The organism is Corynebacterium sp. 212_CJEI (assembly GCF_001055915.1).
GTDB lineage: Bacteria > Actinomycetota > Actinomycetes > Mycobacteriales > Mycobacteriaceae > Corynebacterium > Corynebacterium jeikeium_D.
Map to the genome: position 1 here is coordinate 1 of NZ_JVPT01000062.1, position 57,671 is coordinate 57,671.

48 protein-coding genes (1 of these 48 running past the window's edge) are annotated in these 57,671 nt (G+C 59.6%); 19 read left to right on the forward strand and 29 right to left on the reverse strand.

What is annotated here, in order from left to right; genetic code table 11:
• Nucleotides 1-999, forward strand: a 999-nt coding sequence (hypD, locus tag ADB02_RS07190; RefSeq protein ID WP_049190267.1) for a hydrogenase formation protein HypD, incomplete at its 5' end; no start/stop codon positions are given.
• Here hypD and ADB02_RS07195 read toward each other — a convergent pair.
• The 14 genes from ADB02_RS07195 to ADB02_RS07260 all read right to left on the reverse strand — a co-directional run bounded on the left by ADB02_RS07195 (nt 1,000) and on the right by ADB02_RS07260 (nt 18,130).
• Nucleotides 1,000-1,863, reverse strand: a complete 864-nt coding sequence (locus tag ADB02_RS07195) for an HpcH/HpaI aldolase/citrate lyase family protein (RefSeq protein WP_049190269.1) — start codon at nt 1,861-1,863, stop codon at nt 1,000-1,002. It abuts the gene before it with no gap.
• Nucleotides 1,864-1,995: 132 nt separating this feature from the next.
• Nucleotides 1,996-3,204, reverse strand: a complete 1,209-nt coding sequence (locus tag ADB02_RS07200) for an acetyl-CoA C-acetyltransferase (RefSeq protein WP_049190271.1) — start codon at nt 3,202-3,204, stop codon at nt 1,996-1,998.
• Between the two features lie 58 nt (nt 3,205-3,262).
• On the reverse strand, nt 3,263-3,931 hold the full coding sequence (locus ADB02_RS11775) for a CoA transferase subunit B (RefSeq protein ID WP_005509864.1): 669 nt from the start codon (nt 3,929-3,931) through the stop codon (nt 3,263-3,265).
• Nucleotides 3,932-4,684, reverse strand: a complete 753-nt coding sequence (locus ADB02_RS11780) for a CoA transferase subunit A (RefSeq protein WP_049190273.1) — start codon at nt 4,682-4,684, stop codon at nt 3,932-3,934. It abuts the gene before it with no gap.
• 4 nt (nt 4,685-4,688) lie between these two features.
• Nucleotides 4,689-6,443 (reverse strand): AMP-binding protein, encoded by a 1,755-nt coding sequence (locus ADB02_RS07215; protein WP_038627856.1) that lies wholly within the window; start codon nt 6,441-6,443, stop codon nt 4,689-4,691.
• 103 nt (nt 6,444-6,546) lie between these two features.
• On the reverse strand, nt 6,547-7,425 hold the full coding sequence (locus tag ADB02_RS07220; protein ID WP_049182288.1) for an HpcH/HpaI aldolase/citrate lyase family protein: 879 nt from the start codon (nt 7,423-7,425) through the stop codon (nt 6,547-6,549).
• 7 nt (nt 7,426-7,432) lie between these two features.
• The gene (locus ADB02_RS07225) at nt 7,433-7,975 is read right to left on the reverse strand and encodes a MaoC family dehydratase (RefSeq protein ID WP_016422172.1); all 543 of its coding nucleotides are present in this window, start codon (nt 7,973-7,975) and stop codon (nt 7,433-7,435) included.
• Between the two features lie 2 nt (nt 7,976-7,977).
• The gene (locus tag ADB02_RS07230) at nt 7,978-9,147 is read right to left on the reverse strand and encodes an acyl-CoA dehydrogenase family protein (protein WP_048731615.1); all 1,170 of its coding nucleotides are present in this window, start codon (nt 9,145-9,147) and stop codon (nt 7,978-7,980) included.
• A 79-nt stretch (nt 9,148-9,226) separates the two neighbouring features.
• The gene (locus ADB02_RS07235; protein WP_049190276.1) at nt 9,227-11,320 is read right to left on the reverse strand and encodes an acetyl-CoA carboxylase biotin carboxylase subunit; all 2,094 of its coding nucleotides are present in this window, start codon (nt 11,318-11,320) and stop codon (nt 9,227-9,229) included.
• A 54-nt stretch (nt 11,321-11,374) separates the two neighbouring features.
• A complete protein-coding gene (locus ADB02_RS07240; RefSeq protein ID WP_049182293.1) occupies nt 11,375-12,955 on the reverse strand; it encodes a carboxyl transferase domain-containing protein in 1,581 nt (526 codons plus the stop codon).
• A 306-nt stretch (nt 12,956-13,261) separates the two neighbouring features.
• Nucleotides 13,262-13,855 (reverse strand): TetR/AcrR family transcriptional regulator, encoded by a 594-nt coding sequence (locus ADB02_RS07245; protein ID WP_049190277.1) that lies wholly within the window; start codon nt 13,853-13,855, stop codon nt 13,262-13,264.
• Nucleotides 13,856-14,054: 199 nt separating this feature from the next.
• A complete protein-coding gene (gene purH, locus ADB02_RS07250; RefSeq protein ID WP_049190281.1) occupies nt 14,055-15,602 on the reverse strand; it encodes a bifunctional phosphoribosylaminoimidazolecarboxamide formyltransferase/IMP cyclohydrolase in 1,548 nt (515 codons plus the stop codon).
• Nucleotides 15,599-16,252, reverse strand: coding sequence for a phosphoribosylglycinamide formyltransferase (gene purN, locus ADB02_RS07255; RefSeq protein ID WP_049190285.1), 654 nt, complete (start codon nt 16,250-16,252; stop codon nt 15,599-15,601). Before purN ends, purH begins: the two co-directional genes overlap by 4 nt.
• A 57-nt stretch (nt 16,253-16,309) precedes the next feature.
• Nucleotides 16,310-18,130, reverse strand: a complete 1,821-nt coding sequence (locus ADB02_RS07260) for a DUF6350 family protein (protein WP_049190287.1) — start codon at nt 18,128-18,130, stop codon at nt 16,310-16,312.
• A gap of 529 nt (nt 18,131-18,659) precedes the next feature.
• On the opposite strand from ADB02_RS07260, the gene ADB02_RS07265 reads away from it, so the two are divergent.
• Together ADB02_RS07265 and ADB02_RS07270 are read left to right on the forward strand one after the other, a co-directional pair.
• The gene (locus ADB02_RS07265; protein ID WP_049190289.1) at nt 18,660-19,367 is read left to right on the forward strand and encodes a M23 family metallopeptidase; all 708 of its coding nucleotides are present in this window, start codon (nt 18,660-18,662) and stop codon (nt 19,365-19,367) included.
• Nucleotides 19,368-19,520: 153 nt separating this feature from the next.
• The gene (locus tag ADB02_RS07270) at nt 19,521-20,012 is read left to right on the forward strand and encodes a hotdog fold domain-containing protein (RefSeq protein WP_049190290.1); all 492 of its coding nucleotides are present in this window, start codon (nt 19,521-19,523) and stop codon (nt 20,010-20,012) included.
• Nucleotides 20,013-20,078: 66 nt separating this feature from the next.
• On the opposite strand, the gene ADB02_RS07275 is transcribed toward ADB02_RS07270, so the two are convergent.
• Complete coding sequence (locus ADB02_RS07275) at nt 20,079-22,778, reverse strand: UvrD-helicase domain-containing protein (protein ID WP_049190293.1); 2,700 nt, start codon at nt 22,776-22,778, stop codon at nt 20,079-20,081.
• Nucleotides 22,779-22,843: 65 nt separating this feature from the next.
• On the opposite strand from ADB02_RS07275, the gene ADB02_RS07280 reads away from it, so the two are divergent.
• The gene (locus ADB02_RS07280) at nt 22,844-23,218 is read left to right on the forward strand and encodes a chorismate mutase (RefSeq protein ID WP_005509925.1); all 375 of its coding nucleotides are present in this window, start codon (nt 22,844-22,846) and stop codon (nt 23,216-23,218) included.
• Nucleotides 23,219-23,240: 22 nt separating this feature from the next.
• Here the strand turns inward: ADB02_RS07280 and ADB02_RS07285 are convergent, their stop codons facing one another.
• Entirely contained in the window at nt 23,241-24,722 is a 1,482-nt protein-coding gene (locus tag ADB02_RS07285; RefSeq protein WP_049190296.1) for an NAD-dependent succinate-semialdehyde dehydrogenase, read from the reverse strand.
• Nucleotides 24,723-24,946: 224 nt separating this feature from the next.
• On the opposite strand from ADB02_RS07285, the gene pgi reads away from it, so the two are divergent.
• From pgi to ADB02_RS07310, 5 genes are all read left to right on the forward strand, one after another.
• Nucleotides 24,947-26,584: a glucose-6-phosphate isomerase gene (pgi, locus tag ADB02_RS07290; RefSeq protein WP_049190297.1), complete on the forward strand. Its 1,638-nt coding sequence runs from the start codon at nt 24,947-24,949 to the stop codon at nt 26,582-26,584.
• Nucleotides 26,585-26,752: 168 nt separating this feature from the next.
• Nucleotides 26,753-27,508 carry a 3'(2'),5'-bisphosphate nucleotidase CysQ gene (locus ADB02_RS07295; RefSeq protein ID WP_049190299.1) on the forward strand — a complete coding sequence of 252 codons (756 nt, stop codon included), beginning with the start codon at nt 26,753-26,755 and terminating at the stop codon, nt 27,506-27,508.
• A gap of 16 nt (nt 27,509-27,524) precedes the next feature.
• On the forward strand, nt 27,525-28,361 hold the full coding sequence (locus ADB02_RS07300) for a thymidylate synthase (RefSeq protein ID WP_049190301.1): 837 nt from the start codon (nt 27,525-27,527) through the stop codon (nt 28,359-28,361).
• A 23-nt stretch (nt 28,362-28,384) separates the two neighbouring features.
• Nucleotides 28,385-28,915, forward strand: coding sequence for a dihydrofolate reductase (locus tag ADB02_RS07305; RefSeq protein WP_049190304.1), 531 nt, complete (start codon nt 28,385-28,387; stop codon nt 28,913-28,915).
• 98 nt (nt 28,916-29,013) lie between these two features.
• The gene (locus ADB02_RS07310) at nt 29,014-29,292 is read left to right on the forward strand and encodes a mycoredoxin (RefSeq protein ID WP_049190305.1); all 279 of its coding nucleotides are present in this window, start codon (nt 29,014-29,016) and stop codon (nt 29,290-29,292) included.
• A 98-nt stretch (nt 29,293-29,390) separates the two neighbouring features.
• On the opposite strand, the gene ADB02_RS07315 is transcribed toward ADB02_RS07310, so the two are convergent.
• Complete coding sequence (locus tag ADB02_RS07315; protein WP_016422155.1) at nt 29,391-30,800, reverse strand: NAD(P)H-quinone dehydrogenase; 1,410 nt, start codon at nt 30,798-30,800, stop codon at nt 29,391-29,393.
• A 75-nt stretch (nt 30,801-30,875) separates the two neighbouring features.
• Complete coding sequence (locus tag ADB02_RS07320; protein WP_016422154.1) at nt 30,876-32,102, reverse strand: M20 family metallopeptidase; 1,227 nt, start codon at nt 32,100-32,102, stop codon at nt 30,876-30,878.
• Between the two features lie 196 nt (nt 32,103-32,298).
• Here ADB02_RS07320 and ADB02_RS11510 point away from each other — a divergent pair, with 196 nt between their 5' ends.
• The gene (locus ADB02_RS11510; protein ID WP_141744775.1) at nt 32,299-32,982 is read left to right on the forward strand and encodes a hypothetical protein; all 684 of its coding nucleotides are present in this window, start codon (nt 32,299-32,301) and stop codon (nt 32,980-32,982) included.
• 9 nt (nt 32,983-32,991) lie between these two features.
• Here ADB02_RS11510 and upp read toward each other — a convergent pair whose 3' ends face one another.
• Nucleotides 32,992-33,627 (reverse strand): uracil phosphoribosyltransferase, encoded by a 636-nt coding sequence (gene upp, locus ADB02_RS07335; RefSeq protein WP_049171962.1) that lies wholly within the window; start codon nt 33,625-33,627, stop codon nt 32,992-32,994.
• A 261-nt stretch (nt 33,628-33,888) separates the two neighbouring features.
• Here upp and ADB02_RS07340 point away from each other — a divergent pair, with 261 nt between their 5' ends.
• From ADB02_RS07340 to ADB02_RS07350, 3 genes are all read left to right on the forward strand, one after another.
• The gene (locus ADB02_RS07340) at nt 33,889-34,293 is read left to right on the forward strand and encodes a hypothetical protein (protein WP_070429820.1); all 405 of its coding nucleotides are present in this window, start codon (nt 33,889-33,891) and stop codon (nt 34,291-34,293) included.
• Complete coding sequence (locus tag ADB02_RS07345; protein ID WP_049171958.1) at nt 34,293-35,336, forward strand: C40 family peptidase; 1,044 nt, start codon at nt 34,293-34,295, stop codon at nt 35,334-35,336. Before ADB02_RS07340 ends, ADB02_RS07345 begins: the two co-directional genes overlap by 1 nt.
• A gap of 132 nt (nt 35,337-35,468) precedes the next feature.
• Entirely contained in the window at nt 35,469-36,710 is a 1,242-nt protein-coding gene (locus ADB02_RS07350; RefSeq protein WP_049190310.1) for a hypothetical protein, read from the forward strand.
• Nucleotides 36,711-36,740: 30 nt separating this feature from the next.
• On the opposite strand, the gene ADB02_RS07355 is transcribed toward ADB02_RS07350, so the two are convergent.
• On the reverse strand, nt 36,741-37,970 hold the full coding sequence (locus ADB02_RS07355; RefSeq protein ID WP_049190312.1) for an adenosine deaminase: 1,230 nt from the start codon (nt 37,968-37,970) through the stop codon (nt 36,741-36,743).
• 153 nt (nt 37,971-38,123) lie between these two features.
• Between ADB02_RS07355 and ADB02_RS07360 the strand changes: the two genes are divergently transcribed.
• Nucleotides 38,124-39,374 carry a D-alanyl-D-alanine carboxypeptidase family protein gene (locus ADB02_RS07360; protein WP_065421726.1) on the forward strand — a complete coding sequence of 417 codons (1,251 nt, stop codon included), beginning with the start codon at nt 38,124-38,126 and terminating at the stop codon, nt 39,372-39,374.
• Here ADB02_RS07360 and ADB02_RS07365 read toward each other — a convergent pair whose 3' ends face one another.
• The 3 genes from ADB02_RS07365 to ADB02_RS07375 form a co-directional block, all read right to left on the reverse strand.
• The gene (locus ADB02_RS07365) at nt 39,375-40,400 is read right to left on the reverse strand and encodes a YhjD/YihY/BrkB family envelope integrity protein (protein ID WP_049190314.1); all 1,026 of its coding nucleotides are present in this window, start codon (nt 40,398-40,400) and stop codon (nt 39,375-39,377) included.
• A gap of 62 nt (nt 40,401-40,462) precedes the next feature.
• Complete coding sequence (gene trpS / locus ADB02_RS07370; RefSeq protein ID WP_049171954.1) at nt 40,463-41,518, reverse strand: tryptophan--tRNA ligase; 1,056 nt, start codon at nt 41,516-41,518, stop codon at nt 40,463-40,465.
• A 96-nt stretch (nt 41,519-41,614) separates the two neighbouring features.
• Nucleotides 41,615-42,046: a hypothetical protein gene (locus ADB02_RS07375; RefSeq protein WP_049190315.1), complete on the reverse strand. Its 432-nt coding sequence runs from the start codon at nt 42,044-42,046 to the stop codon at nt 41,615-41,617.
• A gap of 190 nt (nt 42,047-42,236) precedes the next feature.
• Between ADB02_RS07375 and ADB02_RS07380 the strand changes: the two genes are divergently transcribed.
• Nucleotides 42,237-44,924 carry a DUF6541 family protein gene (locus ADB02_RS07380; protein ID WP_049190318.1) on the forward strand — a complete coding sequence of 896 codons (2,688 nt, stop codon included), beginning with the start codon at nt 42,237-42,239 and terminating at the stop codon, nt 44,922-44,924.
• 28 nt (nt 44,925-44,952) lie between these two features.
• Here the strand turns inward: ADB02_RS07380 and ADB02_RS07385 are convergent, their stop codons facing one another.
• Together ADB02_RS07385 and ADB02_RS07390 are read right to left on the reverse strand one after the other, a co-directional pair.
• On the reverse strand, nt 44,953-45,909 hold the full coding sequence (locus ADB02_RS07385) for an exodeoxyribonuclease III (protein ID WP_049190319.1): 957 nt from the start codon (nt 45,907-45,909) through the stop codon (nt 44,953-44,955).
• 43 nt (nt 45,910-45,952) lie between these two features.
• Nucleotides 45,953-47,263, reverse strand: a complete 1,311-nt coding sequence (locus tag ADB02_RS07390; RefSeq protein WP_016422141.1) for an MFS transporter — start codon at nt 47,261-47,263, stop codon at nt 45,953-45,955.
• 396 nt (nt 47,264-47,659) lie between these two features.
• Between ADB02_RS07390 and ADB02_RS07395 the strand changes: the two genes are divergently transcribed.
• The 4 genes from ADB02_RS07395 to metX all read left to right on the forward strand — a co-directional run bounded on the left by ADB02_RS07395 (nt 47,660) and on the right by metX (nt 54,305).
• Nucleotides 47,660-48,649, forward strand: a complete 990-nt coding sequence (locus tag ADB02_RS07395; RefSeq protein WP_049190321.1) for a hypothetical protein — start codon at nt 47,660-47,662, stop codon at nt 48,647-48,649.
• A gap of 265 nt (nt 48,650-48,914) precedes the next feature.
• Nucleotides 48,915-51,137: an NADP-dependent isocitrate dehydrogenase gene (locus ADB02_RS07400; protein WP_049190323.1), complete on the forward strand. Its 2,223-nt coding sequence runs from the start codon at nt 48,915-48,917 to the stop codon at nt 51,135-51,137.
• A 663-nt stretch (nt 51,138-51,800) separates the two neighbouring features.
• Complete coding sequence (locus tag ADB02_RS07405; RefSeq protein ID WP_049190324.1) at nt 51,801-53,123, forward strand: O-acetylhomoserine/O-acetylserine sulfhydrylase; 1,323 nt, start codon at nt 51,801-51,803, stop codon at nt 53,121-53,123.
• Nucleotides 53,124-53,168: 45 nt separating this feature from the next.
• On the forward strand, nt 53,169-54,305 hold the full coding sequence (gene metX, locus ADB02_RS07410) for a homoserine O-acetyltransferase MetX (protein WP_049190326.1): 1,137 nt from the start codon (nt 53,169-53,171) through the stop codon (nt 54,303-54,305).
• 6 nt (nt 54,306-54,311) lie between these two features.
• On the opposite strand, the gene ADB02_RS07415 is transcribed toward metX, so the two are convergent.
• The 4 genes from ADB02_RS07415 to ADB02_RS07430 all read right to left on the reverse strand — a co-directional run.
• On the reverse strand, nt 54,312-54,680 hold the full coding sequence (locus tag ADB02_RS07415; RefSeq protein ID WP_005510063.1) for a DUF3017 domain-containing protein: 369 nt from the start codon (nt 54,678-54,680) through the stop codon (nt 54,312-54,314).
• Nucleotides 54,681-54,700: 20 nt separating this feature from the next.
• A complete protein-coding gene (locus tag ADB02_RS07420; RefSeq protein WP_005510041.1) occupies nt 54,701-55,558 on the reverse strand; it encodes a bifunctional methylenetetrahydrofolate dehydrogenase/methenyltetrahydrofolate cyclohydrolase in 858 nt (285 codons plus the stop codon).
• A 67-nt stretch (nt 55,559-55,625) separates the two neighbouring features.
• The gene (locus ADB02_RS07425) at nt 55,626-56,165 is read right to left on the reverse strand and encodes a tRNA (cytidine(34)-2'-O)-methyltransferase (protein WP_049190330.1); all 540 of its coding nucleotides are present in this window, start codon (nt 56,163-56,165) and stop codon (nt 55,626-55,628) included.
• Nucleotides 56,166-56,196: 31 nt separating this feature from the next.
• Nucleotides 56,197-57,671, reverse strand: the 3' portion of a protein-coding gene (locus ADB02_RS07430) for an alpha/beta hydrolase family protein (protein ID WP_049190334.1). 490 nt of this gene lie beyond the right edge of the window; the window shows 1,475 of its 1,965 coding nt (coding positions 491-1,965); its start codon lies beyond the right edge, outside the window; it ends in the stop codon at nt 56,197-56,199.

The following is a 57,671-nucleotide window of genomic DNA, read 5'->3' on the forward strand; positions in this document are numbered from 1 at the left end:
CTCCTACCCGAGAACATCGAGCTGATCCACGGGCCCGGCTGCCCCGTCTGCGTCATCCCCATGGGCCGCGTCGACGATGCCATTTGGCTGGCACAGCAAGAAGACGTCATTTTCACGACCTTCGGCGACATGATGCGTGTTCCGGGGTCCGAAACGTCGCTGATGCAGGCACGTGCGCGCGGCGCCAATGTGCGCTTTGTCTACTCGCCTCTCGACGCGCTGAAGATTGCCACCGATAACCCCGATAAGCAGGTCGTTTTCTTCGCCGTCGGGTTTGAGACAACCGCCCCGTCGACTGCCGTGACCGTTGAGGCCGCGCGCCGGCAGGGGGTGGAAAACTTCTCCGTATTTTCCAACCACGTACTCATCGAGCCGCCACTGCGCGCCATCGTCAACGGCGGCGAAACCAAGGTCGATGGTTTCATCGGCCCAGGTCACGTGGCTACAACCACCGGCACGGACGCCTTTGAGTTCCTGCCGCGCGAGTTCAATCTGCCAGTGGCGGTCACCGGTTTTGAGCCATTGGATGTGCTCCAGGCCGTCGTCATGCTGCTGGATCAATTCGTCAGCGGCGACGTTGCTGCCGGTAAGTCGCGGGTGGACAACCAGTACGCGCGCGTCGTTCGCTCCTCCGGCAACACCACCGCGCAGAAACTTATGGACCGCGTCTTTTCTCTCCGCGACACCTTCGAGTGGCGTGGCCTCGGCTGGATTGAAAACTCCGGCCTCGGCATCTCTGAGGAATACGCGGCATTCGACGCCGAGCGTCGTTTCCAGGTGCCGGGGCGCCGTATCCCAGATCCCGTGACCTGCGAATGCGGTTCTGTGCTCACCGGCCACATCAAGCCCTGGCAGTGCGCGGTCTTCGGCACTGCCTGCACCCCGGCGACCCCCATCGGCACCTGCATGGTCTCCCCCGAAGGCGCTTGTGCGGCGTACTACAACTTCGGCCGCATCGATCGGAAGGTCACCGAGAACCTGGCGAAATCCCGCCGCTAGTTACTCCGTAATTCCCGCACGCGCGAGCGCTGCCACCGCCTGCTTTACGACGGGCGCGTCAATCATCTCGCCATCGAGCTGAAAGGCGCCAGTGTGCGTACCTGCGTGATCGACAATCTTCCGGGCGCGGGCGAGCGTTGCTTCCGACGGCTTATATGCCTTGCGCACCGGCGGCACCATCGCCGGGTGGATGCAGGCCGTAGCCAGGAAACCACAGCCCACGGCATCGAGAGCCTCTAGGTACTGGCCGAGCTCATCGCGAAAGTCAGTATGAACGGCATCAATGGCGGCAATACCCGCCGCAGCTGCATGCACCTGAACGAGTGCACGAGCCAATCGCTGCGGATCGCGGTAGTGGCGACGAGGGTTTTCATCCACACTCTGGCGCGAGGACACCCCGCCGAGTTCGGCGGTCAGGTCTTCGGCACCCCAGAACAGACCCACAACGTCCGGGTGCATGGCAATCTGCTGGATATTAATCATGGCCTGCGGGGTTTCAATCATCGCGATGATCTTCAACCCCTCGAGCTCTGCGGGGATGGAGTCTCGAATCTTGGGCACCATGACGATGTCGTAATCACATGCACGGGCAAAGGCGACATCCTCCGCGAAGGTCGGAGTCCCGGGACCGGTGATCCGAAGAATAGTCGTCTCCGGGTCGAGCGGATTGTTGATGATGTTCGCACGTGCCTGCTCGTGATTGTCAACGGCAGCGCCGTCTTCCAGGTCAATGATGACCATGTCCGATCGTTCAGCAGCTTTCTGGAAACGTTCCGGACGGTCAGCCGGGGCGAAGAGTAGCGCCGGGCCAGAGGGAAGCCAAGGGAAGGTCTGTTCACCATCGAGGGAGCTAAAGCCTGTCATAGCTCCTAACCTAATTGAAAACTCGAATCACCTTCGCGCAGGGGCTCCCCCAGGAGACAACAAAACCCGCGTTGTGGCATCCATAGAGGGGAAACCACAACGCGGGCTTGCTGAGTTTTCAGCCTTTGGCGATTAGTCGCGGTACAGCAGCAGCGCATCGCCCTGACCGCCGCCACCGCACAGGGACACACCAGCGCGACCCGAACCGCGACGGTTCAGCTCCATCGCAGCGGTCAGAGTCAGGCGGGCACCAGAGCAGCCAATCGGATGGCCGAGGGCAATCGCGCCACCGTGGATGTTGGTCTTCTCCAGCGGGTAGTCCAGCTCACGCAGGGACTTGACGGCCACCGCACCAAATGCCTCGTTGATCTCGATGAAGTCGAGCTCCTGCGCGTCCCACTCAGCGCGACGCAGGGCCTCCTTCAAAGAGTCCGCAGGCTGAGCGTGCAGGGAGTTATCCGGACCTGCGGTCTGGCCAGCCTTGCCCACAACTGCGAGGTAGTCCAGGCCGTGCTTTTCTGCGTAAGCACGCGATGCCAGCACAACTGCTGCGGCACCGTCGGAAATCGGCGAGGAGTTACCGGCAGTGATGGTGCCGTTTTCCTTCAGGAAGACCGGACGCAGCTTAGCCAGGGTCTCCACCGTGGCCTCTGGGCGAATGCCCTGGTCGGTGTCGACAACTACCGGGTCACCCTTGCGCTGCGGAATCTCGATTGGAGCGATTTCCTGCGCGAAAATACCGTCTTCCTGCGCCTTAGCCGCACGCTGGTGAGAAGCGGCCGCAACCTCGTCCTGCTGCTCGCGGCTAATGCCGAGGTCGCTGTTCGGACCGTCGGTAAGCGTACCCATGGACACACCATCGAAGGAGTCGACCAGACCGTCGCGCTCCAAGGTGTCCTCCAGCTTCAGCGCACCGAAGGACTTGCCCTGACGAACACCGCGTGCAACGTGCGGAGCGTGCGTCATGGACTCCTGACCACCTGCAACAACGACGTCTGCATCACCGAGACGAATCAAGCGAGCGGCGTGAATGACAGCGTTTAGGCCCGAGAGGCAGACCTTGTTAACGATCTCAGCAGTCGTATTCCATGGCAGACCTGCCTTAATGGCGACCTGTCGAGCCGGGTTCTGGCCAGCACCTGCGAGAATCACCTGGCCCAGAACGACGTGCTGAACCTCTTCCGGGGCAACGCCGGAACGCTGGACAGCGTGCTTGACAGCATGAGCGCCAAGTTCGACGGAAGTAAGCGGTGCCAGCTGACCGAGCAGCTTGCCCTGCGGGGTGCGGGCACCAGCGAGGATAACGACATCATTCGGGCTGGGAGCTGGAAGGTTACTCATGGATGGATTCTCCTAAGTCAAAACTGATGAGTGTGGACTGACCATGATTGCTGCGTATTTAATTCTCGAGGTCAACCACGTATGCGGCTTCGGTGTTGGCCTCGATATCTGCCAGCGTCACCCCAGGTGCCAGCCTGCGTAGCACCAGGTGATCATCAGCGACATCGAAGCTTCCCAGGTTGCTAATAATCCTTTTCACTACTTTTGCACCTGTGAGGGGCAGTTCGCAGGCTTTTACCAATTTTGGTTTGCCATCCTTGGAAACATGATCGGTCAAAACCACCACTCGAGGGGTACCGGCGACCAAGTCCATCGCACCGCCCATGCCCTTGACCATCTTTCCCGGAATCATCCAATTGGCCAGGTCACCGCACTGGCTCACCTCCATCGCACCCAACACGGCCATTTTCACGGCACCGCCGCGAATCATGCCGAAACTGGTGGCGGAGTCGAAGATTGCCGCGCCCGGCACCAATGTCACGGTCTGCTTCCCCGCATTGATGAGGTCAGCATCCTCTTCGCCTTCATATGGGAAGGCACCCATTCCCAGAATTCCGTTTTCACTCTGCAGCAGAACGCGCACGCCTTCGGGAATATGGTTTGCCACCAGTGTCGGAATGCCGATACCCAGATTCACATAGTCGCCATCGCGCAGCTCTTCAGCGGCTTGCTGTGCCATCTCGTCACGGCTCCAGCCCTTGTCCATAATTGTCTTCGCAGGTGCCATTTAAATCTCCTCCCCTGCTGCCGCGTCACCGGCATCGTGGCTGGAATCGGTATTGCGTGGCCGAGTTGTGCGCTTTTCAATGAGCTTCTCGCGTCCGCCACCGCGAACGATGTGCTGGATATACACACCCGGAGTCATCACCAGATCCGGGTCGATCTCGCCGCGGCCAAGCAAGTACTCCACCTCTGCAACGGTCACCTTGCCGGATGCTGCGCACAGCGGGTTGAAGTTCTGCGCGGTCCGGCGATAGACAAGGTTGCCGTCAATATCGCCGTGGTAGGCGTGCACCAGGCCGATGTCGGCAACGATGCCACGCTCCTGCACGTAGGTCTGTCCGTCGAAGTCGGCGTGGGGCTTGCCCTCTGCAACGAGCGTACCGACGCCGGTTGCGGTGTAGAACGCCGGAATACCTGCGCCCCCTGCGCGAAGCCGCTCAGCCAGAGTTCCCTGAGGGGTGAACTCCACCTCGATTTCTCCTTCGAGGTACTGGCGGGCAAACTCCTTGTTCTCGCCGACGTAGGAGGCCACTACCTTTGCCACCTGTTTGTTCTCCAGCAGAATGCCGAGTCCAGTACCGTCAATGCCCATGTTGTTGGACACGATGGTGAGGTCTTTTGCCCCGGAGTCGCGCACGCCTTCGATGAGGGTATATGGCACACCGCAAAGGCCGAAACCGCCGACTGCCAGGGTCATTCCATCAGTGACAAGGCCTGCGACAAGCTCTCGGCCGGTCTGATCAGTTGTTTTTGACATTGTTCTACACCCAGCCCAGGATTCGCGGAGCCATCTCACGCATCTCGACCTTGCGGACCTTGCCCGACGCGGTCATCGGGAACTCTTCGACGACGTGGACGTAGCGCGGAATCTTGTGACGCGACAGCTTGCCGTGGGCAAAGGCCGCCACATCGTCAGCGGTGAGGTCTTCCACATCGTCGTGCAGAATTACCCATGCCATGATCTCTTCGCCGTACTTGTCATCCGGCACACCGATGACCTGCGCATCGACGACAGCCGGGTGGGTGAACAGGAACTCTTCAATTTCGCGCGGGTAGATGTTCTCACCGCCACGGATGAGCATGTCCTTAATACGTCCGGTGATGGACAGGTAGCCCTCGTCGTCAAGCACACCCAAGTCGCCGGTGTGCATCCAGCCGTCGGCGTCGATGGCCTCGGCGGTTTTTTCCGGGTGTTCCCAGTACTCCTTCATAACGGAGTATCCGCGAACGACAACCTCGCCCTGTTCGCCTCGCGGCAGCGTCTCACCCGTTTCTTCACAAATGATGCGGGCTTCCAAGTGCGGCATGATTTGGCCGACGGTGTTGACGCGCTTTTCCAGCGGAGAATCCGCGCGGGTCTGGAAGGACACCGGCGAGGTCTCCGTCATGCCGTAACAGATGGCAATCTCGTGCATATTGAGTTTGTCCATCACATCACGCATGGTCTTCGACGGGCACGAGGTACCTGCCATCACACCTGTGCGCAGCAGCGACAGGTCGTAAGGGGATCCGTATTCCTCCTGATCATGAGCTTCTTCAAGCTCATTGATGAACATCGTCGGCACGCCGTAGAGGCTGGTGGCCTTGGCCGAGTGCACAGCCTTGAGTGTTTCACGCGCCTTAAACGACGGGGCCGGGATGACAATAGCGGCACCGTGGGTGAAGGCGGCGAAGGTGCCAATCACCATGCCGAAGGTGTGGAAGAACGGCACCGGCACACAGATGCGGTCGGTCTCGGTGTAGCCCAACAGCTCACCGATGAAGTATCCATTGTTCAGCAGGTTGCGGTGCGTTAGCGTAGCGCCCTTGGGAAAGCCTGTCGTGCCCGAGGTGAACTGGATGTTGATTGGATCATCCGGTTTCAGCTGGGAGGTGTACTCGCTCAGGTCGTCGATCTCGCTGTGCATGTGCTCGTACCATTCGGACGAACCGAAGTAGATGACCTTGTCCAGGCGCACACCGCGCTGCTTGGAGGCCTCGATCAGCATGGTTCGGTAATCGGAGTCCTTGTAGCGGCGAGCGGCAAACACCATACGCACACCTGCCTTTTCCAGCACGTAGTTCAGCTCGTGCTGGCGGTAAGCCGGGTTGATGTTGACCAGCACCAAGCCGATGTGGTGGCAGGCGTACTGCACCACGGTCCACTCCCATCGGTTGGTAGACCAAATGCCGATGCGGTCTCCTGGACGGTAGCCCTCCCGGATGAAAGCGCTGGCCAGGCGCAAAACTCGGTTGTAGAAACGCTCAAAGGTAAAGGAGACATCCGCGTAGACGTCAACGACGGCGTCGCGGGAAGGGAATTTCTCCACAATCGCACGCAGGTTCTCACCGAGGGTCTCATCGCGAAGTGGAGCGGCACCTTGCTCGACACCGGCGCCGAACACGTGGCTCATCTTGTTGCCATCGGCATCGACAACATCCTTGCCGTATGGCGCCGGCACAGTGGTGAAGCCCTCCGGCAGCTTCGAAGGATCAGCAGTGCGCTGTTCTGCGTGGTTCTTCAATGTCGCGGTCATGGGGAGTTCTCCTTGGTTTAAGTGACTCCGCAGAGTGCGGAGTGTGTGAGAGGAAAATGTGTTCTTTAGGGGGATAAATCAGTGGTCGTTACCGGCCGTGGGACTAACCGGTTACGGCAGCTCGCCGAGCAATGGCTTCTGCTTGACGGAAGAGCGGCGCATCCACCATCTGGCCGCCAAAGCTGAAGGCGCCGGTGTTCTCTTCCGCTTCCGCCAAGAGCCGACGCGCCCAGTCAATCTCCTCGTCGCTGGGGCGGTAAGCCTGGCGGATTGTCGGGACCTGACCGGGGTGGATACAGACGGTGGCGGCAAATCCCAACGCAGCGGCATCTGCGGCCTCCGCAGCTAGCCCATTCGCGTCGGAGATATTGACGTAGATGGAATCCAGACTGGCCTTACCGTGCGCCGCTGCAGCCAGGTGAACGTGGCTGCGGGTATGTACCGCCACACTGCGGTAGCTACCCGCATGGATACGGCCCGGCACGAGTGCAGCCTCTGCTTCGCTAAAGCGTGATGACGTTCCCGCCAATCCCGCCACCAGGTCCTCTGCGCCCCAGAACAGTGCAACGACACCATCGGCCTGCGCCAGCTCTTCGGCGCGCATGACCCCAAGCGGAGTTTCAATAAGGGCAATGACCTGGGTCTTCTCCCCCAGTGCCGCTACCAACTCATCCACTTGCTGAGCCGATGAAGCCTTGGGCAGCATCACCTGGCGGAAAGCGGTGCCACGCAGCATGTCAATATCCGCTGCGTAGTCCTCAACCTCCGGTGGATTGACACGCACAATCGTGCGGGCCGGGTCGAGGTCACAGGAGGCGATAGCCTCGCGGGCGGCCTCACGGTTTTCTGCGCGACAGCCGTCCTCCAGGTCCAGAATCACCATGTCGGCACGGTCAGCAGCTTTAGCGAATCGTTCCGGCCTGTCTGCCGGCGCAAACAGAATTGCAGGGCCCAGCGGCTGCCAGGAGTTATGCGTAGACATGGGCCACTCACTTCCCCGCTGAAGCTGCGTTCTCGGAGCCGTCGTCAAGCGAAGTCGGTGCGCATTGGACGAGCGTGGAACGGACTGCGCGGCAGACGACAGTGCCGTCCTGATTGCGTCCGATGTGCTCAAGCTCGACAATGCCCTGGTTGGGGCGGGACTTGGACAGACGCTTGTTACGGCAGACGGTCTCTGCGTACAGGGTGTCGCCGTGGAACATCGGTGCGGGAAACGCCACTTCGGTGAAGCCGAGGTTGGCGACGATGGTGCCGAGCGTCAGCTGCCCGACAGACAGCCCGACAACCGTCGACAGCGTCCACATCGAATTGACCAGGCGCTCGCCTCCGAATCCCGGCTGCTGGCTCGACCAGTGCGCATCCAGATGCAATGGCTGGGTGTTCATGGTCAGCGTCGTGAAGAGGACATCATCGGTTTCAGTGACGGTTCGCCCCGGACGGTGCAGGTAACGCGCGCCAACCTCGTACTCTTCGAACCACAGTCCGCGCTGCACGACGTCGCGGGTGACTTCGGTTGCGTTGTTGTCAGCCATTTTTACAGCCCCAATCCGCGCGCGATTAGCATGAGCTGCACTTCGGTGGTGCCCTCGCCGATCTCCAGGATCTTGGAGTCGCGGTAGTGGCGTGCCACGCGGTACTCGTTCATGAACCCGTAGCCGCCGAAAATCTGCGTCGCGTCGCGCGCGTTGTCCATCGCAGCCTCCGAGGCAATCATCTTGGCGATGTACGCTTCACGACGGAACTCTGCGCCCGCGGCCATCTTTGCGGCTGCGTCGTACCACGCCATCCGTGCGGCATGCGCACGCGCTTCCATACGGGCAATCTTGAAGGAAACAGCCTGGTACTCGCCGATTGCACGGCCCATGGAGTGACGTTCCTTGGCGTGGCGAACCGACTCATCAACACAACCCTGCGCAGCACCGGTGGCAAGCGCTGCGATTGCGACACGCCCCTCGGCCAAGATGGACAGGAAGTTAGCGAAGCCGCGACCACGGGTGCCCAGCAGGTTCTCCTGCGGGACGCGAACATCGGTGAAGGTCAGTGGGTGGGTGTCGGAGGCATTCCAACCGACCTTGTCGTAAGCCGGTTCCGCGACAAAGCCCTCCGTGCCACTCGGCACGATGATGGTAGAAATCTCCTTCTTGCCATCTTCCTTCTGGCCGGTGACTGCGGTGACAGTAACCAGCGAAGTAATATCCGTGCCGGAGTTGGTGATGAACTGCTTGGCGCCGTTGATGACGAAATCATCGCCGTCTTCACGGGCTGTGGTGCGGGTGGCGCCGGCGTCGGAACCTGCATCCGGCTCGGTGAGACCAAAGCCAGCGAGCTTCTTACCAGCAGTCAGCTCGGGCAGGTAGGTCTCCTTCTGCTTGTCATTGCCGAAGTGGAAGATTGGCATGGCGCCCAAACCAACGCCGGCTTCCAGGGTGATAGCGACCGACTGATCGACTTTAGCCAGCTCCTCCAGGGCGATACCGAAGGACAGGTAGTCACCGCCCATGCCACCGACTTCCTCGGGGAATGGCAGACCGAACAGGCCCATTTCGCCCATCTGCGAGACAATCTCGTACGGGAAAGTGTGGTTGCGGTCGTGCTCGGCGGAAACCGGGTCGACAACTTCGTTGGCAAATTCGCGAACTACTTTCTGCAGTTCCACGTATTCGTCGTCGAGGATGGCGGTTGCAATCTTGGTGCTTTCGGACATGATGAGTGCTCCTTAAAAGATTTTGTAGGTGTGGGACTTGATTGGCGTTAGACCTGGTTGGTGCGTTTCGTGTGGGTTTTTATTCCTCGGCTTCGGCCACAGTGATGACCGCCAGCTGCTGGTCACCGGTGACCTGATCGCCCGGCGCGACGGTGAAGCTGACCTCACCCGCAATTTCGGCAGTGAGAGTGTGCTCCATCTTCATGGCCTCCATGACCAACAGAGCATCACCAACTTCGACGCGGGTTCCCTCCTCCACCGCCAACGCGATAATCGCGCCGGGCATCGGAGCTTGGATGACTCCCGAGCCTCCGGCATCGGCTTCGGCTCCGGTGGTGACTACCTCGGTGCGAGGCAGCACCCACGTGCCGTGAGCGCCGGCGACGACGTATTCTTCACGGTTCGCAGCCCCCGCATTGTCGATGGTCTCGACCAGGAAGTGCTGTGCGACACCGTCGCGGACGATGCGCAGGTGTTCCCCGTCGCGGTAGACCGAAACCTTGTAGTTTCGCGGTTCTGGAACGTCGATCTCTTCGTTCTCCGCCTCGGCGGACAGGCCCGCGACCACATCACCAACGATGACGTCGGCGCTCGACGGCGTGCCCACAATCGAGATCAGACGCGAGTCCTCCCCCGTTCCGAAGCGGATGCGCTGCGCGGCCGGGGTACTGGCGCGCCAGCCGTCCGGGGTCAGCCACGGCGAGTCGGTGGCCTCTTCAAAGCGAGAAGTCAGCCAGTCCATCGCAGCGGCGAGGTAGACATCGTCCGGTGTTTCGGAGGTGGCGAAGCCTTCCGCCACACGGTCGAGCAGACCGGTATCAAGATCGCCGACGCGAACCTCGGGGACGTTCAGCAGGTAGCGACAAAAGTCGATATTGACACCGACACCTGCGACAACGGTGTCTCCGAGCGCCCGGTCCAGCCGCTCGAGCGCCTGCTCACGGTTTTCACCGTAGGAGATGATCTTCATCAACATCGGATCATAGAGAGATGAGACCTCGGAACCGTCGACAATGCCGGAATCCACCCGGATTCCCACCCCGCTCGGCTCGACGACACGTGTGACCGTGCCACCGGTGGGCAGGAAACCCGCCGCCGGGTCTTCGGCATACACGCGAGCTTCAATCGAGTGACCGGTAAGAGTTACATCTTCCTGAGCAACCGGCAGTGGGCGTCCCGAGGCAATGTCAACCTGCAGCGCCACCAGATCCAGGCCGGTGACCTGCTCAGTCACGGGGTGCTCAACCTGCAGGCGCGTATTCATCTCCATGAAGAAGAACGACGACGGGTCCTTCGCCGGCACAATGAACTCCACCGTGCCCGCGCCGACGTAGCCAACCGAGCGTGCCGCGTCACAGGCCGCTTCACCAATTGCGCTGCGCGTTTCCTCATCCAGCAGAGGGCTCGGCGCTTCCTCGATGACCTTCTGATGGCGTCGCTGCAGCGAGCACTCACGCTCGCCCAAGTGGATTACATTGCCGTGTTTATCTGCGAGAATCTGCACCTCGATATGCCGCGGGGTGTCGACGAAGTGCTCGATGAACAGGGAGTCATCGCCGAAGGCACCCGCCGCTTCACGACGAGCTGTTGCGAGTGCCGCCGGCAGGTCAGCAGCATTTTCCACGCGGTGCATCCCCTTGCCACCACCGCCTGCCGACGGCTTAATCAGTACAGGAAAGCCAATCGATGGGGCTGCCTCAATGAGGTCCTCGTCGCTAAGCCCGGGGCGAGAAAGACCCGGCACGGTGGGAACATCGCGGGCTTCGACGGCAGCGCGGGCGGAGATTTTGTCACCCATGATGTTGATGGCGCTGGCCGGTGGGCCAATGAATTCAATACCTGCTTCCTCACAGGCGGTCGCGAAGTCTGCGTTTTCAGACAGAAAGCCGTAACCGGGGTGGATTCCGTCTGCGTCGCAGCGGCGAGCGGCATCGATAATCTTGTCGATAACCAGATAGGACTCGCGTGCCGGAGATGGGCCAATGTGGATGGCCATATCCGCCATGCGGACGTGAGGGGCGTCGGCATCGGCATCCGAGTAAACCGCGACGGAGCGAATTCCGTTGTCACGAAGGGTTCGAATAATGCGGCAGGCAATCTCCCCGCGGTTTGCGACCAATACGGTACTCAGGCTGCCGCCAGCTGCGTGGGGCTGCGTGTTGTGCGCTGTCATGTGCCCTGTGTTTCCTTTCCAGAAAATGCGGTGTCGAGAGTTTTTAGCTGGTTACTACATGCGGAAGATGCCGAAGCCCTGTTCATCCAGGGGCGCGCCACTTGCCACATCGAGGGCCATGCCAAGAATTCGGCGGGTATCTGCGGGATCGATGACACCGTCATCCCACAGGCGAGCCGATGAGTAATAGCAGTGCGACTGGCGCTCAAACTGCTCGCGGATCGGAGCTTCAAACTCCTCCTGGTCTTCCTGCGACCAGCTCTCACCTGAGCGTTCAATCTGGTTGCGACGAACCGTCGACAGCGTCATCGCCGCCTGTGGACCGCCCATGACGGAAATGCGAGCATTCGGCCACATCCAGAGGAAGCGCGGCGAATATGCGCGACCGCACATGGAGTAGTTGCCGGCGCCGAAGGCACCGCCGATGACTACGGTGAACTTGGGCACGCGGGTGGTAGCCACGGCGTTGACCATCTTGGCGCCGTGCTTTGCGATACCGCCGGCCTCGTATTCGCGACCAACCATGAAGCCCGTGGTGTTCTGCAGGAATACCAGTGGGATGCCGCGCTGATCACACAGCTCGATGAAGTGCGCGCCCTTCTGTGCAGATTCCGCGAAGAGAATGCCGTTGTTGGCGATAATGCCGACGCGGTGCCCGTGAATGCGGGCGAAAGCAGTGACCAGGGTCGTACCAAATTCGGCCTTGAACTCCTGGTATTGGCCTCCATCCACAATAATTTCAATGACCTCGTGAACGTCGTAAGGCACTTTGGCATCGACGGGGACGACATCGTAAAGATCGGTCTGGTTGCGAGTCGGCGCGACGGTGGGCTCTGTGTCCCACGGAACTTCCGGGTCCTTGGGGAGCGTTGCGACGATATCGCGGACACGACGCAGTGCGTCGGCATCGTTAACTGCGAGATGGTCAGTAACGCCGGAGGTCTTGGAGTGCAGTTCGCCGCCACCGAGTTCCTCTGGTGTGACATCTTCACCAGTTGCAGCCTTAACCAGTGGTGGGCCTGCCAGGAAGATGGTGCCCTGGTTTTTCACAATGACCGCTTCATCGCTCATCGCCGGCACGTATGCGCCCCCGGCGGTACAGGATCCCATCACGGCGGCAATCTGCGGAATCCCGCGAGCGGAGAGGTTGGCCTGGTTGTAGAAAATGCGACCGAAATGATCGCGATCAGGGAAAACTTCATCCTGGTTGAGAAGCATGGCCCCGCCGGAGTCGACCAGGTAAATGCACGGCAAGTGGTTAAGGCTGGCAATCTCCTGTGCGCGCAGGTGCTTCTTGACAGTCAACGGGTAGTACGTTCCGCCGGAAACGGTTGCGTCATTGGCTACAACCAGGCAGCGACGACCTTCGATGATGCCAATGCCGGCGATGACGCCAGCAGCCGGAACCTTGCCGCCATACATTTCGTGGGCCGCTAGAGGTGCGACCTCAAGGAAAGGGCTGCCGGGGTCAAGCAGTTGGTTGATGCGCTGACGTGGCAGCAGCTTACCGCGGGAAATATGGCGAGCACGGGCACGTTCGGAACCACCGCGTGCTGTCGTGCTGAGCAACTCTTTGAGCTCTGCGACGAGCTCTTCGTGGCGCTGTCGGTTGGTCAATGCTGGGGCGTGAGTCATGGGCGAAATACTTTCCGTTAATGACTATTAACTTTCTTGACGGAAAGGTTAATGTGACCACAGTCACTTCACAACAAGTTTTGTTTCCTAGGTCATACTTTTACCCCCGGATGCCTTTCAGACAGCTTGAAGTACACACCCCTCCCTGAGGTCACAACATGTTTCCAATAGAGATTTAAGTTTGTCCTAGAAATCTGTTTCGGGGGTAAATTCACTTGGATAAGACCGACCGCTCCACACAATAAAACCGCCTGACCTCACACTGCTGAGCACAGTGAGGCCAGACGGCACAAGAATAAATACGGATTATTGGTTGTTAATGCCCAGCGCAGCAAGGGCCATCTCAAAGGCATTTTCCCTTGTCACCTCGGGCCCCGCCCATTTGAGCACATGTCTGGAAGAGTTAATCAACCCAGCGGTGAGCTGGACTTTAAGCTGCGCCTCGTCGGAGGTGAGTTCGGGCTGTAGTTCACGCAGAGCGTCCACCCATAAGACCATGTAAAGACGCTGCAAGGAACGCACTTTTGCGCTCTGCTCTGGCGCTAGATTTCCGCCTTCGCGTTCTTGGACACGAATGCGATCGGGCTCCGTGACTGCAAAATGCACGTGATGCGCAAGGAGGCCCCGAAGAGTCTCCTCTGGACCCCAATCATTGCTCTTTGCTCGATCGAGAACTGCTCGCGCACCATCGACAAGTCGGATAGAAATATCGATGAGGATCTGCGCCAACAGCTCTTCCTTGCCGCTGAAGTAGCGGTAAAGAGCTGGGCCAGAAATGCCAACAGCGGAGCCAACATCCTCCAACCGAGTCTGATGAAACCCTCGGTCGGCCAGGATCGCAGCAGCAGCGGAGAGAATCTCTGCTTCTCGACGCCGTCGCGCTTCGGTTCTACGTGACATAAGCCCTTATGTTAAACGCATTGGAGCCATTTCGTCTGCATAATTACCACCAGCGCCCGCCCTCAGCGTGTGTTCACATAGACCACGGCTCGACAACAGACACACATCCTCGCCCACAGGTCCCCACACGTCCGGGTAGAGAAAAACCGCCGAAGTGACAGTTAGCACCTCGGCGGTTAGCCCTTAGCCCGTGAAAGAATTAGTGGAAGAAGTGGCGTGTACCAGTCATGTACATGGTGACGCCAGCTTCCTTGGCAGCAGCGATGACCTCTTCGTCACGGATGGAGCCACCTGGCTGGACAACTGCCTTCACACCGGCATCAATCAGGACCTGCAGGCCGTCAGCGAACGGAAAGAAGGCATCGGACGCAGCGTAGGCTCCCTGAGTACGGTTTTCTCCGTCGGCAAGCGTATTTGCGCGCTCAACGGCGAGCTTTGCGGAGTCCACGCGGTTGACCTGGCCCATGCCGACGCCGACGGTGGCGTTGTTCTTGGACAGCAGGATGGCGTTGGACTTCACGGCGCGGACGGAGCGCCATGCAAACTCGAGCTCAGCCAGCTCTTCAGCATTCAATGCCTCGCCGGTTGCCAGCTCCCAGTTCTCCGGCTTATCGCCCTCTGCCTGGTAGGTATCCGGATCCTGGGTAAGCAGACCACCCGAGATGAACTTGTTCTCTGCGGTCGGTGCTTCGTACTCGGCGACGAGAATACGCAGATTCTTCTTGGCCTTCAGTACCTCAACGGCACCGTCTTCGTAGGACGGAGCGACGATGACCTCGGTGAAGATGTCCTTGACCTGCTCGGCCATCTCAACGGAGACCTCGCGGTTGACGGCGATGACGCCACCGAACGCGGACATCGGGTCACATGCGTGAGCAGCGCGGTGAGCTGCGGCGATGGACTCATCCGAGACTGCGATACCGCACGGGTTAGCGTGCTTGATAATTGCCACACACGGACGCTCATGATCCCAGGCGGCACGCCATGCGGCGTCGGCATCCTGGTAGTTGTTGTACGACATCTCCTTGCCGTTCAGCTGCTTGGCGTTAGCCAGCCCCTTGGTACCAATGCGGGTCAGAGTTGCCGACTGGTGAGAGTTCTCGCCGTAGCGCAGCGGAGTCGGGGTGGCCCCCTCAGCGCCACCGAGCTGCTCAACAAACCAGTTGGACACAGCTGCGTCGTAATCGGCGGTGTGCAGGAATGCGTCACGAGCGAACTCACGGCGCTGCTCCAGGGTGAAGCCGCCTTCCTTCACGGCGGTAGCGACATCGCCGTAGCGAGCCGGGTCGACCACGATAGCAACCGACGGGTGGTTCTTCGCCGCAGCGCGAACCATCGACGGGCCTCCGATGTCGATCTGCTCCACGCACTCGTCGTAGGAAGCGCCCGAGGCAACGGTCTCACGGAACGGGTACAGGTTAACGACAACGAGCTGGAAAGCCTCCACACCGAGCTCCTTCAGCTGAGCCAGGTGGTCTTCCTTGCGGGTATCAGCCAGAATGCCGGCGTGAACACGCGGGTGCAGGGTCTTCACACGGCCCTCGAGGCACTCCGGGAAACCAGTGAGATCCTCAACCGGGGTCACAGGCACGCCAGCTGCAGCAATCTTGCCAGCCGTGGAACCGGTGGAAACGATTTCCACGCCAGCCTCGTGCAGGTCGCGAGCCAGCTCCTCGAGCCCAGTCTTGTCGTAGACGCTAATCAGAGCGCGCTTGATCGGTTTACGCTGCGTGTTGTCGTTGGTCATTTCAGATAAGCCTTTCGTCCGTCACGCTCAATTCCGTGATCGGCAATCGAGTGCAATACATCAACCAGGAGTCGGCGTTCGACAACCTTGATTCGTTCGTGCAGGGTCTCCACCGTGTCGTCGTCCTCGACGGCCACTGGCTGTTGCGCCAGAATCGGCCCGGTGTCCACTCCATTATCAACGATATGCACGGTCGTGCCGGTGACCTTCACCCCGTAGTCAAGTGCATCCGGTACCGCACGCGCCCCTGGGAAGGACGGCAGCAGCGCTGGGTGCGTATTAATGATGCGATTGCTGTAGGCCTCCACAAATGATGGCCCCAGAATGCGCATGAAACCCGCCGAGACAACGATATCCGGCGAAAAACTGTTCACGGCCTCTAAAACACGAATATCCCAACCTTCTCGGTCCGTCTTTGCCTCAGCATCGAAAGGCACCCGAAAAGTTGGGATATTGAGGTTTTGAGCCCTCTCCAGCGCCGGACAATCCTTGTCCGAACCAACCGCGACAATCTGAACCTTTTCAACGTCCAGCAGTTCCAGCATCGACTGCAAAAGGGAGCCCAGGCCAGAGGCCAGGACTACGATGCGGAGCTGCTTGCTGGAGGAATTATTGTGCGAAATTTCTGCGACGGGCTGTGCTTCAGTCACGGCGTTTAGCTTACCCAGCCCGACAGAGACCCCAAATTCCGCTCCCCCTAAGTTGGCTTAGCTCTTTTGGCTTGACGACGGCTCCCCGTCGCCGCCCTCCTCCGAGTCTTCGGTGTCCTCATCGGATTCGTCCTCATCGGTCGCATCCACTTCGCTCGGTTCTTCTCCGCCTGCGGCGCTTTCCGAATCCTCTTCAGAGTCCTCCGATTCTTCAGCGTCTTCTGAAGCATCTTCAGACTCAGCACCGGACTCTGATTCCTCCTCTGTGTCGGACTCGGCTTCGTCTTCGGAGGTCGCTACGACTTCCCCGTCGACAATCTCCTCCGACTCCTCCGAACCGCTCCCGTCATTGTCGGACTTATCGGCGTCGCCGGCATCCTCAGCCTCAGCATGACCGTTTCCATCTCCCGCAGGCTTCGGCGGGAACTTTTCTGCGGCCACTTCCGAGACTCCCTTGTCCCTACCAAGTGACGGCACACCGGTCATCGCAACAACCACGATGGCCCCCGGAACAAGCAGCCACATCGAGCCGAGCAGTCCAGTCAGCCACCAGGAGGCACCGGCCCACCCAAAGATGCCAACCTCACCGCCGAGCAGCCAAGCCAGCCCCATGAGGAAGATGATCGACCACACGGCAGCGAGAACGACGACCAGGTAGGGCTGCTTCGGTGCAGATTTCTTCAGGAATGCCACGACGCGCCAAGCCGCAACGGCTGGCGGTAGCACAATCAGCACTCCGAAAGCCCAGTGCACCAGCGACTGAGGCATGGCAGCCAAAATCGGCAGCGGTGGCAGCTGAGCCGGGTGCACTGCGAACAGCCCAGCCTCCGCTGGCCCAAACGTCGATTTTCCGCCCACCAGCACACCGACAGCACCGAAGGCCACATTTGGCAGGTACAGCAGCGAGAGGCCGCTGACCGCAACACTTTCACCGACGGTATCCGTGATTGCAAATGTCTCTGCCAGCAACTCTCGATGCCAAATCAGCGAAACGAGTGTCACCACAACACCGGCCAGCCACAGCCATGCCACGTAGCTGCCCGCCAGACGGGCCGACCCGAGCAACCACTCCGGCAGCTTCCGGCGCAGCAGTAGTGCACGCAGCAACCGCTGCCCCATTCCCAGCACCAAGGCCACGAGATTTACAAGCAGCGCGGCTGCAATCGCAAGGCCGAAACTAGGGGTCTGAACGCGGGGAAACACCTTCGACGCGTCGTAAAGCATGAGCCACGCGATGATGGTGAGAACAATGGGCGTGCCCAGATACGCGCCGACCAACGCGCGCACATCCTTGATGCTGATGCGGTCAGCGACCTCGCGGCGCACCCGCCAAGCGATGAATGCCACCATCAGCACTGCGGGTAGCGCCGGCGTGAGCCCCAGCGTCGTGCCGTTAAAGCGGAACGGGGCAAGGTTAAACATCATCCACAGCGACGCGATACTCGCTGGAAGCGGAGACATTCCAGCGCCGCTGACGATGACGCCAATCAGAGCTACCGAGATGATGAACAGCAATACGACGCCGTAAGAACCGGCAACAGACAGCCCAAACCGGCGTGTACGAGGCGAGTTAATGAAACGACGGAACCCCGAGGGGCGCCCCTTGCGTGACGACGTTCCGGAGCCCCCCGCTTTCATCTTCGTCGTGGCGCCTCGATTGCTGTCGGCACCGACGCTGCGCGCACCGCCAGTCCGACCGGCCTGCGTGTTCTGCCATGCGCGGGCAGTGCGCTCACTGTGCTCACTGCGGACGCTACGGGAACCACCGCCGCTGCCACCGGCACCGGTGCGGCTTCGCCGATTTCGATCGCTACCGGAGGAACCTCTCCGCGAATCCGCGCCTTTCACAGTGACATCGTCCTTCCCGCTTCTAATCATTGACAGCTGATTGCCCACCTATATAGATAGGGTGCCACGCAAGGGTGCGTCACAGCCATGGCCATATAGTGCCATACATACAACGCCTCTTTGTTTAGGCATTGCAGAGTCTAATTTGAAGGTACGGATCCCAGGACGGACGGTATCCGTTGAGTCCGATCTCCTCCGCTGTCCCCCCAAAGTGGCTTCGCCGTTGGTTTCCATTTGTCAACGTCGATGGGTTACCTTTTGTCACCCCCGCGACCACACCCTTAGTTCACCCGGAAACTACTTGCCGACCTCCCTACCCGCCCCCTCGATTAAGGGGCATCCGCCATAAAGCCCCTGGCAACACACCGGTTGCGCTTCACCGGATCCGCGATACAAGACAACAGCCCCACGGTCGCAGCACGGCTCTATTGAACTGAAACTGACAAATTAGTGAACAAGTTCTCTAAATATGAGTTGCTTGCCCTATATCGAACCGTTATTATCGCAGAAGTTAGATAACAGTTGGGTTACAAAGAGTTTCGTTGGCAGGGAGATTGAAGTGACGTTTTTCAATGCTCGTCGCGGAGGCGGAAAGCACCGCAAGGTAGAGGTTTCCGCAACTTCTCGCGCAGCACTGGTCGCGCTGTCCGCATCGACGATCGCTTCTTCCAACGCGGTCGCCCACGCAGCCGAGACCGAGAATAAGGCTCCGGAGGACTCAGCTTCGACTCAGACCCGCGCTGCTCAGCCGAAGAACAATGCTCCGATGGTGCTGGCCTCCAGCTCCTTCAATCCGAGCACTAACCTCAGCGACCACCTCGCTACGGCGTTGCAGTACAACCAGGAGCGCGTTGCTCGCGACCAGGCTGCCCGCGCTCCGAAGCTCTCCATCCCGACCGTGGGGCTGCTGACCTCACCGTTCGGTCCACGCTGGGGAACCTTCCACTACGGTGTCGACCTGGCTAACGTCACCAACACCCCAATCATGTCCGTCATGGACGGCACTGTTATCGATGCCGGCCCGGCTCAGGGCTACGGCCAGTGGATTCGCGTTCGCCATGACGACGGCTCTGTTTCCGTCTACGGCCACATCGAGTCCATCTACGTTGCTGTCGGAGAAGCTGTCCGAGCTGGTCAGGTCATCGCCGGTATGGGCAACCGCGGCTTCTCCACCGGTACGCACCTCCACTTCGAGATTCACCCGGATGGCACCACCCCGGTCGACCCGGTGACCTGGTTCATCCAGCGTGGTCTGAACCTGAACTAATCAGGTATCGGCACAGGTACGAGCAAGCCTGGCCGCTCTGCGAAGGCCCTACCTGTGCACCGGCTCCCTGTTTGACCGCGGCTGCAAGCCTCCCCTGATTAAATTTTTCAGAAACCGGCATCGCCGCCGGTACTGGGGCTTTACTCTTGACACATGGCAGAGACTCAAACATTCCGCATGTGGAAGAAATTGGCTGCGACTCCAGTCGTCGGCAAGCGTCTATTTTCCTTAGCCGCCGCGTTGACGGCGCCATATTTCCGCACAATCTGCCCCAAGCTAGAGACGATGCAGCCTGGACTGGCGGTAGCGCATATGCCCGCTTGGTGGGGCGTGCGTAATCACATTAAGTCCGTGCATGCGATTGCTGCGTGTAACCTCGCTGAATTCGCGATGGGCATGCTCTGTGAGGCCAGCGTGCCGACAACGCATCGCTGGGTGCCAAAGGGCATGACGACGAACTACAAGCGCATCTCCGTTGGTGGTCTGACGGCTGTGGCCAAGGCTGAGTTGCCGGACTTCTCCACCATCACACCGGAGACTGGTGGCGTAGATTTTCCCGTCCACATCGTGCTGACCGACGCCAACGGCACCGAAGTGCAAGATGCCACCATCAACTGCTGGGTGACGGCGAAAAAGCCTAAGTAGCCTCCACGCGATAGTGGCACGTGCACGGCCGCGGGTAGGGACGGCCAGCCACGCGGTGGTGGATTTTTACAGCTTCTCCATGGGCACGCCGCCGATAAGCATCATTCGGACCTTACCTGCGGATCCAAAGTCAATCATCGCAGTTGCCCGGGGCGCGGCCCCTTGGACCTCAAGCACAGTGCCTAAGCCGTACTTGTCGTGAACAACCTTGTCACCGGGCTCTAGGTGCAAGACCTGATTCTTCTTTCGGGATGACGCACCAGAGCTGGCGGATCCACCAGAGCCGAAGCCCGAGCTGGAACCGAAGCCCGACGAGGCACCATGGCCACGACCAAACGCGCTGCCCGCGCCGTAGCCGCCAGAACCAAAACCACCAGAACCGGAGCCCCAGCTTCGAGCCGGAGCCTCGCGCAGCCAATCAATCAGGTCGCTTGGGACTTCCCCCAGGAAACGTGAGGGCGGATTATTCTGCGGCGAACCCCACGAGGACCGAGTCACAGCGCGCGTGAGATACAGCTGCTTGCGAGCACGGGTAATACCGACATAGGCCAGACGCCGCTCTTCGGCCAGCTCCTTCGGATCGCCCAGGGCGCGCAGGTGCGGGAACAGTCCGTCTTCCCAGCCGATGAGAAATACCACCGGAAACTCCAGGCCCTTGGCCGTATGTAGCGTCATCAACGTCACTACACCGGTGTCATCATCCGGAATCTGGTCCGCATCCGCCACCAGAGAAACTCGCTCGAGGAACGCCTGCAGACTTCCCGGCTCCGCTTCCCCATCGTTGTCGAAGTCGGCCGTGAAATCACGCGCGAGGTCATTCGCGATCTCCGATTCCACCGCGGACTCGCCACTGGCATCAGCACCGCTTTCAGCATCAGCTGCAGCGCCAGAGCCTTCATTTACATCAGCGCTAATATCCACCGACGACATCATCCGCGCCTCTGCGGAGAACTCCCGCGCAACGCTGACGAGCTCATTGAGGTTGTCCAGGCGCGTGGCATCTTGCGGATCATTGGAGCGCTCGAGCTCCGACTTGTATCCACTGCGGTCAATAATCGCGTTGACCAAGTCACCGATATCGGCCAGTTCACCGGATGCCATATCCGCCGCCAGAGCATCAATCATCTCGACGAACGCCGCCATCGCGTTTCGACTCCGCGCCGCCACCGCCGGAACCTTGCCCTCAGCTACGGCACGTAGCGCCGTGCCAAACGAGCACCGCTCGTCTTCGGCATAGAGCGACACATGCGCCACCGCACGGTCACCGATTCCACGCCGCGGCGTATTGATAATGCGACGCAGCGAAACATCATCGTCGAAGTTCTCAATAACGCGCAGGTAGGCGACAATATCGCGTACTTCCTTACGCTCATAGAACCTGGTGCCACCAACCACCGTGTACGGCACGCCCATACGAATGAAGACATCCTCTAGAGCACGGGAGGAATTATTGGTGCGGTAGAAAATCGCCACATCCGAGTACGAGTACGGCCCGTAATCGACCAATTGCTCAATCTCGTTAGCGATAAACCGAGCCTCATCGTGCTCATTGTCCGCTACGTAGCCCTTGATCTTGCCGCCCTCACCGAGATCGGTCCACAGCTTCTTCTCCCGGCGATTCTCATTGCGCGCAATCAACGCATTGGCCGCCGACAGAATCGTCTGCGTCGAGCGATAGTTTTGCTCCAGCAGAATCGACGTGGCCTCCGGATAGTCCTTCTCAAACTCCTCAATATTGCGAATAGTCGCACCACGGAAGGCATAAATGGACTGGTCCGAATCGCCCACCACACACAGCTCGCTCGGAGGCACATCTCCACCGGGCTTGCCGACGAGCGTCGAGACCAAAACATACTGCGCATGGTTGGTGTCCTGGTACTCGTCCACCAACACATGCCGGAAGCGACGACGGTAATACTCTGCAACCTGCGGATGATTGGTGAAGATCCGAACGACCTCACCGATTAGATCGTCAAAATCCACGGCATTAGCTGCCCGCAGCCTGGTCTGGTACTCCAGGTAAACCCGTGCAACGACGTCATCAAAAGGATTGCGCGTCGTCGAGGCATCCGCGATGGCCTTCTCCGGGTCAATCAACTCATTCTTGAGATTGGAGATACGCGACGAGAGCACGCGGCCGGTGAACTTCTTGGCATCCAGGTCCATGTCCTTAGCGATCATGGACAGCAAACGCCGGGAGTCGTCCGAATCATAAATAGAGAAATTGGAATTAAGCCCCGGTACTAGCGCATGCTGCATGCGCAGGATGCGCACACACATGGAGTGGAACGTGGACACCCACATACGCTGCGCCTGGTCACCGACCAGACCGGCCACACGCTCGCGCATCTCGGCAGCGGCCTTATTGGTAAAGGTAATAGCCAAAATTTGGCTTGGCAGCACCCCACGCGCACCGATTAGGTATGCAATCCTGCGCGTCAGCACAGACGTCTTTCCCGAACCAGCTCCAGCCACAATCAACAGTGGTGAACCAATGTGCTCCACTGCTTGGCGCTGCTGCGGATTAAGCCCCTCTAGCAGCGACTCTGAATCAAAACTGGGCTCGAAGCCGCCGCCAAAACCGCCGCCAAAGCTGGCAGCGCCACTCGGCGTGCTATTGCTACCAGCGCCGGCGAAGTGGCCGAAACCACCGCGGCCAGGCGTAGCACCGCCCGACTCACCGTGGTTCGAACCAGCATGGCTATCGCCACTGCGGCCATCGTCAGCATTGAAGGACCCGAACAGCATTCCAGTTTCATTTCCCATGATGGCTACTACAGTAGCCGAGCCCCCGGATTGGACTGTTCGAATCCTTTGGCACAATAAGAACTATGAGCGAAAACCCTGCGGACACTCCCGCCGCACACACCGACAACACCGACGGCGCCGAGCACAGCCAGCAGGCGGCGGCAGTATCCCCTTTTGAAGTCCGCACCCCCACCGGTACCGATGACCCGTTGAGCTCCGCGGAGATCGAACAGTACCGCAAGGAAATCAACCGCCTTGACGGGCTGATTATCGATGCCATTCAACGTCGCACCGCAATCAGTAAGGCCGTCGGCAAAACCCGCCTGGGATCTGGCGGCACGCGTCTCGTGCACGGCCGAGAGGTGCAGATCATCAACGAGTTCCGCGACGCACTTGGCCCAGAGGGCCCGGCAATCGCGTCGGCTCTGCTGCGCATGGGACGCGGTCGCCTGGGCTAACCCTCGCCAGCTACCTGCCCGGCTAGCCTTCCAGGGAAATCAGCTTTTCCTCTAGGAACTCATTGATACCGGTGAAACCACCCTCACGTCCAAGGCCGGACTGCTTGACACCACCGAACGGCGCCGACGGGTCCGACAGCGAGCCCTTATTGACCGCAACCATGCCGGACTCCAATGCCTCTGCCGCACCGAGCGCCTTGGTCAGGTTCTCACTGAACACATACGCCGCCAGACCAAAGATAGTGTCATTTGCCTGCTCAATCGCACGGCCATCGTCCGTGAAGGTTGTCACTGCAACCACCGGACCGAAAATCTCTTCGCGGACAATATCCGCGTCCTCGGGCACATCGGTCAGAACTGTGGGTTCGAAGAAGTAGCCGTCGGAAAGCACGCCTCCGAGATCCGGAATCTTGCCGCCACACTCAACCTTCGCACCACGCGTGACCGCATCGTCAACCAGATCACGAACCTTTTCCTGCTGATCGCGCAGTGCGAGTGGGCCAAGATCCGTGGCAGGATCGGTACCCTCGCCCAACTTCAGTTCCGCAAAACGCTTGACGACGCCCTCGACGAACGCATTCTTCTTGGATTCATGAACAATAAAGCGATTCGGGGCGATACACACCTGGCCGCCATTGCGGAGCTTGGCGTCACTGACTGCCTGCACAGCCTTATCAACATCACCATCAGAGAGAATGACAAACGGAGCATTCCCGCCGAGCTCAAGGGAAACTTTCATCGAAGTTTCCGCGGCCTTCGCAGCGAGCATCTGGCCAACTTCGGTGGAACCGGTGAAGGTGAACTTGCGCAGGCGGTCATCGGAAAGCAGGGCAGAAACGTTGGCTGAGTGCCCTGTTGGCAGGACGGAAATCACGCCTGCGGGAACACCGGCCTCGATAAGTAGTTTGCCCAGGTAGAGCATGGTCAGCGGAGTTTTGGACGCGGGCTTAATAATGACCGGGCAACCGGCGGCCAGTGCCGGGGCGATCTTGCGAGTCCCCATAGCCAGCGGGAAATTCCACGGCGTAATAGCCAAAGCCGGGCCGACCGGCTGCTTAATCACCGCGACGCGCGAGGTCCCGCTCGGAGAAATTCGGTAATCGCCGGAGATACGCACGGCCTCCTCAGCGAACCAACGAAAAAACTCGCCACCGTAGCCGACCTCAGCCTTGGAATCCGGCAACGCACGGCCCATCTCCAGGGACTGCAGCTGGGCCAACTTGTCTGCATCCCGACGGATGAGTTCAAAAGCGCGGTAAAGAATCTCGCTGCGCTTGCGGGGCGGGGTTACCTTCCACTCCTTCTGGGCTGCGACGGCGTCGTCAAGCGCCTGCCTGGCGTCCTCCTCTGTGGCGGAAGCGACCTGGACCAGCGGCTTATCTGTCGCGGGGTTAACGACATCGAAGGTCTCACCATTCGATGCGGGACGGAACTCGCCGCCGAGGAGAAGGCCTGTGGGGACATCTTTAAGGATGTTGTCGTAATCAGGGGTGAAATCAGTCATATTTTCCAGGGTAGGTGCCTTTGCTGAAGCGGGCTAGGGACTCGTAGGTGGCGGATAGTCGACGGATGGTCGGCGCATAGGCGGAGCAAAGGCACCGCGGAATCGAGCTGCCAGCAGATTGTGGTCACGCCTGATCGAATACTGTCGCCCGGCGAGAGCGCCAAAACGCAACTAGTCTGGGGAGGTATAAAGTGCATTTCGTCAAAACTCACCTGGGAGCAGGAATGACTGTAGATATCACCGCAACCGAACAGTGGGCTCAGCTGGCTAAGCGCGTGGACAATGTTCGCGCCACCTCGCTGCGTGAGCTTTTCGCCAATGAAGATGGCCGCACTGAGAAGCTGACTTTCGATGCAGGCACTCTCCACGTTGACCTTTCCAAGAACTTGATGTGCCTCGACGGTTTTGCCGAGCTGGTTGAACTTGCTCGCGCCGCTGGTATCGAGGAAGCACGCGAAAAGATGTTCCGCGGTGACAAGATCAACACCACTGAAAACCGCTCCGTGCTGCACACAGCGCTGCGCCTGCCAGCAGAGGAAAATTTGACCGTCGGCGACCAGGATGTCGCTGCCGACGTGCATGAGGTGCTCGGCCGCATGCGCGATTTCGCTCGCAGCCTCCGCAGTGGAGACTGGCTGGGATACACGGGTCACACTATTAAGACTGTGGTGAACATCGGCATCGGTGGCTCCGACTTGGGCCCGGCAATGGTGACCAAGGCGCTGCGCACCTACGCCACTGCCGGCATTGATGCCCGCTTTGTCTCTAATGTTGACCCATCTGACCTGCAGGCGGTTCTGGATGAGGTCGATCCGGAGTCCACGCTGTTTATTGTCGCTTCCAAGACCTTCACCACGCAGGAGACGCTCTCCAACGCTCACGCAGCTCGCCGCTGGCTTATCCAGCAACTGGGTAGCGAAGAAGCCGTCGCCAAGCACTTCGTTGCCGTTTCCACGAATGCCGAAAAGGTCGCTGAATTCGGCATCGACACTGAGAACATGTTTGGCTTCTGGGACTGGGTCGGCGGCCGCTACTCCGTCGACTCCGCCATCGGCCTGTCCATCATGGCCGTCGTCGGCCCGATGGACTTCATGCGCTTCCTGCAGGGCTTCCGAGCAATGGATGAGCACTTCCTCAACGCTCCGCTGGAGCAGAACGTGCCGGTACTGATGGGCATGCTGAATGTCTGGTACTCAAACTTCCTCGACGCCCAGTCGCATGCCGTACTGCCCTACTCCGAGGATCTCTCTCGCTTCCCGGCGTACCTTCAGCAGCTCACCATGGAATCGAACGGTAAGTCCGTGCGTACCGACGGCAAGAGGGTGGACTACAACACCGGAGAAATCTTCTGGGGTGAGCCGGGAACGAACGGCCAGCACGCTTTCTTCCAGCTTCTTCACCAGGGAACTCGCCTGGTTCCGGCTGACTTCATCGGCTTTGCCCGCCCACGCCAGGATCTGCCGACGGCATCTGGCGAAGGTTCCATGCACGACCTGCTGATGAGTAACTTCTTCGCACAGACCAAGGTGCTGGCCTTCGGTAAGACCGCAGAAGAAATTCGCGCAGAGGGCATTGCTGAGGAGCTCGTGGAGCACAAAGTCATGCCGGGTAACCGTCCGACTACGACCATCATGGCTGAGGAACTGACCCCGGACGCTGTCGGTGCGCTGATTGCACTTTACGAGCACATTACTTTTGTCGAGGGCATTGTCTGGGGCCTGAACTCCTTCGACCAGTGGGGCGTCGAGCTGGGCAAGCAGCAGGCTGGTGACCTGTTGCCTGCAGTTACTGGTGAAGTGGCGCCTAATTCTGGCGACGCTTCTACCGATGCGCTGCTGACGTGGTACCGCGACAAGCGCTAACGTCTTCTGGCCAATTGGCCTAGATAGCTAAGAGTCCGCCTTCGGCTTGAACTGATTCTCGCTGCGGGCGGACTTTTGTTATTTGTATGGCCACTCGGTTGCGGTGAGGATGGGGCGCGGCATCCCGTCGTAAAGCGGGGTCGGGAAAAAGCGAATAGTATCTAAGTCATGTCTGCCTACATTGAAGATGATGTTCTTGCCTATCGACTTGCCGTGGGCGCCAGTGAAATTCTCAAGGGTGTCCGCAACGTAGGCCTGCTGCGTGGCCGCATTCTGGGAGATGCCGGCGACGCACTGGCACAGGAGTGGATTGCCCGCGTACTAGAGCAGCACCGTCCGGACGACGGACTGCTGTCGGAGGAAGCCGCGGATAACCGTGAGCGCCTGGACTCAAAGCGGGTGTGGATTATTGACCCACTCGATGGCACGCGTGAGTTCGCTTCGGGGCGCCAGGACTGGGCAGTTCATGTCGCTCTAGTAGAGGACGGTCAGCCGACCCACGCTGCTGTTGGTCTGCCGGATCACGGCCAGGTTTTCCACACGGGTGAGGCCAAGGCTGTGCAGGGGCCGCGTGCGGGCAAGATTGTCGTATCGCGTACTCGCCCACCGGCTGTGGCGAAGTACGTCGCTGACAAGCTAGGCATGGAGCTGGTGGAGATGGGCTCCGCTGGTGCGAAGGCAATGCACGTGCTGCTCGGTGACTACGACGCCTACATCCACGACGGTGGTCAGTACGAGTGGGACTCGGCAGCGCCGGTTGGTGTCGCTAAATCCGCAGGACTTTTTGTCAGCCGCCTAGACGGCTCCGCGCCGACCTACAATAATGTCGATACTTTCCTGCCGGATATGCTGTTCTGCCGACCGGACCTGTCGGAGGAGATTCTGGCACTGGTAAAGGAATTCAAGGATCAAGAGCAGAAGTAGGTAAGCTAGGGCGGCTATGACCGACTCCACTGACATCACGACACAGGCTCATCAGGGCATTAAGACTCCGTACGAGGATTTGCTGCGCGAAATTCTCGCTGACGGAGCAGCTAAATCAGACCGCACTGGCACGGGCACTCGCTCAGTGTTCGGCCGCCAGCTGCGCTTTGATCTGAGCGAGGGCTTCCCACTGATCACCACTAAGAAGGTGCACCTGAAGTCCATCGTGTACGAGCTGCTGTGGTTCCTCCGCGGCGATTCAAACGTCCGGTGGCTCCAGGATCATGGGGTGACTATTTGGGATGAGTGGGCAGACGACAACGGCGACCTCGGCCCAGTCTATGGCGTACAGTGGCGCTCCTGGCCCACTCCAGATGGGCACCACATCGACCAGATTGCACAGGCGCTGGAGACTTTGAAGTCCAACCCGGATAGCCGCCGCAACATCGTCAGCGCCTGGAATGTCTCCGAGATTTCCAATATGGCGCTGCCGCCGTGCCATCTGCTGTTCCAGTTCTACGTCGCGGATGGCAAGCTCAGCTGCCAGCTCTACCAGCGCAGCGCGGACATGTTCCTGGGCGTGCCGTTTAACATTGCTTCCTATGCACTGTTGACGCACATGATGGCGCAGCAGGCGGGCTTGGATGTTGGTGAGTTCATCTGGACCGGTGGTGATTGCCACATCTACGACAACCACATTGAACAGTGCGAACTGCAGGTCTCCCGTGAGCCGCGCCCCTACCCCACGCTGAAGCTTCGGAAGGCCGACAGCATTTTCGACTACGCTTACGAGGACATTGAGGTCATCGGCTACGACCCGCATCCTCTGATTCGCGGTCAGGTGGCTGTCTAAGTCAGCGAAAGGTGAGTGTCGACATGAACGAGTCCACCGCTTCCACCAGCGCAAGACCCCCGTTTGTAGGGATGATCTGGGCGCAGTCTCGAGCCGGCATTATCGGCGACGGTGCGACTATGCCCTGGCATCTGCCTGAAGATCTTCAGCATTTCAAAACAACGACGATGGGCGCACCGGTCATCATGGGGCGTCGCACGTGGGACTCGCTGAATCCCAAGTTCCGACCACTCCCCGGTCGTCGAAATATCGTCCTTTCACGCTCCGTGTCCGATTTCCCCGGCGCCGAGTCCGCAACCAGCCTCGAAGCCGCGCTCGCAGCCGTCGCCGACGAACCTGCAGCGTGGGTAATCGGAGGCGGGCGCGTCTATCGTGACGCACTTTCGCTTGCCGACGAATGCGTGGTCACCGACATTGATACTGATGTCAGCGTCCCGGTACCGGTCATGGCTCCCGACCTCTACGACTGGGTTCGCGTCGAGGATGGTCCGTGGCAGACGTCAACGACCGGCCTACGCTACCGCTTCTGCACGTGGCGGCGGCTAGAGGATTAGCTTGGAAGCCTGTCCAGCAAAGCTCTGAGGCGGGACTACTGCCCGGCGAAAGTATTGCTCAATGGAATATCGGCCTTGGTCCGCGCGTTGACCTAAGTATGACTGATGTGAAGACTCCACAGACCACCGAACACGTGACCATTTACGCTGCAGCCTGGTGTCCTTTCTGCCAGAACCTTATTGCTGGCCTGAAGGAAAACGGCACTCCGTTTGAGGCCTGGGATGTCGAAAAGCACGACGACATTTCGAAGTGGGTTGAGTCCGTCAATGATGGCAACCGCGTTGTTCCGACCGTGCTGTACTCCGATGGCGTGCACGCCACGAATCCGTCGGTTGAGGAAGTCACCGCTAAGTACGCTGAACTCTCCAGCAAGTAATTAAAAAGCTAAGTAATTAAAAAGCCGAGCCCCACTTCCGGGGTTCGGCTTTTTATGTATGAATACGACCGGTCATGTTGCCAGTCGCGATACCAGCATTAGTCCAGATCGTCGTGTGCCATCAGCTGACGAGCAGCCTCAGTAATCGAGCCAGACAGTGACGGGTAGACAGAGAAGGAGCTTGCCAGGTCATCGACGGTGAGCTGGTTGGAAACACATACCGCAATTGGCAGAATCAGCTCCGAGGCGGTCGGAGCGACCACCACACCACCGATAATCATGCCGGAGTTCTTACGGCAGAACAGCTTGACAAAACCGTGGCGCAGCGAGCGCATCTTCGCACGCGGGTTACCTGCCAGTGGGAAAACCTCAACGCGAGCGGAGACCTCACCGGACTCAATCTGAGCCTGGGAAACACCGACAGTCGCAATCTCCGGGCGGGTGAACACTGCCGATGAAACAGTGCGCAGGCGAATCGGAGATACGCCTTCACCGAGGGCGTGGTACATCGCAATACGGCCCTGCATAGCTGCAACCGAAGCCAGCGGGAACAAGTCAGTGCAGTCACCGGCAGCGTAGATACCCGGCACGTTGGTACGGGAAACACGGTCAACGTGAATATGGCCAGACGGAGTCAGTTTTACGCCGCTGGCTTCCAGTCCCATATCCGCGGTGTTAGGAATCGAACCGACGGTCATCAACGCGTGGGAACCGAAGACCTCACGGCCGTCGGAAGTGACGACGCGAACGCCGCCGTCCTCCGTGCGTTCGACAAGATCACAGCGGGCGTTCTTAACAACGTCCACACCGCGCTCCAGTAGGACTTCCTCCAGGGCATCTGCAGCGTCGGCATCCTCGTGCGGCAGGATGCGATCACGCGAGGCGACCATGGTGACCTTCACACCCAGCTCGGTGAACGAGGATACGAACTCAGCACCAGTCACACCGGAACCGACCACAATGAGGTGCTCCGGCAGCTCCTCCAGTTCGTAGACCTGACGCCAGGTCAGAATACGGTCACCATCAGGAATCGCACCCGGCAGAATGCGCGGGGACGCACCGGTGCTGACCAGCACCAGGTCGGCTTCAAGAGTGACCTCGCCGCCCTCGAGCAAGTCGACGGTGACGTAGTGAGTTACACGGCCCGGGTCGTGGTCATCGAGGCGACCGCGGCCCTGCAGCATCTTGATGCCCTCACGCTCCATCTGCGCGCGAACATCGTCGGACTGCTGCTGAGCCAGGCGCTTAACGCGCTCGTTGACCGCAGTGAAGTCGATTTTGCGCTGGGAAAAGTCCGGACGCAGACCCATCTCGTCCGCACGACGCATATCGGTACGAACGCCCGTCGCCGCGATGAAGGCCTTAGAGGGAACGCAATCCCACAGGACGGAAGAACCGCCCATCCCGGCATCCTCAACCACAGTGACTTCAGCACCGTACTTGGCGCCAACCAGCGCTGCTTCGTAGCCGGCTGGGCCGCCGCCAATGATTACGATCCTCTGTGCCACAAATCCTCCAAAGTTGCCGTGGATATCACAATGTAACTACCGCGGGAGGCATTTTCCCCGCTTTGCCCCCATAGTCTAACGGACAGTCATGGTTGACTGCGCGCCGTCCTCATAGCGAGCAACAATGCCAGCGAAGAGTTTCACACCAACGCCCAGGCAACGCTCGTCCACGATTAGGTCATCTCGGTGCAAATCGTGCTTGTCGCCGCGGCCGGACCAGCAGCCCAAGCGGGCCATCGCGCCCGGGACGTGCTCGAGATACCAACCGAAGTCCTCGCCACCGGACGACTGTGGGGCCTGAATGACAGCATTCTCGTCCACTCGTCGCACTGCTTCCGCAATCAGGGCGGTGCAGTATTCGTCGTTAAGCACAGGCGGCACGCCACGCTCGTAATTGATGGTGCACTCGGCGCCGGTCGGAGCGAGGACTTGTTCAATGAGTTCGCGGACCAGTGGATCGATGTCGCGCCAGGTCTTGATGTCCGCGGTGCGCAGGGTGCCGCTGACGCTGCCTTCCGACGGAATCGCGTTGTGCGCATACCCGGAGTGCACGGAACCGAACGTGAGCACGGTGCCGGTGCGCGGGTCGACGCGTCGCGACAGTAATCCGGGCAAATCGACAATCAATTTGCCCAGTGCATAGACAACATCGGCTGTCATCTGCGGACGGGAGGTATGCCCGCCCGGGCCATGCACCTGAATCTCCAGCGTGTCGGCCGCAGAGGTGATGGCACCTGTTCGAACGCCGACGTGACCTACGCGCAGCTTCGGCTCACAATGGACGGCAAAAATACGCTCAACGCCATTGAGCGCACCGGCAGCGATAACCTCGGGTGCACCGCCAACCATGACCTCCTCGGCGGGTTGGAAAATGAAACGCAGCGGCGTCGGCAACGTGTGCTTTTCGTGGTACTCAGCCATAGCCAGTGCCGTCGCGAGCGTGATCGCGGTGTGGAAATCATGCCCGCAGGCATGCATGACGCCGTCATTGGTGCTGGCAAACTCCAGCCCCGTGCTCTCTGTAATTGGAAGCGCGTCGATATCACCGCGGAAAGCGAGACGTCCCGGGAGTTCACCTCCGGCTTCGCTACCGGCGAGTTCGTCTTCACCAATGTCGACCATCAGGCCGGTGTTGGGAAACAGCACTGGTTTCAGCCCTGCAGCACGCAGCTTCTCCTCCACAAAAGCCGTGGTGGCGTGCTCCATGTGAGATAGCTCTGGGTGCGCATGAAGATGCCGCCGCCACTCGAGAATCTCGTTCGCGTGCTCGGCCCACCAGTGCTTAATAAACTCCTCAATCACAACTCTCCAGTGTAAGCGCTCCACCGGCAGGCCGTAACAAGAGGCCTACCGACGACTGCGCCAGCGACAGCAGTGGCCGGCAAGCGCTTGAATGTCGGCGCCAGACGTACGCATGACCAGGAGTCACTTCTTTAACTTTGACCTCTTCAATTATCAGATGTTTCACATTTTGAGGAAGTCTGCGATGATAATAGGCATGTCCGGCAATGGCACACCTAAGTCTCTCAGCATCCCCATCATCATCGTGGCCACCGCACTCGTGGTCGTCATCGGCATCGCCATCGGCCTGTCGCTGAACAATAGTGATGAGCCCCAGCGTCCGGAGGTCCCCTCCTCCTCGCAGCCGACGTCGCCCAGTTCGACACCGCCGTCCTCGACGAGTTCGACTTCTACGAGCAAGACGACCACCACGACCACAACTACGTCGAAGTCCTCCGAGACGTCGTCAAGCACGCCGAGCACTTCGACATCGTCCTCGTCGTCGACGCCGAGCACCACGTCTTCGCCATCCACGACGACGAGCTCAGAGCCGACATCAGCTCCGGAGGGGCAGGACTTCGGCACTGGCCGCTCCGACCTAGACGGCCTGGGCTTCGTGGGCAGCTCCGCACGCTGCGACAACGGTGACCGCGCCTTTGCTGTTATCGCCGCTGAACAGGGAATTAAGGCTGCTGCTTGTGAGACGCGCTCCGGCGAGAAGTACTACCGCTCGGATACACCACAGGGTTCCGGATCGATGGACATCATCGTCGATGAGGGCGACCGCGTTGTTGCACAAAACGGCTCGTACAAGTACCAGATGTCCCCCGACGGAGTTCTTGTGACCAAGGACAACGAGGTCGTCAAGAAGTACGCCGCAGAAGCCTGGGGAACTGCCTAAGAGATTAATTTAAAGATCAATGTTGCGGGGACCGTAGAGACGGTCGCCCGCATCTCCCAACCCCGGCACAATGTAGGCATCCTCGTTAAGATCCGGGTCCACCACAGTGGTGACAAGACGCACCGGGAAACCGGATTCCTTCAAGGCGTCGACACCCTGCTGTGCAGAAATGATGCACACGGCCGTGATGTTGTCCGCTCCGCGATCCGCCAACAGCTTCAGGGCATGCAGCAGTGAACCGCCGGTTGCCAGCATCGGGTCGACCAGGAAGACAGTGCGACCGGACAGATCCTCCGGCAGCGCCTCGAGGTACGGCACCGGCTCATGAGTTTCCTCATTACGAGCCAAGCCAATAAAGCCCACCTGCGCATCCGGAATCATCGACAGCGACGGATCGATCATGCCAAGCCCCGCACGAATGACGGGAACAATAATCGGCGGATCCTGCAGACGGTAACCCGGCGCGGTAGTGATTGGGGTCTGAACATCGAAGTTATCGACGGGCAGCTCCCGGCTTGCCTCGTAAATCAGCATTGCGCCCAGATCGGCGAGTGCCGCACGGAAGCCCGCGTTATCAGTGCGCGCGTCGCGCAGAATGGTCAAACGTGACTGTGCCAAGGGATGGTTGACAACGGTAATCTCCATGCCTTCCAAAATACATTGCTTTGCTTTTGCCGCTCTGGTGCCGGCATCGCAAGTTTCTGAAAACGCGTTCCCAAAAAAGATGGAACCGAATCGGCCTTTTTCGCGCCTAACAATACGAGGGCTTTTTACTGCGCCCCATTTGCGTAAGCCCGCTTACTACCAAACCACTTGCCGCTCAGCCGCCGTCCGAACCCCGCTAGCCGTTCAGCCACAGCACTGAGTGTTGAACCACACGCGAATTTCCTAGAGAGGCCGTCAACATTGTCCCGTCCATCACCACACAGTTCCCACAGCCAATCGTTTCTCTCTCCGACCACTAGCGGGAATGACTCAGTCTTTACGCTGGCGCCAGAGCTTATTTCTGCCGATGCCACGCGCCTTGACGCGTTGTCGCAGCAGGTCAGCGGCGCTGACTTGGGCATCAGCGCACTGCTCTCGCTTGGCGACGTCCCGTTTGCTGGGCCCTTCTGTCACGCTGCAGCCACTGCTCTACAGCGCCAGCATGAGCATGTAGCTGAGCTGAATGAGTACGGCACCAGCGCTGCTCGTGCACTGAACGCTCTTGTCTCTGCGGTGTCCACTGCTGAAGATGCCGGCGCATATGCGCTGCAGTCCATCTCACCGAAAATGGGAGCCGTTGCAACTCGCGGAATGGGCGGTGCGTGATGCTTCCCACCAATCTACTTACGGAGGTCCCCACCGCGATTGCACAACAGCTAAGTCCTGCCATCGCACCCGCACTGGCAGGACTTGCCGGGGCCGCAATACCCGCCGCGAGTACCGCCTGGCGCTCAGTGGCAGATTCCGTTGACCGCAACTGGGGCGATGGTGCTGGTTCCGGAGCAGGGGCCGCGGGAACAAGTCTCAAACGGGCTGCAAATGCGGCAGCCGACTTGGAAACTCGCGCCGGAACCATTGACAGTGACATTGCCAAGGGGCTGGCCTCAGTAATGTCAGCGGCCACTGATTTGGCCCGGATCGCCATGGATTTTGTCACTTCCGCCATGGGCTCGTTGACTGCGACGGCTGCGGGGCCCGCTGGTCTCGCCGCGACCGGCGCCAGCCTAGCCTCAGCGGCCAGTTCCGCGATCTCCCAGGCCATTGCGCGGCTCATGAAACTAGAGCAAGAACTGCGACCTCTGGTGCAGTCGCTGATACAGCAAGCGAGTACCGCGGTGGACACCCCTACCCCACCTCACTCGGCACAGTTGGAGGCCCCAGGTACCACTCAAGCCGCCCTCGCTTCTACGTCTACGAACACCCCAGGATCGGCTAGCGCTACCGACGCTGCAGATGGTTCGGAGGCGTCGTCCGATTCGGGCAGCGCGCCGGTACCTGCGGATGCTGGAGCTGGCGCGCCCACACCAGAGGCCCAAGCTGCGGTGAAGGCTGCACTGAGTGCCGTCGGAACGCCCTATGGTTGGGGCGGAAATACTCCGGGGCAGGCGCTCGATTGTTCAGGCTTAACGCACTGGGCCTACGGGCAAGCTGGTGTTGATATTCCCCGCACGGCAGAAGCACAGGCCGTCGGCAGACAGGTGAGCCAGGATGAACTGCTACCTGGCGATCTTGCAGTGTGGGACGGCCATGTCGCCATGGTCATCGGTGACGGAAAGATGGTCGAAGCGGGCGATCCGGTGCAGGTAAACCCCGTGCGTACGACCAACATCGGCATGCCGTTTAAGGGGTTCTACCGTCCGACCGGATAGTGCGGTGGGTATCTGCGTCGTAAAACTTCTAAGATAGGAATACGCAAACTTGCCACCCGTGGGGGCGCTGCAGGTATGACAATTTTTGAGTTTTAATAATCACCGACAAGCAGAAGGGCTGCGACGAAAACTATGGCCAGGAAAGGCATCGTTCCTATCGAACTCGAGCTGACCTCGGGCACCTTTTACACGTTGTGGGCTCCAAGCTGGCGTGAGGGTGGCTCCGAGTGGCAGGCTCTGCTCGGCCGCGGTGATGACATCTATTTGTTCTCATCGGCGGCAAAGCTCCTGGCTTTCCTACAGTCGGATGCTCCTCACGACTTCACGCAGCACCCCAGCTGGCGCAACTTCAACCAGCAGCTACCGGGAGCTGCCATCGCGGCGCCACGCCACCGCTATGACCTGATTGGGCTGCCAGAGATTCTGGCCGGCCGGGCCGACTACGACCATGTTTCGCGCGCAGATCGCATTCTTGCCATCACTCGCGCGATTGGTGCAATCGCGGATCTCACTCCGATCAACCAGATGTTCGCCTCTCACTCTGTCCTGGCTGCCACACAAAATGGTGCTGATCACTTCCAGGGCAGTGGCGCCGCTCAGTGGTCGGCTATCGGCAATGTCATCTTGACCAACTGGGACAATTGCATTGACGCTATCGACGCCATCGGCGCAAATACTCCGAGCATCGATGAAGAGTCTGAAACCGCTGCTGCAGCCGCATTAAAGGAAGCGGAGGCCGCGGAGCGTGAGCGTCGTGAAGCAGCGGAGAAGAAGCGCGAAGAGGAAAAGAAGTCCGCAGAGGAGACCGCCGGCGATCCGTACGACCAGACGGTGTGGGCCAACGCTGGCATCGACCCGATCAAGATCTCCATCGCTGGCCGCACGCTCTACACCTTGCGTTGTTACATGGGGCGTCGCCCGCTATTCCTGGGCAGCGCCGGTGAGATTCACACGTTCTCGCAGCCACGCACGATGGTGCGTTGGCTGCTGGAGAACAAGCATCACGACATGTCGGCGCTGACGACGTGGGATGAAATCATCACTGCAGCCAACGCAGGTGAGCTAGAGGCCGTGGTGCACGAGGACAATGAGTACTCGTTTACCGGTCTGGCCGAGGATATTGAAAAGGGCCCGAACGCCGTGGACACCGCCCAGCTCGCCCGCGCGTACGAGCTACTCGCAGACGCCGCTGACTGGGCTGGTGATGATGCCGTGAACGAGGTACTGGCGGGCAATCAGCAGCTGCAGTGGCTGCTGAACTTCCTGCTGGACACCGGAGAGCTGTCCGAGCCAGTTCCGCCTTACGACGATGAGGCCAAGGGCTGGAGGCAGTTGGAGAAGGACTTGGCCGCTCGGTTTACGACCAAGATTTAGCTCCCACCCAGCAAAGCTGGCCGGCGCTGGCTAGTCCAGCGTCAGGTTCAGCTCATCTTCGGCACCGAAACCCGGACCGTTGACATCAGTTTCGATGTCCTCGTCGCTGTTGTCGATAAGCTGCAGGTAAGCGGGGTAAATAATGGTGTCCATGATGTGTTCGCGGGTCGGCAGATCCACGAATGCATTGTTTAGCGCATTCGAGGTCAGTTCGAACAGCTCGCTGTAGCCGTAGCCGAAGTTCTCCACCAGCTCCATGCACTCCCTGGTCATGGAAGTCGCACCAATCAGACGGTTATCCGTGTTGACGGTGCAGGCGAAACTCATATCGTCGAGAAGCGAGAACGGGTGATCCGCAACGCTGTCACAGACACCCGTCTGAACGTTGGAAGTCGGACAGATTTCCAGCGGAATCTGGCGGTCACGAATAGCGGAGGCAACCTCCTGACATTCGATGCCCTCGAGGGAAGCACCGAAGTCCTCGTAGATGCGCACACCGTGACCCAGGCGGCGAGCACCTTGCACGACAGCGTCCTGCAACGAATCCACACCGGCGTCTTCACCTGCGTGAATGGTGACCGGAATGAGGTTCTCCCGCAGCATAGTGAATGCTTCGGCGTGGTTAGCCGGCGGGAAGCCGTTTTCCGGTCCAGCGATGTCAAAACCGACAACGTACCCGTCGGAGTTCTTCCCGTAGTTGTCGATGACCAGCTGTGCGACTTCCTTGGAATTGTTATTCTGGCGCATCGCACAGACCAACAGACGTGCGGTGATGTGCTTTCCCTCAGCGGCGGCATGGGCTTCACCCTGCGCCAGGCCTTCGACCAGAGCGTCGATAACAGCCTGCATATCCAGGCCCTTTTCCAGATGGTTTTCCGGAGCGAGGCGCAGTTCAGCGTAGACAACGTTGTCGGCAGCCAAATCCTCAACGGCCTCACGCGCCACGCGCGTCAGCGACTCAGGGGTCTGCATGACGGCGCAGGTGTGCGCGAAGGCAGTCAGGTAGCTCGGCAACGAGCCAGAGTTGCCGGTGTCAATGAACCACTTCTCCAGTTCATCCGCGTCGGTGGTGGGCAGCTGATCGGTGTAACCGCAGTCCGCGGCCAGGTCGATAACGGTCTGCGGGCGCAGGCCGCCATCGAGGTGATCGTGAAGCAGTACCTTGGGTAGGCTGGCGACGACCTTGCGCATCTCATCGAGATTCGATGCCGAAGACTGTGTGTCCAGAGACTGAGCATCACTGTGCAAAGAATTAGTCATAATGGCCAGACTATCGGTACTGCGCCCTCCGCTTCTACTTCACTGCCGCGGAATCGTATTTCTGCTTTTCACAAAGGCTTTTTCCCCCGTTTCCCCCATCCACACACGAGAAATACGTCATTCCGAGTGACGTTTTACTACCCTTATTTCATCATGTTTCCCTCTCGCCGCTACTCGTCTGCCGTTACGCTGCTAGCCACCAGCGCTCTGCTTCTGCCGAGCACTGCCCCCGCAGCCATGGCGCAGAGCACCTCGCTTACCGACGACACTCCGATTGTCGGCCCCGCACCTGACATCCGTGACACGGAGGGCTGCCCCTACAAGACCCTCCCACCAGCACCAGTGGACTCCTCGGAGGTTCCGGCTCCCGGCGAAACATCTCCCCCTCCTCTTCCGGTTCCCCAAAAACCGACTGGAGGTAGCAAAATGTCCGCCTGCGGCATTGTCAGCGGTGAGGGGTTTGACGTTCCGAAAGACCTCTCCGCCTCTGCATGGACGGTGTTCGATTTGAAATCCGGCGATGTCCTTGCGGCGAAGGACCCGCACGGCCGCTACCGTCCGGCATCGATTATTAAGGTGTTGCTGGCGATGGAGGCGCTCGAGGATTTGAAGCTCGACACCTCGGTTAAAGCGACATTCGAGGACGCGAACATGGAGGGCTCTCGTGTCGGCATCGTCGAGGACGTGAACTACTCGGTAGAAACGCTCCTGACTGGCCTGTTGCTCAACTCCGGCAACGATGCCGGCCACGCGTTGGCCCGCGAACTTGGTGGCATGGATAAGACCACCGAAAAGGTCAACGCCCTGGCAAAGAAATTGGGGGCGACGGATACGCGAGTGGTCAACCCGACTGGTCTCGATGCTCCGGGCCAGATGACGTCGGCATACGACATGTCACTGTTCTTCCAGCACGCATTCAACAATGAGACCTATCGCAAGCTCTCGGCCACCCGCCTGGCCACCATCCCCGGAGACAAGGCTCTCGAGGTTGATGACTTCGAAATCGCCAACGACAATCAGCTGATTGCCCAGGACTATCCCGGCGCGCTTGGAGGCAAAACCGGTTTTACCGACGATGCCCGTCACACCTTCGCTGGGGTGGCTGAGCGCGACGGCCGTCGTCTCGGCGTCATCGTTCTCGACGCCACTGTGGAGGATTCACCGCGCCCCTGGGAGCAGGCGGCATCGCTTCTCGACGCCGGCTTCGCGGCCCCGCAGGACAGCTCTGTCGGTGTCCTCGAAGCGGAAGCGACTGAGGATACGTTGGTAGAAAAATTGCCCGATATCCTGGACGACGAGTCAACAGGAACCGGGCTGAAAATTACTGTCAGCGCTGCCATCGTAGGTGTCATCGCATTGATTGCGATGGTCACCTACCGCTTCGGCAGACGCAATCGCGGTTAGTTATTTCGAACCGAGCAGGCGGTTCAATCCGGACGGATTGGCCGCTTCCGCACGGACGTTAATGACAGCAGGAGCGGGTGCATCCAGCTCCTCGTCGGCAAGCGCTTCTTCGGTCGTCGCGGTCCAGGCAGTGGCGTACATAGTGATGCGCCAGATGAGGTAGAAAACGACCATCAGACCGATGACCGGACCGAAAACTGCACCGGCCGGGTTCGACAGGGCGTTGGAGAAGAAAACGCTACCGAGCTGCTTGACAACCTCAAGGCCAATCGCACCGATAATCGCACCCTTTGCCGCAGAGCGGAACGGGGCGCCCCCGCGCGGCAGGAAAGCGAGCATCCAGAAGAACAGCAGCCAGTTGGCGACGAGACCAATGGCGATGGCAATCAATCCTGCGATTATTGTGATTCCCGGGACATGGGCCAGACCAATCTTGTCCAGCAGGGACTGTGTCAGTCCGGAAGAGCCGGCCGCGGTGACAGCGAAGGTCAGCAGGATCATAACCAGCATGCCCAGCAGACGCAGCAGGTCGCGAACCTTTCCCATCACGAAGTTGCTAGCGCCCAGCGGGCGCTTCCACAGCTGTGTCACTGCGTTGGAGAGGTTGCCCATCCAACCAAGACCCGACCACAGGGTGGCAATGAAACCGACGGTGAAGACGCCACCTGCCTGATCGATCGCGCCTTCGATAATTGCGTTGATGGTGTCGCCCATCGACCCATCGATGGAGTCGGTGATAGCGGACTGGATTTGCTCAAGCAGCTGCTCATTGCCACGCAGCACAAGCGCGAGGATGGCAAATGCCGTCATGATTAGGGGGAAAATCGACAGCACGGAGAAGTACGTGACAGCGGCGGCAAAAAAGTTACCGCCCTGCTCGGAGTAGCGCTCCTGCATCCGCATAACGTGATCGAACCACGCCCACTTTTCGCGGAGGCGGTCGATTGCGCTCGGTTCATCGGCGTGTACACGCTCGATGCCATAGCGGTCCGTTCTCTTCGGATCTTTTTGAGTAGAGGTTGCCATGTCCCCTACCTTAACGTGCCAGCTTTCGGTACGGAGACTGAAGCGCAGAGTCTACAGCTGAATTAACGGTTGGCGGCCTTCAGGAACCCGACTCGCTCGTACACATCTGCAAGTGTCTTGGCGGCAACTTCACGGGCACGGTCAGCGCCTTCGGCCAGGATCCGTTCCAACTCACCACGATCGGCCATGAGCTCCTCATAGCGTGCACGCAGTGGCGTGGTGAATGCCTCCAGCGCATCTGCGGTATCGGCCTTCAGCTGGCCGTAGCCAGCGCCTTCGTAGCCGGCAACGAGCTCGTCGACAGGCTTGTCGGTCAACGCCGACTGAATGACCAGCAGGTTGGAAACGCCCGGCTTGTTCTCACGGTCGAAGCGGATCTCTCCGTCATTGTCGGTAACGGCTGAGCGAATGCGCTTGGCGGAGACCTTTGGGTCGTCCAAGAGGTTAATAATGCCCTTCGGATTTGCACCCGACTTGCTCATCTTCGATGTCGGATCCTGCAAGTCGTAAATTTTCGCGGAGCCTTCCATGATGTGTGGATCCGGCACCACGAAGGTCTTCTTGTAGCGGGAGTTGAAACGCTGCGCCAGGTTACGCGTCAGTTCGAGGTGCTGGCGCTGATCCTCCCCCACCGGCACCAGCTGTGGGCGGTAGAGCAAGATGTCGGCAGCCATCAGCATCGGGTACGCGAACAAACCAGCGGAGGTATGTTCCGCGCCCTGACGAGAGGACTTGTCCTTGAACTGCGTCATACGGCTGGCTTCACCAAAGCCAGTCAAGCAGGTCAACACCCATCCGAGCTCCGCGTGCTCGGGCACATGCGACTGCACGAAGAGCACCGACTTCTCCGGATCAATACCGAGTGCAATCAGCTGTGCGGCACCTGCGATAGTGCGCTGACGCAGCTCCTTCGGATTCTGCTCGACAGTGATGGCGTGCAGGTCTGGAATGAAGTAGTAAGCGTCGAAGTCATCCTGCAGATTAATCCAGTTCTTCAATGCACCCAGGTAGTTGCCCAGGTGGTAGGAATCTGCGGTCGGCTGAATGCCGGACAGAACGCGCTGCTTACGAGCACTCGGTGCAGGATTAGTTGCCTCAGGACCCTTGCTTTCACTCATAGCCAATAAGTCTAGCGCGAGGCCCGCAGTTGAGAGTCGACGACGTACCCGTTTCGACAACACCACGGGCTTTTGCAGGAAACCGACTGCCAAAAGCTAGCCCCGACGCCCCTCGTCCCCCTGCTCCACAAGCATTCGATCGGATAGCAATTTGACGGTGCGCGCCGCAGCGGCTGGCGATTCCTCGGGGTACAGTGCGCGCACCAACGAGACAGCTGGGCGAATGCCGTGTTCAGAGAGAACACGGCGAACACGCTCACGCTCCCCCTGGGTCAACTCGAGCGGAGCTACGGGTGGCCTGCGAGTGTAGGACACGACCATCACGACTCCCAGCAGAACAATGAGTCCGAGGGAAATCCACAGTGGCCACGCGTAGGCAAAAGACAGCACGATAAACGCAACAATGACACCGGAAGTCACGACCACTGGGACATTGACAGCAGTGCCAGGGTCGTTCTGCAGACTCCGTGCGATGGCTTCCAAATCGGCCATCTGGTGCCGCTTGTTATCGCTCTCGCCGTTTTTCACTGGGGATGTCCTCTCCTTTCCTGGTCCGCACCGAGCTCGCTTCAAGTCCCGCGCAGATTCGCGCTTGGGTTTTACAGCGGCTGAAGTCCCATCAGTCCTTCTTCAAATCTTAGGCGCTCGCGTCCCAAGTGCCGAACTAACCCACAGGTATTATTGGACTAATTCAATTCTCTTATCCGTCAGGAGTCCCATGCTCGCTGCCATTGCGGTTGCCGTCTTCATCCTGCTGGTCCCAGGCGCAGTTCTCGGTTGGGCCAGTGGGCTACGTCCCACGCTCGCGTTGGCATCTGCCGGCCCATTAATGCTGGGTGTGACCGGTTTTTCCGCATGGTTGTCTCACGCGCTCGGGCTGGATTACACCTGGCTCTTCGTGGCCGGCATGTGGACATGGTTCTGTGCTATTGGCTATCTGGTGCGCAGATTCGTCCCCCGAGCAACGCCCGAAGACGGCTTCGATTCCGGCGTTGTCACCGCGATGATTGTCGTCGGAGTTACGGTAGTCGGCTCGATGCGCGCCATGCTCGTGCTTAACGACGTCCCTGGCGGCCCCGGCGCTATCCGCGAAGCCTGGGACATGCTCTGGCATACCAACTTCCTCCGGTTCATTGACGAGCATGCAATAGCCTCGCCCACCGCGGCCGGTGACCTGATGAATCAGGAGACCGGGGCCGAAATGTTCTACCCCACCGGCTGGCATGCCATGGCGGGGCTGCTGCCCGGCTCGGTCTTCCTCGATTCCAACGTGTTTGCGTTCTTGGCCCCGGCGCTGCTTGTTCCCGCAGCAACTGCGGTGCTAGCCCGCACCGCAGTTGGTCCTAAGTGGGCGGCCTATGCCGGTCCCGCAGCTGCCGTCGCGACGCTGATGCTTCCGGAGATTTGGGTGGCCCTTTGGCGCACCTCCTCCATGCCGTATCTGCTCGCGGTGGCCGCTTTGCCGATTGCTGCGGCTTTGACCATGCGGGGCTATATTGTCCCCGCTGCGCTTGCCCTGGTCGGCACGTTTATCACCCACCCGGCCGGCGCAATTGCTGCCGTGCTCTTTGTTGGCTTGTGGTTGATCACCCAACCGAGCGTCAGTGGCCTAGTTCGCACGCTAATTATCGGCGCGCTCGCCCTGGTGATGACTCTCCCGGCAGCTTTGTCCGCGAGGGGGCAAGGCGAATCCGTTGCGGGCTTTACCGGCCAAATTGAGATTTCCCGCTCCGAATCACTGTGGCGAACTCTGATTGGGTTTTCCCGCTATGCTGACGAGCCCATCTTTTCCCGGACTGTTCTGGTTCTTGTGCTCATCGGCCTGGTGGTGGCGCTTGTCTCTCGCCTGCCAGACAGCCCATGGGCTCCGTGGCCGGCACTGGTTTTCGGGCTGCTCTTTGTGGTGTCCGATAGTGCGCAGTCCCGTTGGTCTGAGCCGTTCGGCACCTATCTGAAGTTTATTGGCACTTTCTTCTACGACATGCCGTACCGCATGCAGGCGGTTATGGGAATTCTGCGCGCAGTGCTGGTCGGCTACGCAGTCGCGGCTGCCGTTGTCACGATTGTGGCTGTGGCGCAGTGGATCGTCGCAAAGCGAGATCAGCCGACCAAGTCGTGGAATCCTGCGCTGGCGATGGGGCTCGTAGCGGCACTGGCGATTGTGCCTGCGACCTGGGCGAGTGGGCCTGCTCAGCGCGAGGCAATTCGCCAGAGTTTCGGAAGCACGTTTGTGACCGCAGCGGACATGGAAGCTATTGATTGGCTGTCCGCACAGCCGCATGCGTTTGAGGGGCATATTCTCAATGACCGTCGTGACGGTTCTGCGTGGATGTATGCCATCGCCGGACTGCCGACCCTGTTCCGCCATTTCTCCTTCTCTGACAAAACTGCCGAGGCGAGCAACAAGCTGCCGATAAACGTTGACCTGCTGGGCTCACATCCGGAATTCGATGCCATGGCGAAGAAACTGGGTGTGCACTACATCATTAGTTCCCCGCCGGGTGTGAATACGGATGGCACGGAGGCGCTGTCGATGCGTTCCTGGGCATGGCACGCGCCGGGGCTCACGCCTGTGTATCACAACAGCTCGGTGATGATTTTCGCGGTCAACAAGATGTTTTCACCGGAAGAGTTGCACGCTGTTGTCAACAGTTCCCCACACCGCCCGGCGCGCCCCAATCCGCTGTGGATGCCTCCGCGCCAGCCAATCGTCCCCTCCCCCGACGAGGCTGTCGATCCGCTCGCCGGCGCGCACATCACCGTCGACTCTCGCCGCGAAGCCATCGAGGCTATCAACGCCGACCTGCCTCGCGCGCTGCGTTTGAGTGGGGATACTTCCGCTCACATCGACAGCATCGTGCAACGCGCCAGCGACAAGCTCCGTCAGCGCGGCGCAATCGTTGGCGCGCATTCGCTTGCCGACGACACGGCGAGCGCAGCCACCGTAATCGTCGGTCGCTCATCAGAGGGCCAGACTCTTTCTGGGGATAACATCGGCGATCGTGGCTTTTCGGTATCCGCTGTGGTGAAGTCTCTCGAACCTGAGGACGATGCTCCTGCCGATTGGCAGTTGGCGGCGGGTGTGCGCGACGGAATGGTGTACCGAGGTTTCAATCCGCACAGCAGTTACAGCACAAACGGGGTGCCAACCGAGTTTCGCACCGGCCTGGCGCCGGCAGTGGCGGTGAACCAGAGTTCGCGGCCGCATGCGCCGACAATTGCGCTATCGCTGGGAGCGGTGGGCGCTGAAAAACTCACCCACGATTTGGCCGACCCCGCTATGCAGGACAAATGGGCCGACGCCATCGTTGACGGCATCGCCTCCATGTTGCGGCAGAACCGGCATCTCGTAACCGCTCCCGAGCCGGAGTTGATCCCAGAGTTCGCTGACCTCGGAGCACACTAGTCCGCTCGGGGTTAGGCGTATGCCGGGTTTAGGCGTACTCCACGATCACCGGCGCGTGGTCCGTCCAGCGAAGGTCGTAGGCGGCAGGCTTATCCACTACCGAGCTGACAGCACGCTTGAGCATTGGTTCGGTTACCGCCTGGTAGTCGATCCGCCAGCCGGCATCGGTATCGAACGCCTTACCGCGGTAGGTCCACCAGGACCAAGGACCGTCGGCCTCTGGGTGCAGACGGCGAGTGACATCAAACCACACCGGATCTGCATTGAGCTTCGGGGCCTCCCACACAGAACCATCGGAGAAGGCACCGGATTCGAGCTCCTTGTCGCTGGCCTGAACCTGCGAATCCTGGGGAACCTCATCGGGCCAGCAGCCGAAGACCGAGTCCATCCAGGCACGCTCCTGCGGTAGGAAACCGCTCTTGCGGCGGTTGGTCTTCCAGTTCTTCAAATCCTGTTCGCGGTGGCAGATGTTCCAGTCGCCGCCGATGACTGCGTGGTGACCATCGCGTCCCTTGGCCCCCAGTTCCGCCAGGTAGTCGGAGAAGGCATCGAGGAAGCGGTACTTCTCATCCTGCTTCTCGCTCAGGGCAGCACCAGAGGGCAGGTAGAGGCTGGCAATCTGGACATCCGCATCCAGGCCGGTGTCCGCTGCCGGGGCAACACCACTGATAAACCGACCGGATTCTTCGAACTCCTCCGAGCCGATACCCACCTGGACGTCGTTAAGCGGAAAGCGCGAGAGAATGCCCACGCCGGCGCGCCCCTTGGCACCCAGGTTTTCAGCGCCGACCCAATGCCATCCGGCATCGAAAGCGGGCGCGAGGGCCTTGCGTGCCTGGTCGTCGGTGGCGCGGACTTCCTGCAGCAAAACGACATCGGAACTGGTGTGCTTCAGCCACTCCAGCAATCCCAGATTGGTTTCGCTGCGCTCCTTGACGGCGGCGCGGATGCCGTTGACATTGATTGTCGCGATTGTAAGGCTCATGCCCTCATACGTTACCTATGCGTGCATTACGCCTTGAAGATCCCTAGCGCAGTTCGATGCGCTCGGCCTTCTTCGCCTGTGAGCGGCGGTAAAGAACAATGGTCGGCAGAGCGATGAAGATAGCCAACATCGCCAACGTCGCGCCACCCAAAGCCGGTGCGCGGTAGCCATAACCGGACGCAATGACCCAACCACCGAGCGCCGCTCCGAATGCGTTGGCCATGTTCAATGCGGCCTGGTTGAGTGCTGCCGCCAGCGTCTGTGCGCGACCGGCGACATCCATCAGACGGGTCTGCAGATTAGGCACCAATACCGATCCCAGCAGACCGATAAGGAGGAAGTTGATCGTGCCCAGCACAGCATTCTGTGAGGTGAAGTAGAAGACGCTGAGCATGATTACCATCAGCACCAGCGCAACCATGATGCCCCACTCCCCGATGCGGTCGGAGAGCCAGCCACCGATGTAAGTACCGACAACCATGCCGATGCCGTAGGCCATCAGCACAATCCAGATGTGGTTTTCGCTCATGCCCGCTTCGCGAGTCATAGTCCAGGTGATGTAGGTGTAAACCGCGAACATGCCGCCGAAACCAACGGTGCCAATCGCGACGGTCAGCAGCACCTGCGGTGTCACCAGAGCCGAGAGCTCATCCATCGGACGTGTCTTCGGCATGCGGTTCATATGCGGCACGGCGAACCACAGCGAAACAAATGCAATCAGCCCGATGACCGCGACAAACGCGAAGGCGCTGCGCCAACCGTAAATCTGTCCCAGCACCTGCGCGGCCGGCACACCAATCACAGTCGCCACCGACAACCCCACGCCCGACAGAGCCACCATCTTGCCGCGCTGTCCCGGCTTAGCCAGGGAGGCCGCCACCAGCGCCGCCACCGAGAAATACGCGCCGTGCGGCAGACCGGCAATGAAGCGCGAGACCATGACTGCTTCGAAAGAGCCCAGTGTGCCTGCCCAAACCGTGGCACCATTGCCGATGGTAAATGCCGCCATCAGCAGCAGGAGCATGCGCCTGCGCGGAATCGAGCCGGTCAGCACGGTAATTAGCGGTGCGCCCACGACAACACCGAGTGCGTACATCGAAATCATGCGCCCTGCGGCATCCTCATCACGTCCGAAGGCATCAGCGATGTAAGGCAGCAGGCCCATGGCCACAAACTCGGTAACGCCGATGCCGAATGCACCGACCGACAGAGCCACAATCACCAAGATTCGGCGTAGATCAGAGATGTCGTCCTGCACCGGAACAGGACGGCGATGCGAGCTAAACGCTCCCGCACGACGTGCACGCGGTTTGTGGTCGTCGTTGTGGGTTGTTACTTCGCTTGACGACGTCATTGCGACCGTCTCCTTTTCTCTTCTCACGCCAGTTGGTGGACTCTCAGTTCCCCTCGACTTTCGACCCAAGACGGGCTCGCAAAACCGTGAGGGGAGCCGCAAGGGAAAAATGAGACTCTACTCCGCAACACAAAAATTTCGCTATTTAATCCGCCTGTTCCCCGGGTATTTGTGCGCGGAATAACATCTGCGGCCATTAGTGGAAGTCGCTCACTCAAGTTCTTCCCAATGCATTTTGTAATCGGCATTGTTTGCCGAGGACTACGAATTCCCTTCGAGCGTGACGGACTTCCTACCATCGAGCGCTCCGGGTCTTCGATGCTGCCGTACTAGCTACCGGGTAAATTGTTTTAAAAGATATTTCGAACTGCAATACCGATAGGATCTTGATTCACTATGGGCGACCGCTACAACCTCTATGAGTCTCTGAAGCTGGATAGCGCAGCCAGCACCGAAGAGCTCCATGCAAATCTTTCTAATCAACTCTCCGAACTGCGAGATGCTGGAGTCTCGGAGTACTCCGGCGAGTTCCAGGAGAAGCTCACTGCGCTGCAAGTGCTTGGCGATGAGGGACGTCGTCGCGAATACGACGCTTTGCTGGCCGATGAGAACGCCACCATCACCATTGCGACGCTGCGCGGGCTGGCAAATCGCCCGGTACCCACTGCGCAGGAATCCTCGTTCCAGACGCAAACCCAGCAAGCACAGTGGTCCGCCCCAACTCAAACCAGTCCTGCGACAGTAACCACCACGGTGACCACGGATGTACCACCGCTGCCTGCAAACGCCACACTGCAGAACATGTGGCAGCGCATGCCACTCATCCCCCGAATCACTACCGGCTTGGTCAGTTTTTCAACTCTGATTGGCATCATCGCAGTTCTGTACGCAATCACGCTCGGCATCCAGGGCGCCAACGATCTCGGCAGCCTAGAGTCATCGTTGGGTGATTCTTGGGATGACATCGGCTACATTATGGGCGCTGCAGCCGCCCTCGTTCTTGTTCCAGTCCTCCTACTGATGGGAATGATGCTTGTCACCTTGACCGCATACTGGATTCACTCCATCCTCCGCGGTGAAGACTCGACGGCACCAATCTTTTTCTGCGTCACCGTGGCACCACTGGCGTTGGCTATGACCATCATCCCCCTCCTGTTCTTGAGCTCCTGGGTGGATGTAGTCCTCTTCCTCGCAGGTGCCATGCTGATCGCGGCTTGTGTTCTTATGTTCCTCAAGGACATGCGCGCATGGTTCCGCGGCCAGAAACTGGTCAGGACTACCCAGTCGGCGCCGGGGCAGGGCTATGCTCCGCAGTACCCCCAGTCTCAGAACACTCAGGGCTACCAGTTCGGCCAGAACAATCCTCCGAACAATGCACAGAACTAACTAGGCTGCCCTGAACAACCGCGCCGGCGTGCACGACACCCCAGCGCGGTTTTTCGTATTTGAAGGGTTTGAGCGCGGGGGCCGTCGTAAAGCGAAAAATGGAATGAAAAGCGGCGAATAAGCGACAAATAATTGCGCATTTCGTGACTTACCTCACATAATTGCGTTATTCATATCACTATCACTGTTTTTGCGCTATGCCCCGACACAACCCAAGATTCAAAACTGGGTTATCGTGGAACAAAACAGATAGGAGACATGAATTATGGCGACAATTATTTGGACCCGTACTGACGAAGCCCCTCTGCTGGCGAGCTACTCGCTGAAGCCAATCGTGGAGGCATTTGCAAGCCAGGCTGGTGTCAATGTTGAAACCCGCGACATCTCCCTCGCAGGCCGCATTCTGGCTCAGTTCCCGGAGCGTCTTTCGGACGAACAGAAGGTAGAGGATGCGCTGGCAGCCCTGGGCAAGCTGGTCAAGGAGCCGGACGCCAACATCATCAAGCTGCCGAATATCTCTGCATCCGTCCCGCAGATTAAGCGCGCTGTCGCAGAGCTGCAGGAAAAGGGCTATGACATTCCGAAGTACAAGTCGCAGCCGGAAGGCGAGGAAGAGACCGCCGACCGCGCCAAGTTCGACAAGGTCAAGGGCTCTGCCGTTAACCCGGTACTGCGTGAGGGCAACTCCGACCGCCGCGCTCCGGAGCCGGTGAAGAACTACGCCCGCAAGCACCCGCACCGCATGGGCGCTTGGTCCGCAGACTCCAAGACCAACGTCGCCACCATGGCCTCCAACGACTTCCGCCACAACGAGAAGTCCGTTGTCATGCCGGCCGACGACAAGCTGACCTACCAGCTCGAGGCTAACGACGGCCAGATCATCACCCTGAAGAAGGACATGCCGGTCCTCAAGGGCGAGATTATTGACGGCACGGGCATGAACGTCCACATCCTGGACAACTTCCTGCGCGCTCAGATCCGTCGCGCACAGCGCGAGAACATCCTGTTCTCCGTCCACTTGAAGGCCACCATGATGAAGGTCTCCGACCCGCTGATCTTCGGCGAGGTTGTCAAGGCCTTCCTGCCATCTGTTTTCCCGAAGTTCGAGTCCAAGCTGGCTGCCGCCAACCTGACTCCGGACAACGGCCTGGGCGCCATGCTCGATGGTCTACACAAGCTTGACGACGCTACTGCGGCGGCCGTCAAGTCCGCTATCGAGAAGGACCTGAAGGAAGGTCCGGCCCTTTACATGGTCAACTCCGATAAGGGCATCACCAACCTCCACGTTCCGTCTGACGTCATCGTTGACGCTTCCATGCCGGCCCTGATCCGCAACGGCGGCAAGGGCTGGGGTCCGGATGGTGAGGAGCGCGACACCCTCGCAGTCATCCCGGACTCCTCCTACGCAGGCGTCTACCAGGCTGTTATCGAGGACTGCCGCGCCAATGGCGCTTTCGACCCGGCCACCATGGGCTCTGTCCCGAACGTCGGCCTGATGGCTCAGAAGGCTGAGGAGTACGGCTCCCACGACAAGACTTTCCAGATTCCGGTTGACGGTGTCCTGCAGGTCATCAACTCCGCTGGCGAGGTTCTGATTGAGCACCACGTCGCCGAGGGTGACATCTGGCGCTCCTGCCAGACCAAGGACGCCCCAATCCGCGACTGGGTGAAGCTGGCCGTTAACCGCGCTCGTATCACTGGCGACCCTGCAGTGTTCTGGCTGGACCCGCAGCGTGCGCACGACAACAACCTGATCAGCAAGGTCAACGAGTACCTGGCAGACCACGACACCGAGGGTCTGGATATCCGCATCATGGATCCGGTGTCCGCTACCAAGTTCTCCCTCGAGCGCATCCGCCGCGGCGAGAACACCATTTCCGTAACCGGTAACGTTCTGCGTGACTACCTCACCGACCTGTTCCCGATCATGGAGCTGGGCACCTCCGCCAAGATGCTGTCGGTCGTGCCGCTGATGGCCGGGGGCGGCCTGTTCGAGACCGGCGCAGGCGGTTCCGCACCGAAGCACGTCCAGCAGGTTCAGGAAGAAAACCACCTGCGCTGGGACTCCCTGGGTGAGTTCCTGGCACTGGCCGAGTCCCTGCGCTACGCCGCTGAGCATGACGACGACCCACGTCCACGCGTCCTGGCTGAGGCCCTGGATAAGGCAACCGCTACCCTACTCGACGAGGGCAAGTCGCCGTCCCGCAAGGCTGGCGAAATCGACAACCGCGGCTCCCACTTCTACCTGGCTCTCTACTGGGCACAGGAGCTGGCCAAGCAGGACGAGAACTCCGAGCTGAAGGAAGTTTTCGCACCGGTCGCTAAGGCTCTCACGGAGAAGGAAGAGTCCATCGCCAAGACCCTGATTGATGCTCAGGGTTCCCCAGCTGATCTGGGTGGCTACTTCCTGCCGGACGATGAGAAGACCTCCGCAGTTATGCGTCCGTCCGCTGAGTTCAACGAGATCATCGACGGTCTGAAGAAGTAGGACTAGCTGCTTGCTCCTGGCTGGCCTGGTTGGCCTGGTTGGCCCAGGCTGGCCTAGGCCGACCTAGGCTGACCGCCGGTTTCGGGCGATAGCCCCTCGCTCATGTTGCATTTGATGCACATGGCGCGAGGGGCTTTTTCTATGCCCTGACTTCCTTAACGGTCTTGACAGTATCCAGTGCTTTTCGGCGCTTTACGGTACCCTTCGCCCATACTCAGTCCCCTGTTTGGCTCACCTCGACACTCGACACCGCAGCGCCCGATGCCCCGGCACCGCAGTGCCTCACCCCATGAGTTACTGACTACCTTTATGACACTTTTGTCCAAAAAATTGCCTTCAAACTGTCATAAAGGTAGTCACTAACTCCTTCGGCAAACCGCCACCCGTCGAACACCACTCGCCACGCACCACCCACGCCCCCCATACACAGCAGCCTCCACACACACCTAGCCACAGCTCCCTACACACCCCACCCCCCACAACTGGCCACGCCCCAGAGCCAATCAAACCAATCCGTACTAAGCGGGCTATAGCACTCTCGACACAGATACACACACCCTCTTACCTTGAGTTTTTCCAAAACTTTGCAATAGACAGCTTGGTTCACTATTGTTTGTAAGCAACGTTTTGAACAATCTCAAAAACCGCAAGGAAGTATCTGAAATGACCACCAAGTACGACAACAGCAACGCCGCCAACTGGGGCCTGTCCACTCGCGCTATTCACGCCGGCTTCGCTCCGGACGCACAGACCTCCGCGCGCAACCTGCCGATTTACAACACCTCCTCCTACGTCTTCGATTCCGCTGAGCACGCTGCCAACCGCTTCAACCTCTCGGATGCAGGCCCGATTTACTCCCGCCTGACCAACCCGACTGTGGATGCCGTCGAGCAGCGCATCGCCAGCCTCGAGGGCGGCGTCGCTGCCGTACTGTTCTCCTCCGGCCAGGCAGCTGAGACCGCTGCTGTCCTCACCCTGGCTCGTGCAGGCGACCACTTCGTCGTTTCGCCACGCCTTTACGGCGGTACTGAGACCCTGTTCAAGGTCACCCTGCCGCGCCTTGGCATCGACTGCACTTTCGTCGAGAACCCGGATGACCCGGAGTCCTGGCAGGCAGCAGTTCAGGACAACACCGTCGGTTTCTACGGTGAGTCCATCGCCAACCCGCAGATCGACGTCCTCGATATCCCTGCCATCGCCGAGGTTGCACACCGCAACAACGTTCCGCTGATTGTCGACAACACGGTTCCGACCCCGGCCCTGCTGCGCCCGCTCGAGCACGGTGCTGACGTCGTGGTTTCCTCCACCACCAAGTTCCTGACTGGTAACGGCTCCTCCCTTGGCGGTGTCATCGTCGACGGTGGCAAGTTCGACTGGACTCAGACCCGCAACGGCCGTTCCATCTTCCCGAACTTCACCGAGGCCGACGAGGCTTACCACGGCCTGAAGTTCGCCGACCTGGGCGCCCCGGCCTTCGCACTGCGTGCTCGCGCTGGCATTCTCCGCGACACCGGCGCTGCCCCGGCTCCGTTCAACGCCTGGGTTCTGGCTCAGGGCCTCGACACCCTGGCTCTGCGCATCGAGCGCCACAATGAGAACGCCAAGGCTGTCGCTGAGTTCCTCGAGAACCACCCGCTGGTCGCCAAGGTCAACTACGCTGGCCTGCCGAGCTCCCCGTGGTACGAGACGCTGAGCAAGCTGGGCCTTTCCGGCGCCAGCGGCGTGCTCTCCTTCGACCTGAAGGATGCCGACACCGCCAAGGCTTGGAAGTTTATTGACGCTCTGAAGCTGCACTCCAACGTCGCCAACATCGGCGACGTCCGCTCGCTGGTTGTCCACCCGGCCACCACCACTCACTCCCAGTCCGATGAGGAGGGTCTGACCCGCGCCGGCATTTCCCAGGCCACCGTTCGCCTCTCTGTCGGTATCGAGAACATCGATGACATCATCGCCGATCTCGAGGGCGGCTTCGCAGCACTCGCGTAGACCGTTTGTACACAGACACAGAACGGACTAAGTAGTCTATAAGGCATGAGCTTTTCCCCATCTACCCCGGCCGCCCTCCCACCCGAGGGCGAGCCGGGGCGTGTCTTTATCGGCGATGTCACAACCGAGGCTGGCGCGGTCATCCCCGACGTCACTGTCGAGTTCGAACGCTGGGGTCGGCTTAACGACGACTGCTCGAATGTCATCCTCCTCGAGCACGCTCTAACCGGCGACGCCCACGCTTCCGGCCCCTCGGATGAGTACCACCCGACTGCGGGTTGGTGGAACGGGATGATCGGCTCTGCCCGCGCACTGGACACCGATGAGTACTGCATTATCTGCACCAACGTCATCGGTGGCTGTCGCGGTACAACCGGCCCTTCCAGTCCACATCCGGACGACGGCAAGCCCTGGGGCTCTCGCTTCCCCGCTATCTCCGTGCGCGACACGGTGACAGTGGAGCACCTTGCGCTGCAAGAACTGGGAATTTCCCGCCTCCAAGCTGTCATTGGCGGCTCGTTGGGTGGTGCCCGCGCGCTTGAGTGGTCACTGATGCACCCGGATTTCGTCGGCAAGGCATTGGTGATGTGTGTCGGCGCACGTGCGTCTGCTTGGCAGATTGGTATTCAGTCTGCGCAAATTCAATTCATTGAGTCCGATCCCGATTGGCATGGCGGCGACTACTACGACCGCGGTGTGACTCCGGCCCGAGGTTTGGGATTCGCACGCAGGGTCGCGCATTTGACGTACCGTGGCGAGCTGGAGATGGATGATCGCTTTGGCGCGGCAGCGCAGCCCGGTGAGGATCCGCTGGGCGCGATGCGCACGGAAGATCGTTTCCAGGTAGAAAGCTACCTGGATCACCAAGCGGAGAAGCTTGCCCAGCGTTTCGATGCAGGCTCGTATGTCGTGCTCACCGATACCTTGAATCGGCACAATATTGGCCGTGATCGCGGTGGCCTCAATGAAGCGCTGCACTCGTCAACCGTGCCGACCATGGTTGCCGGTGTGGACACGGACATTCTCTACCCCTTCCACCAGCAGGAGCACCTCGCCCGCAATCTGGGCAACTGCTTGGGGCTGGAAAAGATTGAATCCGCCGTGGGTCACGACGGATTCTTGACGGAGTTCGAGCGAGTGGATTCGATTGTGCGTAGTTTCCTCGCTCGCGATGTCAGTTAATGTCAGCTAGCTTCCCAGCGCATCCACGCTGACTGCAAGGAATACGATTCCCATCCCGATTATGGAGCAAAACCATAGGTCAAAGGCCCGGGATCGCACAGAGAACACACCTAGAATGCTGTCCGGCAGGTACTGCCTAGCCACACCGAGCAGCATCATTGTGCTTCCCAGCATGAATGTGGCGCGTCGCCACCGCTCCAGCCCCAGAAACACAACGAAGGCGGACATGCCGAAAAAGAGCGCGCCGTAAATCGTATACTGCACCCACATTGGCCACGATGCCCCCGGAGGCGGGGTCTTCGGGCTGTGCGGGTTCAGCATTGGATCCGGCAGATCTTCCCGCCGGGCACGCTGCGCAATTTCCCTTTTCGACACGAGTTGTTCCTCCTGGCTGACTAGGCCAGGCCAGCGAGCTTTTCAGCGCGCTCGACGACATTGCGTACAAGGAAAGCGCGAGTCAGTGGGCCGACACCACCTGGGTTCGGGGATACGTAACCGGCAATGTCCCAGACGTCATCAGCAACGTCACCGGCCAGCTTGCCGTCGACACGCGAAACTCCCACGTCGAGTACAGCAGCACCAGGCTTGACCATGTCTGCAGTAAGCATATGGGCGACACCAGCAGCGGCGATGATGACATCAGCCTGACGGGTTTCAGCGGCCAAGTCCTTGGTGCCGGTGTGACATAGCGTCACGGTGGAGTTCTCGCTGCGGCGAGTGAGCATCAGGCCGATTGGGCGACCAACGGTGACACCGCGGCCGATAACAACAACCTTGGCACCGTTGAGCTCAACGCCGAAGCGTCGCAGCAGGTGGATACAGCCGTTTGGGGTACACGGCAGTGGTGCTGGCTCGTTGAGGACCAGCTTGCCCAGGTTTACCGGGTGGAGGCCATCGGCGTCTTTCTCCGGATCGATGAGCCCCAGAATACGGTTTTCATCCAGGTGCTTCGGCAGTGGCAACTGAACAATGTAGCCTGTGCACTCCGGGCTTTCATTCAGCTCGGTGATTACTGCCTCGAGCTCTTCCTGCGTGGTGTCAGCCGGAAGGTCACGGCGGATAGAGGCGATACCAATCTGCTCACAGTCGCGATGCTTCATCTTGACGTAAGAGTGGCTGCCTGGATCATCACCAACCAACACGGTGGCCAGCCCCGGAGTGTAGCCGGCTTCCTTCAAACGCTCAACGCGCTTTTCCAGGTCTTCAAAGATTTCGTCTCGGTAGAGTTTGCCATCAAGCTTTGTCGCTGCCATGGCATTTATCTTAGGCACAGGAGCGAATAATGCCCAGAAATGCCCCGTAACAGCCCTCGCCTAGACCCTATTTACCGCCCATAAAGCCCTGCTGACGCCAGACTTCATAAGCAGCCACTGCTGCGGCGTTGGAAAGATTCATGCTGCGACGGGCTGGCAGCATCGGAATTCGGATTAATTGTGTAATTCGCGGATCATCGAGCACTGACTGTTCCAACCCGGTTGGCTCCGGGCCAAAGAGCAGAACATCGGTGTTCGTGTACTCAATATCTGTGTGCCACGTGTCAGCGTGTGCGGTAAAGGCAAAAATGCGGCACCCTTGGCTGGCAAAGGTCTCCAATGCTTGATCGATGGAGTCATGAATACGCACATCGGCCAGGTCATGGTAATCCAGCCCGGCGCGACGCAGATTTTTGTCATCGAAGTTGAACCCCAGTGGCTTGGCCAGATGCAGCATAGCTCCAGAGCCCGCACACATGCGGATAGCGTTTCCGGTGTTCGGCGGGATGACAGGCCGGTCAAAAAGCACGTGGCAGGTGTGGCTCGTAATCCAGTCTGTGGAGTTCGTTGGCTCGGCGTTCGTTGGCTCGGTCGTGGCGCTATTCATTTCTTCCGTCAGTTCTTTTCCGCTGCTTCTTTTACTGCTCGTTGTTGGTTTCTGCTGCCGCTGTCGTGGCAGGCGCCGCATCGCACACACCGTGCTCGGTGAAAAACGCGATGATGGTCTCACCGATTAGCGCTCGGCTCCTCGGCTTCGAGAACTTATGGCCCTCTCCCTCGACCACCAGAAAATCGGTGGGCACGCCGTATGCGTCCATGGCGTTGCGCATCTGACCAGACTCTCGCGGAGGCACGTTGGTATCCCACTCGCCGTGAATGAATAGGGTTGGAGCCTTCATTTCCTCCGCACGGTGCAGCGGTGAGATATCGCGCAGGAGCTCAGCATCCTGGTACGGGTAGCCGTATCGGGGGAACGCGGCCTGCGCCAACCAAGGCTCGGTGGATTGGTAGTAGGTTTCAAAACTTGTCATTCCGCAGGCATCGACGATGACCGCAAACTGATCCGGGTACCATGCCGAGGCCAACAGCGACATGAAGCCACCGTAGGATCGCCCGCCCAGCGCAATGCGTTCTGGATCCGCCAGCCCGGCATCAACGAGGAAGGCACGCGCCGCTGCGATATCCGCAATAGCGGCAAAGCGTCCATAGCGGTCGCCCGCGTGCTCAAATGACCTACCGGACCCCGAGGAACCGCGCACATTAGGAGTGAACACCACGAAGCCCGCCTCCACAATGCTGGCTAGAACATCGTGGTGGATGGGTTTCGCCTGCAGTTCTGGTCCGCCGTGGATGTGGATGAAAGCCGGCGGTAGTGCGCTTCCGGAAACGTCATTAGAACTATTGCGCACCGACTCCGGAAGGTAGAGCCAACCAGACAGTTCCAACCCATCGCGGGAGACAAAGTAGACCAGCTCTGGAGCCGGCATGGTCTCCAGATTCTTCTCTTCCAGAGCCAAAATCCGTTCGGTGCGTTCCATATCCAATGGCTCAATGACACCACCGATATTGCGCAGAATCTCCACCGTTGGCGCAAGGCCTGGCCCTTCTACTGTCAGGGAGATCAGCTCACCGTCACCGGAGATTGACAGCTCGCGCGCAACCATGCCCGGCAATTCCACATTGCGGCGCACCATCACCCGCATGTCGTCAGTCTGCGGGTGAAGGCCAAGGGTAAGCACCTCAAGCGTGCTGACCCCACCGCTGTTCCACAGCACAGCCGCAGTGGAGGAATCCTCACTGATGACAAATTCTTCGACGTCTTGATCCGGATTGCCAATGAACTCCTCGACATCAACTTCGATGCCGATCTTCATATCCAAAATCTCCGCTGCGGTCGATTCCGCTGTGCGCGGCTCAGTAGTGCTGATACCGCTATCGGGAGTAATACCCAGGCGCAGGATGCGACGCTGTTCCGCGCCATGATCTGAGAGCACGAACGCGGTCAGCTTCTCCTGCCCCGGATGCGCCAATAAGACACCGGCATCTGTGGTGGAGCCGGGATCGGACGGCAACAGCGGCTGCCACTGCTGCCCCGGCCCGACCAGCAGTAGCT

What these genes read in the sequence shown, in the direction of transcription:
- ADB02_RS07400 (WP_049190323.1), top strand. Translation starts at nt 48,915, where the DNA reads ATGGCGACAATTATTTGGACCCGTACTGACGAAGCCCCTCTGCTGGCG.
- ADB02_RS07245 (WP_049190277.1), bottom strand. Translation starts at nt 13,855, where the DNA reads ATGTCACGTAGAACCGAAGCGCGACGGCGTCGAGAAGCAGAGATTCTC.
- ADB02_RS07365 (WP_049190314.1), bottom strand. Translation starts at nt 40,400, where the DNA reads ATGGCAACCTCTACTCAAAAAGATCCGAAGAGAACGGACCGCTATGGC.
- ADB02_RS07240 (WP_049182293.1), bottom strand. Translation starts at nt 12,955, where the DNA reads ATGACTCACGCCCCAGCATTGACCAACCGACAGCGCCACGAAGAGCTC.
- ADB02_RS07215 (WP_038627856.1), bottom strand. Translation starts at nt 6,443, where the DNA reads ATGACCGCGACATTGAAGAACCACGCAGAACAGCGCACTGCTGATCCT.
- trpS (WP_049171954.1), bottom strand. Translation starts at nt 41,518, where the DNA reads ATGAGTGAAAGCAAGGGTCCTGAGGCAACTAATCCTGCACCGAGTGCT.
- ADB02_RS07350 (WP_049190310.1), top strand. Translation starts at nt 35,469, where the DNA reads ATGGCCAGGAAAGGCATCGTTCCTATCGAACTCGAGCTGACCTCGGGC.
- pgi (WP_049190297.1), top strand. Translation starts at nt 24,947, where the DNA reads ATGACTGTAGATATCACCGCAACCGAACAGTGGGCTCAGCTGGCTAAG.
- upp (WP_049171962.1), bottom strand. Translation starts at nt 33,627, where the DNA reads ATGGAGATTACCGTTGTCAACCATCCCTTGGCACAGTCACGTTTGACC.
- ADB02_RS07305 (WP_049190304.1), top strand. Translation starts at nt 28,385, where the DNA reads ATGAACGAGTCCACCGCTTCCACCAGCGCAAGACCCCCGTTTGTAGGG.
- ADB02_RS11775 (WP_005509864.1), bottom strand. Translation starts at nt 3,931, where the DNA reads ATGGCACCTGCGAAGACAATTATGGACAAGGGCTGGAGCCGTGACGAG.
- ADB02_RS07380 (WP_049190318.1), top strand. Translation starts at nt 42,237, where the DNA reads ATGCTCGCTGCCATTGCGGTTGCCGTCTTCATCCTGCTGGTCCCAGGC.
- ADB02_RS07220 (WP_049182288.1), bottom strand. Translation starts at nt 7,425, where the DNA reads ATGTCTACGCATAACTCCTGGCAGCCGCTGGGCCCTGCAATTCTGTTT.
- purH (WP_049190281.1), bottom strand. Translation starts at nt 15,602, where the DNA reads ATGACCAACGACAACACGCAGCGTAAACCGATCAAGCGCGCTCTGATT.
- ADB02_RS07225 (WP_016422172.1), bottom strand. Translation starts at nt 7,975, where the DNA reads ATGGCTGACAACAACGCAACCGAAGTCACCCGCGACGTCGTGCAGCGC.
- metX (WP_049190326.1), top strand. Translation starts at nt 53,169, where the DNA reads ATGAGCTTTTCCCCATCTACCCCGGCCGCCCTCCCACCCGAGGGCGAG.
- ADB02_RS07280 (WP_005509925.1), top strand. Translation starts at nt 22,844, where the DNA reads ATGAGCGAAAACCCTGCGGACACTCCCGCCGCACACACCGACAACACC.
- ADB02_RS07230 (WP_048731615.1), bottom strand. Translation starts at nt 9,147, where the DNA reads ATGTCCGAAAGCACCAAGATTGCAACCGCCATCCTCGACGACGAATAC.
- ADB02_RS07285 (WP_049190296.1), bottom strand. Translation starts at nt 24,722, where the DNA reads ATGACTGATTTCACCCCTGATTACGACAACATCCTTAAAGATGTCCCC.
- ADB02_RS11510 (WP_141744775.1), top strand. Translation starts at nt 32,299, where the DNA reads ATGTCCGGCAATGGCACACCTAAGTCTCTCAGCATCCCCATCATCATC.
- ADB02_RS07270 (WP_049190290.1), top strand. Translation starts at nt 19,521, where the DNA reads ATGGCAGAGACTCAAACATTCCGCATGTGGAAGAAATTGGCTGCGACT.
- ADB02_RS07390 (WP_016422141.1), bottom strand. Translation starts at nt 47,263, where the DNA reads ATGACGTCGTCAAGCGAAGTAACAACCCACAACGACGACCACAAACCG.
- ADB02_RS07425 (WP_049190330.1), bottom strand. Translation starts at nt 56,165, where the DNA reads ATGAATAGCGCCACGACCGAGCCAACGAACGCCGAGCCAACGAACTCC.
- ADB02_RS07195 (WP_049190269.1), bottom strand. Translation starts at nt 1,863, where the DNA reads ATGACAGGCTTTAGCTCCCTCGATGGTGAACAGACCTTCCCTTGGCTT.
- ADB02_RS07310 (WP_049190305.1), top strand. Translation starts at nt 29,014, where the DNA reads ATGACTGATGTGAAGACTCCACAGACCACCGAACACGTGACCATTTAC.
- ADB02_RS07345 (WP_049171958.1), top strand. Translation starts at nt 34,293, where the DNA reads ATGCTTCCCACCAATCTACTTACGGAGGTCCCCACCGCGATTGCACAA.
- ADB02_RS07395 (WP_049190321.1), top strand. Translation starts at nt 47,660, where the DNA reads ATGGGCGACCGCTACAACCTCTATGAGTCTCTGAAGCTGGATAGCGCA.
- ADB02_RS07235 (WP_049190276.1), bottom strand. Translation starts at nt 11,320, where the DNA reads ATGACAGCGCACAACACGCAGCCCCACGCAGCTGGCGGCAGCCTGAGT.
- ADB02_RS11780 (WP_049190273.1), bottom strand. Translation starts at nt 4,684, where the DNA reads ATGTCAAAAACAACTGATCAGACCGGCCGAGAGCTTGTCGCAGGCCTT.
- ADB02_RS07300 (WP_049190301.1), top strand. Translation starts at nt 27,525, where the DNA reads ATGACCGACTCCACTGACATCACGACACAGGCTCATCAGGGCATTAAG.
- ADB02_RS07420 (WP_005510041.1), bottom strand. Translation starts at nt 55,558, where the DNA reads ATGGCAGCGACAAAGCTTGATGGCAAACTCTACCGAGACGAAATCTTT.
- ADB02_RS07355 (WP_049190312.1), bottom strand. Translation starts at nt 37,970, where the DNA reads ATGACTAATTCTTTGCACAGTGATGCTCAGTCTCTGGACACACAGTCT.
- ADB02_RS07405 (WP_049190324.1), top strand. Translation starts at nt 51,801, where the DNA reads ATGACCACCAAGTACGACAACAGCAACGCCGCCAACTGGGGCCTGTCC.
- ADB02_RS07360 (WP_065421726.1), top strand. Translation starts at nt 38,124, where the DNA reads ATGTTTCCCTCTCGCCGCTACTCGTCTGCCGTTACGCTGCTAGCCACC.
- ADB02_RS07200 (WP_049190271.1), bottom strand. Translation starts at nt 3,204, where the DNA reads ATGAGTAACCTTCCAGCTCCCAGCCCGAATGATGTCGTTATCCTCGCT.
- ADB02_RS07260 (WP_049190287.1), bottom strand. Translation starts at nt 18,130, where the DNA reads ATGATTAGAAGCGGGAAGGACGATGTCACTGTGAAAGGCGCGGATTCG.
- ADB02_RS07275 (WP_049190293.1), bottom strand. Translation starts at nt 22,778, where the DNA reads ATGGGAAATGAAACTGGAATGCTGTTCGGGTCCTTCAATGCTGACGAT.
- ADB02_RS07385 (WP_049190319.1), bottom strand. Translation starts at nt 45,909, where the DNA reads ATGAGCCTTACAATCGCGACAATCAATGTCAACGGCATCCGCGCCGCC.
- ADB02_RS07295 (WP_049190299.1), top strand. Translation starts at nt 26,753, where the DNA reads ATGTCTGCCTACATTGAAGATGATGTTCTTGCCTATCGACTTGCCGTG.